Consider the following 56998-nt stretch of genomic DNA (forward strand, 5'->3'; position numbering starts at 1 on the left):
GCACCTCGACTCTTGGCACCCGTTTCGCAGCAGGCCCCAGAGCGACCAACCCGACCCGGCCCGCCCCCGCTGCCATGCACCCACCCGCGCCGCAGGCAAACCCCAGGCCCGCACCAAGCCAAGCCCGCAGGCCAACCCTCAGCCCCGCGCCCCCGCCCCGCCCCGCGCCACCGGCAACCCCACCGGCGCCGGCCTCCGCTGCCCCGGAAACGCCAGCCCGGAGGACGACGCCGCCGCCCCCCCACCCAACGGCGGAGCCGAACTCGCCAACGGAACCACCGGCGCCACACACACCTGCACCCCCCGATCCGCCAACGCGTCCAACTCCCGCGACGCCAGCTCGGAGACCCCCGTCGGCTCATCCGTCACGAGACAGGCAATCCCCTCCGCCGCGACGGTCTGGAACATGGTGTCCGACCCCAGCTTCCCGTGGTCGGCCAGCACCACCACCTCCGCCGCCGCCGCGACCAACGCCCGGTCGACGCTCGCCGACAGCATGTTGGTCGTCGACAGCCCCCGCTCCGCGGTAAGACCGCTCCCCGAGATAAAGGCCCGAGTCACCCGCAGCCCCTGCAAGGACTGCTCCGCGCCGCTCCCCACCAGCGCATAGTTGGAGCCCCGCAACGTCCCCCCGGTCATCACCACCTCCACCCGGTTGGCATGCGCCAGCGCCTGAGCGACCAGCAGCGAGTTGGTGACCACGGTCAGCCCGGGGATCCGCGCCAACCGCCGCGCCAGCTCCTGGGTCGTGGTGCCCGCGCCGACCACGATCGCGTCGCCCTCGGCGACCATCGTGGCGGCCAGGTCGGCGATCGCGCTCTTCTCCGCCGCGGCGAGATGTGTTTTCTGCGGATATCCCGGCTCTCTGGAGAGACCGCCGGGGAGCACCGCTCCACCGTGTCTGCGGTCAAGGAGGCCCTCGGCCTCCAAGGCACGCACATCACGGCGGACGGTCACTTCGGAGGTCTGGACGACTCGGGCGAGCTCCCGGAGCGAAACCGCTCCGTTGGCGCGCACCATTTCGAGGATCAACTGGCGACGTTCTGCTGCGAACACGAAACAGACGGTAACGTGCATGACCATCTGCTTTCAGGCGTTTGCCCTTAGTAGTCGAAGTTGTCCACCACAGAACGGCGCGCACCCCTACAATGCGCGCCACCAACCACTACGTCACGCCCCCGTCACGCCCCCGCGCCGCCCTCCGCCCGCTTACGGATGTGCAACTGCCGTGCCGCCTCCGCGATCGACCCGGAGACCGACGGATAAACGGTGAACGCGCTGGCCACCTGTTCGACCGTCAGATTGTTGTCCACCGCCAGCGAGATCGGGTGGATCAGCTCGCTCGCTCGCGGCGCGACCACCACTCCACCGACCACGATCCCGGTCCCCGGACGGCAGAACAGCTTCACGAAGCCGTCCCTGATGCCCTGCATCTTCGCCCTCGGGTTGCCCCGCAGCGGCAGCTTCACGCAGACCGCGTCCATTTTCCCGCACTCGACGTCGGCCGCGCTGTAACCCACGGTGGCGATCTCCGGGTCGGTGAAGACATTGGACGCCACCGTCTTCAGGTTCAGCGGCTGCACCGCGTCGCCCAGCGCGTGGTACATCGCGATCCGGCCCTGCATCGCCGCGACCGACGCCAGCATGAAGACGCCGGTGCAGTCGCCGGCCGCGTAGACGCCCGGCGCGCTGGTCCGGGAGACCCGGTCCACCTTCACCTGGCCGCCCTCGGTCAGCTTCACCCCGGCGCCCTCCAGGCCCATCCCCGCGGTATTGGGGATCGAGCCGACCGCCACCAAACAGTGCGAGCCGGTGATCACCCGCCCGTCCGCCAGCGCCACCTCGACCTTGTCGCCGACCCGGCGAACCGACGCCGCACGCGACTGCGACATCACGTTCATGCCGCGCCGGCGGAACACGTCCTCCAGCACCGTCGCGGCGTCCGGGTCCTCCCCGGGCAGCACCCGGTCGCGGCTGGAGACCAGGGTCACCCGCGACCCCAGCGCCTGGTACGCGCCGGCGAACTCCGCCCCGGTGACGCCGGAGCCGACCACGATCAGCTCGTCCGGCAGCTCGTCCAGGTCGTACACCTGGGTCCAGTTGAGGATCCGCTCGCCGTCCGGCACCGCGTCCGGCAGCTCCCGCGGATGCGTCCCGGTGGCGATCAGCACGGCGTCGGCGCGCAGTTCCCGGGTCCCGCCGCCGTCGGCCTCGGCGAGGTCGACGACCACGCCGCGCGAGCCGTCCACGCCCTGGCCGCCCTCGGCGAGCCGGCCGAAGCCGCGCAGCAGGGTGACCCCGGCGCGGGTGACCGACTGGGTGATGTCGTGCGACTGGGCGACGGCGAGCCGCTTCACCCGTCGGTTGACCTTGCCCAGGTCGACGCCCACCACCCGGGTCCGCGCCATGTCCGCGCCGTCCGCGACGGTGATGCCCAGTTCCTCGTAGGAGCTGTCGAAGCTCGTCATCACCTCTGCCGTGGCGATCAGGGTCTTCGACGGCACACAGTCCGTCAGTACCGCCGCGCCGCCGAGGCCGTCGCTGTCCACGACGGTCACCTCCGCGCCGAGGTCGGCGGCGACGAGCGCCGCCTCGTATCCGCCAGGTCCGCCGCCGATGATCACTATCCGAGTCACATACGCCATTGTCCCGCACCTTGCCCCATGTACGACACCGGGCTCGACCGCCCGAGGCCCCCCGCCTGCTGCCTCTCCCGTACGCTGTGACGCATGTCGCTCTACGCCGCCTACGCCAGCAACCTCGACGCACGGCAGATGAGCCGCCGGGCCCCGGCCTCGCCACTGCGCTGCACCGGCTGGCTGGACGGCTGGCGGCTGACCTTCGGCGGGGAGCAGTTCGGCTGGGAGGGCTCGATCGCCACGGTGGTCGAGGACGAGAAGGACCAGGTCTTCGTGGGCCTGTACGACATCGCCCCCGGGGACGAGGCCGGCCTGGACCGCTGGGAGGGCCTGCCGCTCGGCTTCTACCGCAAGATCAAGGTCAGGGTGCACACCCTTGAGGGCGACCTCACCGCCTGGACCTACGTCCTGAACGACTACGAGGGCGGCCTGCCCTCGGCCCGCTACCTCGGCATCATCGCCGACGCCGCCGAATCGGCCGGCGCCCCGCACGACTACGTGATGGAACTCCGCAAGCGCCCCTGCTGAGCGGCGCCGGGCCCGCCTCGGGGCCCGGCATTTGGCGGACCATACAGTCCGCACCCGACCTCATGCCGGAAATGTCATCCGTTCGTTCTTCTACGCGCGTAGGGGGAACAGATATCCTCAAGGTGTGAACGCATCCCCTCAGCCGGTCGCCGCCGCTGACACCAGCAGCAGGACCGCCGACGAAACGCCCGCCGACCCGTACTCGCCGTACGCCGCCGCCAAGGAGGCCGCCGCCGCACTGCGCGACCTGACGGGTGTGGAGAACCACGACGTCGCACTGGTCATGGGCTCCGGCTGGGTCCCCGCCGCCGACGAGCTCGGCACGCCCGAGCACGAGTTCCCGATCACCGCGCTCCCCGGCTTCCCGCCGCCCTCCGTGGCCGGCCACTCCGGCATGGTCCGCTCGATCACCATCGGCGGCACCCGCGCCCTGGTGTTCCTCGGCCGCACCCACTTCTACGAGGGCCACGGCGTCGCCGCCGTCGCCCACGGCGTCCGCACCGCCGTCGCCGCGGGCTGCCGCACGGTCGTACTGACCAACGGCTGCGGCGGGCTCCGCGAGGGGATGGCCCCGGGCCAGCCGGTGCTGATCAGTGATCACATCAACCTGACCGCGGCCTCGCCGATCGTCGGCGCGAACTTCGTGGACCTCACCGACCTCTACTCCTCCCGCCTGCGCACGCTCTGCCGGGAGATCGACCCGAGCCTGGAGGAGGGCGTCTACGTCCAGTTCCCCGGCCCGCACTACGAGACCCCGGCCGAGATCGCCATGGTCCGCGCCATCGGCGGCGACCTGGTCGGCATGTCCACCACGCTGGAGGCCATCGCCGCCCGCGAGGCCGGCGCCGAGGTGCTCGGCCTGTCCCTGGTCACCAACCTGGCCGCGGGCATCACCGGCGAGCCGCTGAACCACGCCGAGGTGCTGGAGGCCGGACGCACCTCCGCCGCCCGGATGGGCGCGCTGCTGGCCAAGGTCCTCGAACGGATCTGAGCGGCGCCGCCCGGCCCCGCCCCACCCATGGCATCCGCCGCTCCTCCGTGGCGGGTGCCATGCTCGTTGTACGGACCCGCACCAGAAAGAGAACGGACGACGCGATGAAGCCCACCGCCGCCACCGACCTGCTGACCCGGGCCCGTACCTGGCTCGCCGAGGACCCCGACCCGGACACCCGCGCCGAGCTGACCGGCCTGCTCGCCTCGGTCGAGGGCGACGCCTCCGAGGAGCACGCGCGGGCCTGGTCGGAGCTGTCCGCGCGGTTCTCCGGGACGCTGCAGTTCGGCACCGCCGGGCTCCGCGGCGAGATGGGCGCGGGCCCGATGCGGATGAACCGCGCCGTGGTCATCCGCGCCGCCGCCGGCCTCGCCGCGTACCTGAGGCGGGACGCCGAGCACGGCCTGGTGGTCATCGGCTACGACGCCCGGCACAAGTCCTACGACTTCGCCCGGGACACCGCCGCGGTGATGGTCGCCGCGGGCCTGAACGCCGCGCTGCTGCCGGGGCCGCTGCCCACCCCGGTGCTGGCCTTCGCGGTGCGGCACCTGGACGCGGCGGCCGGGGTGATGGTCACCGCCAGCCACAACCCGCCCCGCGACAACGGCTACAAGGTCTACCTCGGCGGCGAGTTGGAGGGTTCGCAGATCGTCCCGCCGCACGACGCGGGCATCGCCGACCGGATCGCCGCCATCGGCTCGTTGGACCAGGTCCCGCTGGCCGAGGGCGGCTGGGAGGTGCTGTCCGAGGCCGAGATCCTGGAGCCCTACCTGGCCCGCGCCGCCGCGGTGGTCGACCCGCACGCGCCGCGCGACCTGTCCGTGGTCTACACCCCGCTGCACGGCGTCGGCCGGGACACCCTGCTCGCCGCGTTCAAGCGCGCGGGCTTCCCCACCCCGAGCACCGTCGTCGAGCAGGGCGAACCCGACCCCGACTTCCCCACCGTCGGCTTCCCCAACCCGGAGGAGCCGGGGGCGATGGACCTGGCCTTCCGTACTGCGGCGGCCCTCGGCCCGGACCTGGTCATCGCCAACGACCCCGACGCCGACCGGCTCGCGGTCGCGGTCGCCGACCCCGGCGCGGCCAACGGCACCGGCTGGCGGATGCTGAGCGGGGACGAGGTCGGCGCGCTGCTCGCCGCCCACCTGGTGGCCAAGCGGGCCGCCGGGACCTTCGCCACCACCATCGTCTCCTCCTCACTGCTCTCCCGGATCGCCGAGACCGCCGGACTCCGCTACGCCGAGACGCTGACCGGCTTCAAGTGGATCTCCCGCGCCGAGGACCTGCGCTACGGCTACGAAGAGGCCCTCGGCTACTGCGTCGACCCGGACGCCGTCCGCGACAAGGACGGCATCAGCGCCGCGCTCACCGTCGCCGAGCTGGCAGCGGACCTCAAGCAGTCCGGGCGCACCCTCGGCGACCTGCTGGACGACCTGGCGCTGACCCACGGCCTGCACGCCACCGACCAGCTCTCGGTCCGGGTGGCCGACCTGCGGCTGATCGGCGAGGCCATGGCCCGGCTGCGCGAGCACCCGCCGACCGCCCTGGCCGGACTGCGGGTCGACTCGGCCGAGGACCTGGAGCAGGGCGGCGCCGGCCTGCCGCCCACGGACGGGCTGCGCTACCGGCTCAGCGGGCCCTCGGTCGGGTCGGCGCGGGTGGTGGTCCGCCCGTCCGGGACCGAGCCCAAGCTGAAGTGCTACCTGGAGGTCGTCGTCCCGGTGGCCTCCGGCGACGTGCTCGCGGACGCCCGCGCGACCGCCGCCGGGGTGCTGGCCGCGCTGAAGCGGGACCTCGCCGCGGCCGGCGGATTCTGACCCCGGCGGGCAACTGACGGACTGTCGGTGGCCGGACCTAGGCTGAGGCCATGGAGACGACGGAACCCCGCCCCGCCCCCGGTACCGACAGGCTGATCCACATCCCCGGCGTCCGCAACCTCCGCGACGCCGGGGGCTTCGCCACGGCCGACGGCGGGAGCATCGGCCTCGGCCTGCTCTACCGCTCGGCCTCGCTGCACGAACTCAGCCCGGACGGCGCGGCCCGGCTCGCCGCGCTCGGGCTGCGCACCGTCGTCGACCTGCGCAGCGCGGAGGAGGCGGTGTACTGGCCCAACCAGCGGCACGGGCTGGACTTCGAACTGGTCTCGCTGCCGACCCTGCCGCCGTTCGACCCCGCGGCGGCGGCGATGACGGAGGCTGCCGCGCCCACCGGCAACCCCGACACCGCCGCCGACACCCCCGCGGGCGAGGGCGACGGAATGGAGGACATGTACTCCTTCATGGCCGACACGGCTGGACCGCCGATCGTCGCCTGCATCCGTCGGCTGATCGCCCCCGGCGCGCTCCCGGCCCTGGTCCACTGCGCTGTCGGCAAGGACAGGACCGGCGTCACCATCGCCGTCATCCTGTCCGCCCTGGGCGTGGACACCGCCGACATCGCCGCCGACTACGCCCTGTCCAACACCGGGCTCGGGCTGCTCGACGGCCCCGTCTACTACCTCGACGAACACGGCACCGAACGCCGCTCCCGCCCGGTCCGCGGGGCGCTGCTCGCGCTGTTCCTGGACCGGGTCCTCGGCCGTCACCGCACCACGGCCGGGTTCCTGCAGCACCACGGCCTCAGCACCGCCGAACTCGACCGCCTGCGCGACCAACTGGTGCGGGCCAGACCCTGAGGGCCCAGACCCTGAGGACTCAGCCGAGGGCGGCCAGCAGGGCGATGGCCACCACGCCGGCGAGCACCGGGGCGATGACCCACCAGGTCCAGACGACCGTGACGGTTCCGACCGCGCTCGGGCGGCCCTCCGCCCGGGCTCCGAGCTCGCGCAGCTCCTCGACCGCGCGGTCGGCCCAGGCCAGCGGCACCTCCGTGCTCGCCGGGGCGCCGAAGCCGTCGCCGCTGCTCGCCGTGGCCCGTGCTCGGCCGCGCAGCACACCGGGGCCGCCGACCGGGAACCTGGAGGTCGGACCGGAGCCGCCGAGGCCGGTACGGCTGCGCCGGCCTTCCAGCACGGCCGCGTCGCCCCTGGCCATCATCGACCGCCGGCCGGCCCGCTTGCGCTGGCGCAGCGACACCGGGATCGCCCAGACCTGGTACTTCCGGCCGCCCGCGCGCAGTTCCACCGAGAGCGCCGCCTGGATGGACTCGACCTCGCTCCAGGGCGCGGTGATGGTCCGGAACGGGTTGCGCACAAAGAGCTGGTCCCGGTCGGCCCGTACCACGGGCCAGAGGGTGAAGGCGGCGAACAGCGGGAGCAGCAGCACCAGCGACGCCAGCCCGTACCAGGGGGTCTGTCCGTGCCCGCGGACGATCGCGTCGATGCAGAGCCACAGCGTCAGCGCGGTCAGCAGCCCTCCGGCGACCAGGCCGGGGACGGAGCGGTAGCTGCGGTCGGCGAAGTCGGAATCAGTCGGCTCCGCGGTGTCGCCCGGCTCCGCGGTGTCGCTCGGCTCAGCGGTTTCGTTCGGCTCTGCCGTCGCACCCGGCTCAGGGGTCTCCTGGCTCAAGGTGTCGGGGTCTGACGTGCTCTGGCCCTGGGGGTCGCTCATAATGACCGATTCTGCCTCAGCCGACCGCCCGGATCAGGAGCGGGCCTGGTTGCGGTATGGCATCAGCTGCGCATATCACTACAAAAGTGCCAACCAGTCACCCTCGACAAAAGTCACACCCCATCGGCGCTGACGAAACGCTACGCGTGTAGATATGCTCATCTGGTGAGCATGCCCACCACTTCCCCAGCCGCCACCGCCGCCGGACTGACCGAGGTCGCCTCGTCGGAGGCGACCCTGCGCCGCTTCCTGCACGGGCTGCCCGGCATCGACGCCGTCGGCCTGCAGTCGCGTGCCGCGTCCCTCGGCACCAGGTCCATCAAGACCACCGCCAAGGCCTACGCCATCGACCTGGCCATCTCCATGATCGACCTGACCACGCTGGAGGGGGCCGACACCCCCGGCAAGGTCCGCTCGCTCTGCGCCAAGGCGATGCGCCCCGATCCCAGCGACCCGACGGCGCCCCGCGTCGCCGCGGTCTGCGTCTACCCCGACATGGTCCGCACCGCCCGCGCCGCCGTCGGCGGCAGCGGGGTGCAGGTGGCGTCCGTCGCCACCGCGTTCCCGTCCGGGCGCGCCGGACTGCCGGTGAAGCTCGCCGACACCGCTGAGGCGGTCGCCGCCGGGGCCGACGAGATCGACATGGTGATCGACCGGGGCGCCTTCCTGTCCGGCCGCTACCTGGAGGTCTTCGAGACCATCAAGGCGGTGAAGGGCGCCTGCGTCCGCCCGGACGGCAGCGCGGCGCACCTCAAGGTGATCTTCGAGACCGGCGAGCTGCAGACCTACGACAACGTCCGCCGGGCGTCCTGGCTGGCGATGATCGCCGGGGCCGACTTCATCAAGACCTCCACCGGCAAGGTCGCCGTGAACGCGACCCCGCCGGTGACCATGGTGCTGCTGGAGGCGGTCCGCGACTACCGCGCCGCGACCGGGGTGCAGGTGGGAGTGAAGCCCGCCGGGGGTATCCGTACCACCAAGGACGCCATGAAGTACCTGGTGATGGTGAACGAGGTGCTCGGCGACGACTGGCTGTCCCCGGACTGGTTCCGCTTCGGCGCCTCCAGCCTGCTCAACGACCTGCTGATGCAGCGTCAGAAGCTGACCACCGGCCGGTACTCCGGTCCTGACTATGTGACGGTGGACTAGCCGTGGCGAAGAAGAAGCCCAACGAGACCGTGGCCGCGGCGGCGACCGCCACCCACGGCCGCAAGCTGTTCGAGTACGCCCCCGCACCCGAGTCCCGGGCCGCCGCGGGCGAGATCGCCAGCTCCTACGGCCACTACATCGGCGGCGAGTTCGTCGAGAGCACCGGCACCGAGGCGCTGAAGACGGTGGACCCGTCCACCGAGCAGGTCCTCGCCGAGGTCGCCCAGGGCACGCCGGAGGACGTCGACCGCGCGGTGAAGGCCGCCCGCGACGCCTTCCCGGCCTGGTCGGCGCTACCCGGCGTCGAGCGCGGCAAGTACCTGTTCCGGATCGCCCGGATCATCCAGGAGCGGTCGCGCGAGCTGGCCGTGCTGGAGTCGATCGACAACGGCAAGCCGATCCGGGAGACCCGCGACGTCGACCTGCCGCTGGTCGCCGCGCACTTCTTCTACTACGCGGGCTGGGCCGACAAACTGGAGTTCGCGGGCTACGGCCCGGATCCGCGCCCGGTCGGCGTGGCCGCTCAGGTCATCCCGTGGAACTTCCCGCTGCTGATGCTGGCCTGGAAGATCGCCCCGGCGCTGGCCACCGGCAACACCGTGGTGCTGAAGCCCGCCGAGACCACCCCGCTCACCGCCCTGCGCTTCGCGGAGATCTGCCGCCAGGCCGGGCTGCCCAAGGGCGTCGTCAACATCGTCACCGGCGACGGCCGCACCGGCGCCGCGCTGACGGGCCACCCGGGCATCGACAAGGTCGCCTTCACCGGCTCCACCGAGGTCGGCCGGGCCATCGCCCGCACCCTGGCCGGCAGCCGCACCCGGCTGTCGCTGGAACTCGGCGGCAAGGCCGCCAACATCGTCTTCGACGACGCCCCGGTCGACCAGGCCGTCGAGGGCATCGTGGACGGCATCTTCTTCAACCAGGGCCATGTCTGCTGCGCGGGCTCCCGGCTGCTGGTCCAGGAGTCGGTGCACGACGAGGTGATGGACGCGCTGAAGCGGCGGATGGAGACGCTGCGGCTCGGCGACCCGCTGGACAAGAACACCGACATCGGCGCGATCAACTCGGCCGAGCAGCTGGCCCGGATCCGGGAGCTGACCGAGGCCGGCGAGGCCGAGGGCGCCGAGCGCTGGGCCCCCGCCTGCGAGCTGCCGAGCTCCGGCTACTGGTTCCCGCCGACCGTCTTCACCGGCGTCAGCGCCACCCACCGGGTGGCCCGTGAGGAGATCTTCGGCCCGGTGCTCTCGGTGCTGACCTTCCGCACCCCGGAGGAGGCCGTCGCCAAGGCCAACAACACCCCGTACGGGCTCTCGGCCGGCATCTGGACCGAGAAGGGGTCCCGGATCCTCTGGATGGCCTCGCAGCTCAGGGCCGGTGTGGTGTGGTCCAACACCTTCAACAAGTTCGACCCGACCTCGCCCTTCGGCGGCTACAAGGAGTCGGGCTACGGCCGCGAGGGCGGTCGCCACGGCCTGGAGGCCTACCTCGATGTCTGACACTGAGACCCGTATCGACGTCTACAAGACCTACAAGCTTTTCGTGGGCGGGAAGTTCCCCCGTTCCGAGAGCGGACGGGTGTACGAGGTGACCGACCTCAAGACCGGCGACTGGCTCGCCAACGCCCCGCAGGGCACCCGCAAGGACACCCGCGACGCGGTCTCCGCCGCGCGCAAGGCGGTCGGCGGCTGGGCCGGCGCCACCGCGTACAACCGCGGCCAGATCCTCTACCGCGCGGCGGAGATGCTGCAGGGCCGCCGCGAGCAGTTCGCCGCCGAGGTCGCGGTGAGCGAGGGCGTCGGCGCGCGGAAGGCCGCGGCGCTGGTGGACGCGGCGATCGACCGCTGGGTCTGGTACGCGGGCTGGACCGACAAGGTGGCGCAGATCGCGGGCGCGGCCAACCCGGTCGCGGGCCCGTACTTCAACCTCTCCACACCCGAGCCCACCGGTGTGGTCGGCATCGTCGCGCCGCAGTCGGGGAACGGCTTCTCGCTGCTCGGACTGGTGTCGGTGATCGCCCCGGTGATCGCCACCGGCAACACCGCGGTGGTCGCCCTGGCGACCGCGGCGCCGCTCCCCGGCCTGTCCCTGGGCGAGGTGCTGGCCACCTCCGACCTCCCCGGAGGAGTGGTCAATCTGCTCTCCGGACGCACCGAGGACATCGCCCCAACCCTGGCCTCGCACCAGGACGTCAACGCCCTCGACCTCTCCGGGGTGAATTCTCCGGAAGGCCCCGGCTCGGCGCGAGCTCTGGAAGTGCTCGCAGCGGATACCCTTAAGCGTGTAAGGCGGCCCGACATCAGCAATGACTGGACGGCTGCTCCGGGTACCGACCGACTCCTGGCCTTCCTGGAGACCAAGACGGTGTGGCACCCGATGGGCATCTGACCCCCGGGTCGGATCCCTCCACAAGCCGGGCGGCCCGCCCCACCCCCCCTGGGCCCGGTCGCCCGTTGAGAACGGGCACGCGCTCCTCCCCCCCGAGTGCGTGCCCGTTCGCTTTGCCCGGCGCCGGTCGGCCAGGATGGACGCATGAGCGATCAGGGCTACTCGGGCACGCCACTCGCGAAGAAGCTGCGGATCAAGCCGGGCCACCGGGTGGCCCTGCTGCACCCGCCGCAGGACTGGACCGTCGCCGCGATCCCCGGCCTGCCGGACGGCGTCGAGCCGGGCACCGGGGTCGCCGACGCGGACGTCACCGTCGCCTTCTTCCGCACCGCCGCGGAACTCCGGGCCGAGGCCGCGGGGCTGGCGGCGGCGCTGCCGTCGGCCGGCTGCCTCTGGATCGCCTGGCCCCGCCGCGCCGCCGGACACCGCAGTGACCTCACCGACACCCTGCTGCGCGAACTGCTGCTGCCGACCGGCGTGGTGGACGTCAAAGTGGCCGCCCTCGGCGAGGACTGGTCCGGCCTGGCCTTCGTCCACCGGCTCGCCAACCGTTGAGACCTGACGGGGGCGGGGTACTCGGCAGCAGCCTGATGCGTCAGACTTGGGACCTGTGAGCAGCCAATCCGTGAACAGTCCCGGTCCGGTCCGCGTCGTCCTGCTGTGCGGGCCCTCGGGGTCGGGGAAGTCGACGTTGGCGGAGCGGACCGGGCTGCCGGTGCTGCAGCTCGACGACTTCTACAAGGACGGGGACGACCCGACCATCCCCCCGCTGCCCGACGGCGCCGGCCCCGACTGGGACCACCCCGGGTCGTGGCACCAGGAGGACGCGATGGCGGCGATCCGGGCGCTGTGCACGGAGGGCCGCGCCGAGATACCGGTGTACTCGATCCCCGACAACGGCCGGATCGGCTCGCACACCCTGCGGCTGGAAGGTGCCCGGGCGTTCGTCGCCGAGGGGATCTTCGCCGCCGAGATCGTCCGCCGCTGCGAGGCCGAAGGGCTGCTGGGCGAGGCGGTCTGCCTGCGCAACAGTCCGGTCACCACCGCCTGGCGCCGGTTCCGCCGGGATGTGCGGGAGCGCCGCAAGTCCGTCCCCTACCTGCTGCACCGGGGCTGGCGGCTGATGCGCGCCGAGCGCGGGATCGTCGCCCGGCAGGTCGCCCAGGGCGCGTTCGCCTGCGGCGGCAGCACGGCGCTGGTCCGGATCGCCGCGGTGACGGCGGCCCCGGCCCCGGCCTACGCGGGCTGAGCGCCGACCCCGACTCGAGCCGGAACGCACGGAACGGGCAGTGGCCTCCTCCCCCCGGAGGTGCCCTGCCCGTTCCGTTCCCCGCTGCCGCGGGCCTTCCCGGCTCCCCCGAGCCGGGCCCCCGCCCGCGACGCCCCCGTTCCCCCCGTTTCCCCCCTGTCCCCCGTTCCCCCTGGTGTGCTGCCGGGAGTGCGGGCCCCATGATCCCCCCGGACCACGCGGCTCCCCGGTCTTCCCTCGGCGAGAAGAGTCGTGCCTGGTCAGCTCATGCTCAAGCGACCAGCTCGCCGAAAGCCTCACTCGCGTCGCCGTCGCGCGACGCCAGGATCTCGTCGTCCCGCAGTCGGCGCAGTGCGCGCCAGATGCTGCTCTTCACGGTGCCGACGCTGATGTTGAGCACGTCGGCGATCTCCGGGTCGGTGCGGCCCTCGTAGTAGCGGAGCACCAGCATGGTGCGCTGGGTCTCCGGGAGCTTGGCCAGCGCCTGCCAGAGCACCGCGCGCAGCTCGGTGCCGCCCATGGCGTCGATGTCGCCGACGGTCTCCGGCATCTCCTCGGTCGGGTACTCGTTGACCTTGCGGCGACGCCAGGCGGAGATGTGCAGATTGGTCATGGTGCGGCGCATGTAACCGCCGACCGCGGCCTTGTCGGTGATCCGGTCCCAGGCCCGGTAGGTGCTGAAGAGCGCGCTCTGCAGCAGGTCCTCGGCGGCGAAGCGGTCACCGGTGAGGTGGTAGGCGGTGGCGTACAGGGAGGCGCGGCGCTCCCGGACGTAGGCCGAGAACTCCTCCTCACTGCTGAGCGAGGTCTCCCCCGCCGCGCTTTCCGGTACGCCGACCGCCGCCACCGCGGCCTGCTGGCCGCTCTCCCCCGTGCCCCCCGTGCCCGTCCCCCCGGGCAGCTCGCGGACGGTGGTGCCGCGCACCACGCCGCGAAGCGTGAGTGTGACGGTCGTGGAACCGTCGTGCGCCCCGCCGCGTCCGACACCGTGAAGCGTCTGGAGCGAAGTCGTCCGGTGCGGTGCGCTGTGTGTGGCGTTGCCGTGCACAGGGCGCGCAGCGCGAAGTGCCGCGGCGCTCCGGGCCTCGATGACTGCGTTCATGCTGCGCTCCCTGGTGGATGTTGGTTCTGTTGCGCCGGAGTCCCCCGACTTCGACAAGCAAAAGCTTCTCTCGCCGTCGTCATGGCCGTGTCCGCCGACTGTCACAGGCCTGTCACAGAGGCCGGGCGGGGGTAGGGCTCGATCAAATACGCCCGATGGGCAAGAATGGCTGCCGTGTCACATCTGCTGCTCATCGAGGACGACGACGCCATCCGCACGGGCCTTGAGCTCGCGCTGACCAGGCAGGGCCATCAGGTATCGGCCGCCGCCTCGGGCGAGGACGGCCTGAAGCTGTTCAAGGAGAAGCGTCCGGACCTGATCGTCCTGGACGTGATGCTTCCCGGCATCGACGGGTTCGAGGTCTGCCGCCGGATCCGCCGCACCGACCAGCTGCCGATCATCCTGCTGACCGCGCGCAGCGACGACATCGACGTGGTGGTCGGCCTGGAGTCGGGCGCGGACGACTACGTGGTGAAGCCGGTGCAGCCGCGGGTGCTGGACGCCCGGATCAGGGCGGTGCTGCGGCGCGGCGAGCGGGACAGCTCGGACTCCTCCGCGTACGGGGACGTGGTGATCGACCGCAGCGCGATGACGGTCACCAAGGCCGGCGTGGACCTGCAGCTGACGCCCACCGAGCTGCGGCTGCTGCTGGAGCTGAGCCAGCGCCCGGGCCAGGCGCTGTCCCGGCAGCAGTTGCTGCGGCTGGTCTGGGAGCACGACTACCTGGGCGACTCCCGGCTGGTGGACGCCTGTGTGCAGCGGCTGCGGGCGAAGGTCGAGGACGTACCGTCCGAGCCGACGCTGATCCGCACCGTGCGAGGCGTGGGCTACCGGTTGGACCCGCCGCAGTAGGCTGCCCCGCGACCATGAGGCTCGGCCCGCCGAGCCACCCCGGCCCCAGGCAGCGAAGGCACCGTGACCGAACAACCCGAGGCTCCGGCCTCCCTGCCCCCTACCCGCAGCGGGAGTTGGCTGGCGCGCTGCCTCCGGCTGACCTCGCTGCGGATACGGCTGATCGCCGTGTTCGCGCTGGTCGCGCTGGCCGCGGCGGTGTCCGCCTCCGGGATCGCGTACTGGCTGAACCGGGACGCGGTGCTGAAGCGCACCCAGGACAACGCGCTGTCGGACTTCCGCGGCCAGGTCAGCCGTGCCGTCACCGACCTGCCGCTGCAGCCGAACTGCGACCAACTGGGGCGGGCGGCCGAGATCGTGGCCCACTCGGGGCTGCAGTACAGCGTGGTGATGGTGGACGACGGCTGCTCGGTCTCCAGCGATCCGGGCCTCACCCAGGCGCTGATCCCGACCCGGCTGCAGACCTCGGTGACCACCCCCTGCGCGCTCTGCACCAGCCAGCCGAACCAATACCACCTGTTCTGGCAGCGGATCACCGTGGCCGGCACCCCGTACCTGGTCGGCGGCAGCGAGGTGGCCCCGGCCGGGCCCACCGCGTACATGTTCAAATCGCTGGACGGCGAACGCCGGGACATGGACTCGCTGGCCTGGTCGCTGGGCATCGCCACGCTGCTGGCGCTGGTGGGTTCGGCGCTGCTGGCCCAGGCCGCGGCCTCGACCGTGCTCCGTCCGGTGGCCCGACTGGGCGAGGCCGCACGGCAGTTGGGGGCCGGGCGGCTGGACACCAGGCTGGAGGTGAGCGGCGCGGCCGAGCTCGCCGAGCTGTCCGCGACCTTCAACCGGACCGCGGAGTCGCTGCAGGCGCAGGTCGAGGAGCTGAGCGCGCGCGAGCACGCCAGCCGCCGCTTCGTCGCCGACATGTCGCACGAGCTGCGCACCCCGCTGACCGCGATGACCGCGGTGACCGACATCCTGGAGGACGAGGCCGACACCCTCGACCCGATGATCGCCCCGGCGGTCCGACTGGTCGTCAGCGAGACCCGCCGGCTCACCGAGCTGGTGGAGAACCTGATGGAGGTCACCCGCTTCGACGCCGGCACGGCCAAGCTGGTGCTGGACGAGATCGACGTCTCCGACCTGCTGACCTCCTGCATCGACACCCGGGCCTGGCTGGACGCGGTGGAACTGGACGCGCCGCGCGGCATCGTCGCCAGGATCGACCCGCGCCGGGTGGACGTGATCCTGGCCAACCTGATCGGCAACGCGCTGAAGCACGGCGGCTCACCCGTCAAGGTCAGCGCCCGGGTGGAGCAGGACGAGCTGGTGGTCCGGGTCGCCGACGGCGGGCCCGGCATCCCGGAGGACGTGCTGCCGCATGTCTTCGACCGCTTCTTCAAGGCGGACGCCGCCCGGCGCCGGTCCGAGGGCAGCGGGCTCGGGCTCTCCATCGCCATGGAGAACGCCCGGATCCACGGTGGGACCATCAGTGCCGGGAACGGAGCGGGCGGAGGCGCCGTGTTCACCATGCGGCTGCCGATGACCCCCTCGGTCGCGGCGGGTCATCCGCTCGCGGCGGACGGCGGCCCCAGCGGCGGCGGCACCGGGAGCACCGGCCAGGGCGGGAACAGCACCGGAAACAGCGGGAACGGCACCGTGAAGGGCGACAGCGCGTGAAGCAGCACAGCAGCAGCACCAGCCCGCCCCCGCCCCGCAGCCGCGGCAGCGTCCGCCGTCCGGCGCCGGGCGCCCCGGTCCGCAGGATCGGCGTGCTGGCCGCCCTCGGCGCGGTCGCCGCGGTCCTCACCGTGCTGCTCAGCGGCTGCGGCATCCGGGACACCGCGCTGCCGGTCGACGCGGGTGTCGCGGCGTCACGCACCGCCTGCCCGCCCGCGCCCGACGCGACCCTGAGCAAGCTGGAGAGCGACGCCAGCATCCTGCCGACCCGTCCGGTCCTGGCGGAGCCGGTGCCCTCGGTCCTCAGCAAGCGCTCGGCCGAGGCGCTGGCCTCGGCCCTGCGGGCCAAGGAGGCCGCGGGACAGGCGCCCGGCGCCGCGGCGGCAGCGCCGTCCGCGCCGGCCGCCCCGGCCACTCCGACCGCGACCGCGACGGCGACCACCGCCGACGGCACACTGAGCTGTCTGCACACCACGAACCCCTCGGCCACCGGTTCACCCTGACGGAGCGGAACCGAGACCCCCACCACGCGCGTCCTCCCCGGCGTGCAGCGAGGAGACACCGGCGTGCGAACCGGTATCGACCAGCGATCCCCCGAGGGCGACCGTGCCGTCTCCGACGACCGGTCGACGGTGCACCGGGGCGCGCGGCGGCTCGGCCTGCTGCTGCTCGCGGTCCACCTGGGGCTGGTGCTCTGGACCGCCTTCCAGCCGGTGTCCGCGGCCTGGATGGCGGACACCAACCTGACCCCGTTCGCGACGGTCCGCACCGAACTGATGGCCGGGACCCAGCACGCCTATCTGGAACTGCTCCGCGGCCTGCTGCTGCTGGCCCCGCTGGGGCTGCTGCTGCCGCTCGCGGGCGGCCGGGCCGGCTCGCCCACCCTGCCGTCCTTCCTGCGCACGGTCTTCGCCGGGATGCTGCTGGCGACCGGGCTCGAAGTGCTGCAGTCCTCGCTGACCAGCCATCTGCTCAATGTGGACGATGTGCTGCTGGCGGCCGTCGGGATCGCGGCGGCCCACCTCGCCGTCGTCCCGGCCTTCCGCGCGGCGCTGCGCCGCCGGGACCGCGGCGGCGGCTCAGGGACGACCCTGAGAGCAGCCCTGACAGCCCGTCCTTCCTGAGCGGGGGTCCGGCCGGGGCCGGGATCGTCGAGCGGGAGGACGTTTCCGGGCCGTCGTCGCGGGAGGCTTGAAGCATCCCGACGGAGCACCGCCGCAGACGACGCAGACACCCAGGAGTCAGAGATGAACGCCACCGCCACCACCCTCGCCCGTCCCCGCAGCAACCGCATGATCGGCGGGGTCTGCGCCGGAATCGCCAAGCGCTTCGGGCTGGCGCCCAGCACGGTACGGGTGCTGGCCGTCGTGTCCTGTCTGCTCCCCGGCCCGCAGTTCCTGATCTACCTGGCGCTCTGGCTGGTGCTCCCGCAGGAGCCCTGAACCACAGGAGCCCTGAACCGAGAAGACCGGGCCCCGCCACCGCTGACGATGCGGTGGCGGGGCCCGGTCGTTGGTTCAGCGGACTAGCCGAGCGGCGCGGCGTGCACCGGCAGGCCGGAGGTGACCTGGCTCAGGCCGTCCGCCTGGCCCAGCACCGGGAGGCTGTTGCCCTGGCCCAGCTGGCCGACCACCGGCAGCCCGCCGCTCAGCCCGCCCGGCAGGGCCCGGGTGCTGCCCGCCGGGACGCTGCGCACCTTCGGGGTGGCCGAGTCGACCAGGCCCTGGGCGGTGCCGGTCACCGCGTGCACGCTGCCGGTCTGCGAGCCCAGCACCTGCTGGGTGTCCGCCACCGGGCCGGCCGCCAGCCCGGCCAGGTCACCGGTCGGCAGACCGCTGCTGGGCGCCGCGCTGATCGGCGTCGCCCCGGCGGGAAGCCCGTTGGCCAGCGCACCGCCGAGCCCGTCCGCCGCCGCCGGGGTGACGGCCGCCGCAGCGAGCGCGACACCGAGCACAGCGGTTCCGGCGGCCTGACGCATTGCCTTCTTCATGAGCTGCTTCCTCGTGTCCTCGGGGGGTGGAACGGGGCGTAGTGACTACGCCGCGTGTCCGACTGGCGGCCCAACGTATCCACGAGGTGCGACCGCGCCCAAATCTCCGTCCCCCGGTCGGGCTAACCGGCCGCCAGCTCGGCGTAGCCGGGCTTGATCACCTCGTTGATCAGCGCCAGCCGCTGGTCGAACGGGATGAAGGCCGACTTCATCGCGTTGATGGTGAACCAGCGGAGGTCGTCCAGGGTGTAGCCGAAGGCGTCGGCCAGATGGCCGAACTCGCGGCTCAGGCTGGTGCCGGACATCAGCCGGTTGTCGGTGTTGACGGTCACCCGGAACTGGAGCCGGCGCAGCAGCCCGATCGGGTGCTCGGCGTAGGAGACGGCGGCGCCGGTCTGCAGGTTGGAGGTCGGGCACAGCTCCAGCGGGATCCGCTTGTCGCGCACGTACTCCGCCAGCCGGCCGAGCTTGACGCCGCCGTCCGCGGCGACTGAGATGTCGTCGATGATGCGCACGCCGTGGCCGAGCCGGTCCGCGCCGCAGCACTGCAGCGCCTCCCAGATGGACGGCAGGCCGAAGGCCTCGCCCGCGTGGATGGTGAAGTGGTTGTTCTCCCGCTTGAGGTAGTCGAAGGCGTCCAGGTGCCGGGTCGGCGGGTGGCCGGCCTCGGCGCCGGCGATGTCGAAGCCGACCACGCCCAGGTCGCGGTAGCGGTTGGCCAGTTCGGCGATCTCCCGGGAGCGGGCGGCGTGCCGCATCGCGGTGAGCAGCGTCCCGATCCTGATCGACTGCCCCTTGGCGGCGGCGCGGGCCTCGCCGAGCCGGAAGCCCTCGTTGACCGCCTGCACCACCTGGTCCAGGGTCAGCTCGCGTTCGAGGTGCTGCTCGGGCGCGTAGCGGACCTCGGCGTAGACGATGCCGTCGGCGGCGAGGTCCTCGGCGCAGTCGGCGGCGACCCGGACCAGGCCCTCCCTGGTCTGCATCACGGCGCAGGTGTGCGCGAAGGTCTCCAGGTAGCGGACCAGCGAACCGGAGTCGGCGGCCTCGCGGAACCACTCCCCGAGGGCGGCCGGGTCCGTGGTCGGCAGGCCGTCGTAGCCGACCTGGGCGGCGAGGTCGACGATCGTCTCGGGGCGGAGGCCGCCGTCGAGGTGGTCGTGCAGCAGCACCTTGGGTGCGCGGCGGATGACCTCGGCGGTCAGCGGTACGGATGTGAGGGGGGTGAGGGTGCTCTCCATTGGCCAACAATAGCGCCTACGCGCGTAGATCGCAGCGTTCTTTCGCCCGCACCGGGTCAGCTGTGCAGCGGGAGCTGCCCCCGCACCGAGAGGACGTAGGCCCGGAACGCCTCCGCCGGAGGCGTCAGCGGACGGCCGGTCACCCAGGTCAGCGCGATCTCCCGGCGGGCGCCTGGCGAGGACAGCTGCAGCTCGGCCACATCCGGGCGGGCCACCGTGGCCGGGGGCAGCACCGCCACCCCGAGCCCGGCCGCGACCAGGCCGCGCAGGGTCTCCGACTCCTCCCCCTCGAAGGAGATCCGGGGTGTGAAACCGGCCTCCGCGCACAGCGCGTCGGTGATCCGACGCAGCCCGTACCCGGGTTCCAGGGTGACGAAGGCGTCCTCGGCCACTTCGCGCAGCCGGACCCGCTGGCGTCCGGCCAGACGGTGGTCGACCGGGACCACCAGCCGCAGCCGCTGCTCGCCGAGCCGACGCGCCGTCAGCTCCGGCCCGTCCGGGCGCGGCGACACCAGGCAGAGGTCCAACTCACCCTCGCGCAGCCGCTGCAGCATCGAATCGGTGTAGTCCTGCACCAGCTGGAAGCGCACCCCGGGATGGTCCGCGCGGAAGCCGCGCAGCAGCATCGGCACCGCCTCCGAGCCCATGGTGTGCAGAAAGCCGAAGGCCACCCGCCCGCCGGTCGGATCGGCCTCGGCCCTGGCCGCCTCGGCCCCGCGCTCCAGCTCGGACAGCCCCCGCTCCACCGCCGCCAGGAAGATCCGCCCGGCCCGGGTCAGCCGCACGGTACGGCCCTCGCGGGCGAGCAGCGCCACCCCCAGCTCCTGTTCCAGCCGGGCCACCGCGCGGCTCAGCGTCGGCTGCGGCATCCCCAGCTCCACCGCCGCCCGGGTCACATGCTCCAGCCGGGCCACCGCGGCGAACTGCGCCAGCAGCGGCGCCAGCAGCACGGCCGGAGCGTCGGGAGACAGCTCGGCGACGGCCGCCGGCATGTCTTCTGCGTCACGCGGCTGTTTCGCGCCGTCGGCTGACCTCTGTTCATACGCCACAGCATCAATCATCCCTGTTCCATGCATTGGACGCATCAGAACCGCCATCCTAGTTTTGCGGTATGCCGCCTGCTACTAGCGGGGCATTCGACGACCAGCCGTCGAGTGCCCTCACCTCGCCGATCCGTTCCTCCGCCGCCGCCGGCTCCGCTGCTGAAGACCTGCGGCACCTGCCCGGCAGCCGGGGCCTGCGCCGCACCCAGCTCGCACTGTTCGGCGCCGGTCTCGCGACCTTCCTGCTGCTCTACTCCACCCAGGCGCTGCTGCCCGCGCTCTCCGCGAGCCTGCGGCTGACACCGGCTCAGGCCAGCCTCACCGTCTCGGCCGCGGCCATCGGCCTGGCCCTCGCGGTGATCCCGGTCAGCGCCCTCTCCGAGCGCTACGGGCGCACCGCGGTGATGACCGCCTCGGTCTTCACCGCCGCCGCGATCGGGCTGGTCCTGCCGTTCGCGCCCGACCTCACCACGCTGACCGTGCTGCGGGCGCTGCAGGGGGTCGCTCTGGCCGGGCTCCCGGCCACGGCCATGGCCTACCTGGCCGAGGAGGTCCACCCGACGGCGCTGGCCTCGGCCATGGGCCTCTACGTCGCGGGCAACAGCATCGGCGGCATGAGCGGGCGGCTGGTGTCCGGCGTGGTGGCCGGCTCGTACGGCTGGCGCTGGGGCCTGGCGTCGGTCGCCGTGCTGTCGCTGCTCTGCGCGATCGGCTTCCGGCTGCTGATCCCCCGCGCCCGGCACTTCCGTCCCGGGCCGATCAACCCGGCGGCGCTGCTGCGCACCGTCACCTCGCACCTGCGCAACCCGCTGCTGGGACGGCTGTTCGCGCTCGGGCTGCTGTTCATGACGGTCTTCGGCGCGGTCTACACGGTGATGGGCTACCGGCTGGTGGCACTGCCGTTCGGGCTCTCCCAGGGGCTGGCCAGCTCGATCTTCGCGGTCTACCTGGTCGGCACCTTCGCCTCCGCCGCGTCGGCCCGGGTGACCGGACGGTTCGGCCGCCGCGGCACCCTCTACCTGGCGGTCGGCACCACCTCGACGGGCCTGCTGCTCACCCTGCCCGACTCACTGCCGCTGGCGCTGCTCGGGCTGGTGCTGATCACGGCCGGCTTCTTCACCGGCCACTGCGTGGCCTCCGCGTCGGTCGGCCGCACCGCCACCCACGGCCGCGCCCAGGCGTCCGCGCTGTACCTGGCCGCCTACTACCTCGGCAACAGCCTGGGCGGCACCCTCGGCGCCGACGCCTACCACAGCGACGGCTGGACCGGCACCGTCCTGGTCGCCCTCGCCGCCATGGCCCTCGCCTGCGCCGTCACCCTCTACGGCACCGTCCACGCCCGCCTCACCACCCCACACGCGGTCGCCGCGGCCCGTTAGCCCCCGTCCGGGGTCAGCTGATGCGGTCGAGGATGATCGGGGCCGGCTGGTGGGCGGTGCCGGGCGGGGCGATGGTGATGCCGGTGGCGAGGGCTTCGAGGGCGTAGTCGAAGCGCTCGGGGGTGTCGGTGTGCAGGGTCAGCAGCGGCTGGCCCGCGGTGACCGCGGCGCCGGGCTTGGCGTGGAGTTCGACGCCCGCGCCGGCCTGGACCGGGTCCTCCTTGCGGGCGCGGCCGGCGCCCAGCCGCCAGGCGGCCACGCCGACGGCGTAGGCGTCCAGCTCGGTGAGGACGCCGGAGGCGGTGGCGGTGAGGACGTGCTGCTCGCGGGCGACCGGGAGTGGGGCGTCCACGTCGCCGCCCTGGGCGGAGATCATGCGGCGCCAGTGGTCCATCGCGGAGCCGTCCTTGAGGGCGGTCTCGGGGTCTTTGCCGCCGACCACGCCGGCCGCGGCGAGCATCTCCCGGGCCAGCGCGAGGGTCAGCTCGACCACGTCGGCCGGGCCGCCGCCGGCCAGCACCTCGACCGACTCGCGGACCTCCAGTGCGTTGCCGGCGGTGAGGCCCAGCGGGGTGGACATCCCGGTGAGCAGCGCGACCGTGTTGACCCCTGCCGCCTTGCCCAGGCCGACCATGGTGCGGGCCAACTCCCGGGCGTCGTCCAGGTTCTTCATGAAGGCGCCGGTGCCGACCTTGACGTCGAGCACCAGCGCGCCGGTGCCCTCGGCGATCTTCTTGGACATGATCGAGGAGGCGATCAGCGGGATCGCCTCCACCGTGCCGGTGACGTCGCGCAGCGCGTAGAGCTTCTTGTCGGCGGGGGCCAGGCCGTCGCCCGCCGCGCAGATCACCGCTCCGGCGTCGCGCAGCACCTGCATCATCTCGTCGTTGGAGAGCGAGGCGCGCCAGCCGGGGATGGACTCCAGCTTGTCCAGGGTGCCGCCGGTGTGGCCGAGGCCGCGGCCGGAGAGCTGGGGCACGGCGGCGCCGCAGGCGGCGACCAGCGGGGCCAGCGGCAGGGTGATCTTGTCGCCGACGCCGCCGGTGGAGTGCTTGTCGGAGGTCGGCAGCGGCAGCGAGGAGAAGTCCATCCGGATCCCGGAGCGGATCATCGCGTCGGTCCAGCGGCTGATCTCGCGCAGGTTCATCCCGTTCAGCAGGATCGCCATGGCGAGCGCGGACATCTGCTCGTCGGCGACCTCGCCCCTGGTGTAGGCGTCGATCACCCAGTCGATCTGAGTGTCGGTCAGCTCGGCGCGGTCGCGCTTGGCGCGGATGACGGAGATGGCGTCCATCGGAAGTCCTCTTCAGAGCGAGTGCAGAAGAAAAAGCGGTCAGAGCTGGTCGGGGCCGAAGGCGTCGGGCAGCAGCTCGGCCAGCGGGCGGATCCCGGAGACCGACTCCACCAGCAGTTCCGCGCCGCCGTGCTCCCAGAGCAGCTGACGGCAGCGCCCGCAGGGCATCAGCACCGCGCCGGAGCCGTCGCAGCAGGTGAACGCGACCAGCCGGCCGCCGCCGGAGGCATGCAGCGCCGAGACCAGCCCGCACTCGGCGCACAGGCCGAGCCCGTACGAGGCGTTCTCGACGTTGCAGCCGCTGACGATCCGTCCGTCCTCGACCAGGGCCGCCGCGCCGACAGGGAAGCCCGAGTACGGCGCGTAGGCGCGGGACATCGCCTCCTGCGCGGCCAGCCGCAGCTTGTCCCAGTCGACGGCGGTGGGGTCACTAGCGGTCATCAGCAGCGCTCCTAGCGAGTGCGGAGTTCGGTTCAGCCCTTGACGTACGGCTTGCCCGACGCCGCCGGCGGCCTGGCCAGGCCGCCGAGCGCGGCGACCACGAAGATGGTCACCAGGTACGGGGCCATCGACAGGAACGCGCCGGGGATCGGGGTGCCCAGCGAGGACAGCGCCAGGTTCAGCTCGGTGGCGAAGCCGAACAGCACCGCCGCGCCGAGGGCGCCGAGCGGCGACCAGCGGCCGACGATCAGGGCCGCGATGGCGATGTAGCCCTTGCCGTCGCTCATGTCCTTGCCGAACTGGCTGTCCAGACCGAGGGTCAGCCAGACGCCGCCGAGGCCGGAGAGCAGGCCCGCGGTGATCACATTGCGGTAGCGCAGCCCGATCACCTTGATGCCCACCGTGTCGGCCGCGGTCGGGTGCTCGCCGACCGCCCGGGTGCGCAGGCCCCAGCGGGTGCGGAAGAGCAGGAACCAGACGATCGGCACCAGCAGGTACGTGGCGTAGAACAGGATGTTCTGGTTGAACAGCGCCTCGCCGACGATCGGGATCGAGGACAGCCCGGGAATGGAGATCGCGGAGAAGCCGGGCGGGGTGTTGTAGGTGGCGCCGTCGGTGGACATCAGCCGGTCGTAGAGGAAGCCGGTGATGCCGGAGGCGAGCAGGTTGAGCACCACGCCGAGGACGACCTGCTCGATCAGGTAGCGGTTGGCGAACACCGCGAGCAGCGAGCACATCAGCGCGCCGCCCAGGCAGCCGGCGATCAGCCCGGCCCAGACCGAATGGGTCATCGACGCGGTCAGCGCGGCGGAGAAGGCGCCGAAGAGGAACTGGCCCTCCACCGCGATGTTGACCACGCCGGAGCGCTCGCAGAGCAGCGCGCTGAGCGAGCCGAGCACCAGCGGCACCGCGGCGATCGCGGTCTGCTCGATGATCGAGGGAACGTTCATCCCGATGCCGGAGCCGGCCGCGGCCCAGATCAGGAAGGCCAGCACGATCGAGCCGAAGTAGCCCGCCGCCAGCCAGCGCTGGGTCTTCGCGGAGATCGGGGCGAACGCCCGGACCAGGCCGCAGATGATGGCGACGGCGGTCAGCGCGATGGCCACCGGCTGGGCCGGGGCCGAGATCGAGCCGGGGCCGCTGCCGGCCGGGTCGAGCTTGAGCACGAACAGGGTGTGCGCGTCGTGCGCGGTGCGTGAGCCGAGGCCGAAGGCCCACAGTCCGTAGAGGCCGACGACGGCCTGGGCGATCCCGCCGATCAGCTTGGACCGGTCGGTCTTGACCACGAGGGGGCCCGTCGTGCGGGGCTCGGTGGTAGCGGTGGTCATGCCTGGCCTCCAGCAGAGGTCGCGTGGAAGGGGTCGGGGCTCACCGGGGGCGGCGGCGCCGGGCTCTTGTCGACGTCCACCCTGGTCTCCCGGAGCCGGAAGATCTCCTTCACCAGCCGGGGGGCCGCGACAAAGATGACGATCATGGCCTGGACCACGGTGATGATCTCGATCGAGACCTGGGCCTGGGTCTGCATCAGCGCGCCGCCGGCCTGGAGGGCGCCGAACAGCAGGGCCGCCCAGACCACGCCCCAGGGCTTGGTGCGTCCGAGCAGGGCCACGGTGATCGCGGTGAAGCCGAGGCCGGCGTCGATGTTGGGGGCGATCGCGTTGTTGTTGGGGTTCGCCAGGCCGATGGTCTGGGTCACACCGATCATGCCCATCAGCGCACCGGAGATCAGCATCGAGGCGATCTGCACCCGGGCGACGTTGATGCCGGCGGTCCGGGCGGCGCTCGGGGTCAGCCCGACCGCCCGCACCTCGAAGCCGAGCTTGGAGCGGTTGAAGAACCAGGCCGTCAGGAAGGTCGCGGCCAGCGCCAGCAGCAGCCCGAAGTCGGTGTTGAGGCCGGAGCCGAACAGGTGCGGCAGCACCGCGTCCGGGTCGGCCTCCTTGGAGATCGCCTGTCCCGCGTTCTTGGTGCTGTGGAACACCGAGGTGTTCAGCAGCCAGCCGCCGAGCAGCAGGTAGGCGACGTAGTTGAGCATGATGGTGACGATGACCTCGTGCGCCCCGCGCTTGGCCTTGAGCCAGCCGACCACACCGCCGTAGAGCAGCCCGCCGACCAGTCCGGCCACGACCGTGACGACCAGGTGCAGCACACCGGGCAGCGAGGTCCAGGAGAAGGCCACGTACGAGGTGAAGATCGCCCCGATGATGGTCTGGCCCTGGCCGCCGATGTTGAACATCCCGGCCCGGAAGGCGACCGAGATGCCGAGGCCGCCGAAGATCAGCGGGGTGGCGTACTCCAGGGTGTTGGTGATCGGCCCGAAGAACTGGGACGGGGTCCCGGCCAGCGTCCCGGGGTCGAAGATCGCACCCTTGAACAGCGAGGAGTAGGCGCTGGAGATGTTGTCCCAGGCCGAGGAGAGGAAGTCGCCGGGGTCGGCGAAGAAGTACGCGGCCTTGTCCATGGTCGCGGTGTTCGACAGCACGATCAGCACCGCGCCGACGACCAGCGAGAGCACGATCGCCAGGGTGGTGACCAGGGCGCTGTTCTCGGCGGTGAAGACATTGCGCAGCACGGTGCCGAGGCTGCGGTCCTGGCCGGGGTCGGCAGGCTTCGCGGGGCCGGGTTCGGCGGCGGCGGGCTGTTCCGGCGCTGGGGGCTTCTCGGTCTGGTCCGGGTCCGGCGTGGTCATGAGGTCGCCTCCTCCGTCCTGGTCGTGGCGGTGTCGTTGGAGGTGATGCCAGCCATGAGCAGGCCGATCTCTTCCCGTGAGGTGCTCGGCGGCACGGTGGCGACGATCTTTCCGCGGTACATCACGGCGACCTTGTCGGCGAGCGCGAGGACCTCGTCCAGCTCGGTGGAGACGACCACGACCGGTCGGCCCTGGTCCCGTTCGGCGACGATCCGCTTGTGGATGAACTCCATCGCGCCGACGTCCACACCGCGGGTGGGCTGCGAGGCGACCAGCAGCCGCAGCGGCCGGGAGAGCTCGCGGGCCACCACCACCTTCTGCTGGTTGCCGCCGGACAGCTTCCCGGCCGGGTGGGTCGGCTCGGTGGGCCGGATGTCGAACTCCTGGATCCGGTGCCGGGCGTTCTTCTCGATCTCGCCGAGGTTCAGCGAGAGCCCCTTGCCGAACGGCGCCGAGGTGTAGAGGTCCAGCACCAGGTTCTCGGCGACGGTGAACTCGCCGACCACGCCGTCGTGGCCGCGGTCCTCGGGGATGAAGCCGACCCCGGCGTTCAGGGTCTGCCGCGGCGTCAGGCCGACCAGGCCCGTGCCGTCCAGGGTGATCGTCCCGGACTCGACCGGGGCCAGGCCGATGATCGCCTCGGCCAGCTCGGACTGCCCGTTGCCCTGCACCCCGGCGATGCCGAGGATCTCGCCGTCGCGGACGGTGAAGGAGACGTCGTCCACGGCGGCGTTCCCGTGCTGGTCCCTGACCGTGAGGTGCTCGACCTGGAACGAGGCGGCGCCGGGGGTGTTCGGCTGCTTGTCGACCACGAGCTGCACCGAGCGGCCGACCATCAGCGAGGCCAGCTCCTGCTCGCTGGAGGAGGGGGACGCCTCGCCGACGACCGCGCCGCGCCGGATCACGGTGATCCGGTCGGCGATCGCCTTGACCTCTTTGAGCTTGTGGGTGATGAAGACGATCGACTTCCCGGCCTCGCGGAGCGAGTTCATGACCGTGAAGAGGTCCTCGATCTCCTGCGGGGTGAGCACCGCGGTGGGCTCGTCCAGGATCAGCGTCTGGGCGTCGCGGACCAGGGCCTTGACGATCTCCACCCGCTGCTGCACGCCGACCGGGAGGTCCTCGACCAGCGCGTCCGGGTTGACCGGCAGCCCGTAGCGCTCGGAGACCTCGCGCACGTGGTTCCTGGCCCGGCGGCGGTCGAGCAGCCCGAGCGGGCCGCGCTTGGCGCCGAACTCGGACTCGTCGCCCAGGATCACGTTCTCGGCCACGGTGAACACCGGGACCAGCATGAAGTGCTGGTGCACCATGCCGATGCCGTTGGCGATCGCGTCGCGCGGGCTGCCGATGGTCTTGGCGACGCCGTCGACCAGGACCGCGCCCTCGTCCGGCTGGTGCAGCCCGTAGAGGACGTTCATCAGCGTGGACTTGCCGGCGCCGTTCTCACCCAGCAGGCAGTGGATCTCGCCGGGTTCGACGGTCAGGTCGATGTGGTCGTTGGCGACCAGCGAACCGAATCGCTTGGTGATACCGCGCAATTCCAGACGCACTAGTGAACACACCCCTCACGCCGCGCAGCAGTGTCGGTCGGCGAAAGCTATCGAGGTCTTGTCTGACAGGGAACAAGGCGGGCGCACCGGAACGTGCGCCCGCCTCGGTGGACTCCGGGGTCAGCCCGCGGCGGGCTGGCTCTTCGAGGTGATCTTGATGGCGCCGCTGATGATGTCGGCCTTGACCGTGCCCAGCTCGGTGGTCAGCGCGGCCGGGACCTTGGACTCGAAGTCGTGGTACGGGGCCAGACCGGTGCCGTTGTTGGCCAGGGTGCCGATGTACGGGGCCGAGGAGAAGGTGCCCTTGGCGGCGTTGGTGACGGACGTGGTGACCGCGCTGGCGATGCCCTTGGTCACCGAGGTCATGATGACCGGGCCGTAGGCGGCGTTGGACAGGAAGCCGTCGTCGTCGACCCAGATCGCGTTGAGCTTGCCGCCGCTGGCCTTGGCCTGGGCGAGCGCGCCGATGCCGGTGCCGCCGGCCACCGGGAAGACGATGTCCGCGCCCTGCGACTGGAAGGTCGCGGCGATCTGCTTGCCGCCGGCCTGGTCGGTGAAGCTCTGGGTCGGGTCGAAGGTGCCGGCCTGCTTGGTCTCGTCCCAGCCGAGCACCTGGACCTTGGTGTTGTGCTTCTGGTTGTAGTACTGCACGCCCTCCCAGAAGCCGTCCATGTAGACGGTGACGGTCGGGTACTTGGCGCCGCCGAAGGTGGCGACCTTGCCGGTCTTGGTCATCCCCGCGGCGAAGTAGCCGCCGAGGAAGGCGCCCTGCGCGGTGTTGAACTCAAGGCCCTGGACCTGGGACGGCGAGGAGGCGTTGTCCACGATCGCGTACTGCTGGTTCGGGTTCTTCTTCGCCGAGGCGACGGTCGCGTCGTCCATGGCGAAGCCGACGGTGACGATCAGCTTGCAGCCGGCCGAGACGAAGCCGGCGATGTTGCTGGCGTAGTCGTTCTCGGTGGCCGAGGTGGCGTTCTGCACCGCGATGCCCGGGTCGGCCTTGGCCGCGTCCTGCATGCCGGCCCAGGACTCGGCGTTGAACGAGTGGTCGTCAAGACCGCCGGTGTCGGTGACCATACAGGCCTTGAACGCGGCGGCCTGACTGGCGCTCGCGCTGCTGCTCGAGGTCGCTCCAGTGGTCGACACCGGCTTCGACCCGCAGGCCGAAGCGGTCAGGGCGACCACTGCCGAGATCGCTACGAGCGCGAGGGGCTTCTTCATCGATTCCTCCTGATTAAGAGCCGACGTCCCAGAGCTCGGTTGCGGCGAGCCACGGCCGGATTGAAGGCGACGTTAACGCGCGTAGAACACGATTGTGTTACGTACACGCTGGCGTTATCAGATCGTCGCAAACAGTCCTTGCGGACCCGGCGGAACCGGGCCGACGTCCGCCCTTGGAATCAGTCCAGGGCGAGCGCGGCGAACAGCTCCACCCCCACCGCGATCGCGTCCTCGTCCGCGTCGAAGGTGCCCTGGTGCAGGTCGCGGGAGCCGGTCTCGTCCGGGGCCCGGACGCCGAGCCGGGCCAGAGCGCCGGGGGCGAGTTCCAGGTACCAGGAGAAGTCCTCGCCGCCGAGGCTCTGCTCGGTGCCCTCGACCCGGCCGGGGCCGAAGCACTGCTCCATCGCGCCGGCGATCAGCCCCACCGAGACCGCCTCGTTGACCACCGGCGGCACCCCGCGGTGGTAGTCCAGCACCCACTTGGCCCGGTAGGTCTCGGCGATCTGGCCGACCAGCTCCTCGACCGCGCCGGGCGCCTCGCGCCAGCCGTCCAGCTCCAGGCAGCGGACCGTCCCCTCCAGCTCCGCGCGCTGCGGGATGACATTGGCGGCCGAGCCGCCGGCGATCCGGCCCCAGACCAGGCTGACGCCCCAGCGCGGGTCCATCCGCCGGCCGAGCGCGCCGGGCAGCTCGGCGGCGAGCTTGGCCACCGCCATCACCAGGTCGGTGGTCAGGTGCGGCCGGGCGGTGTGGCCGCCGGGGCCGTCCAGGGAGATCGCCAGCTTGTCGCAGGCGGAGGTGATCGCACCGGTCTTGAGCCCGATCCGGCCGGTCTCGACCTTGGGGTCGCAGTGCACCGCGAAGATCCGCTCGACCCGCTCCATCCCGCCCGCCTTGATCACGTCGAGCGCGCCGCCGGGCATGATCTCCTCGGCCGGCTGGAAGATCAGCCGCACCGCCCGGGTCAGCCGTCCGGCCGCCCTCGCCTCGGCGAGCAGCAGGGCCAGGCCCAGCACCACGGTGGTGTGCACATCGTGTCCGCAGGCATGCGCCCGGCCCGGGACGGTCGAGCGGTAGGGGACGCTGTCGGGCTTGGCGTCCTCGATCGGCAGCGCGTCGATGTCCGCCCGAAAGGCCAGCAGCGGAGTGTCGGCGGGAGCGCCCTCGGGCAGGATGTCGCAGATCAGCCCGGTACCGCCGGGCAGCACCCGGCCCTGCAGCCCGGCCTGTTCCAACCGCGCCAGCAGCAGCGCGGTGGTCCGCAGCTCCTGCCGGCCGAGCTCGGGGTGCATGTGCAGATCGCGGCGGATCCCGATCAGCTCGGGCAGCAGCGCCTGCACCCGGCCACGCCTGGACGTATCAACAGACTGGTTCACCCCCACAAGCCTACGGCCCTGGGGCGGTTGGGGCAGGGGATTCTCGGAACCGGTACCGCTGGAAGGGGAGAAAATCCCCCGCTCGGCGCATGGGCTCGGCGCGGACGGGTATGACACTGAGTTATCTCCCTCCCGGCAGGGTCCGGACAACCCCTCAACGAGCGCCTGCCCGCGGGGTCACGGCACACGCCTACGATGATCCCGGCAGGGAGCCGAGAGCGGACGGAGCGCGGGTCATGACAGGTCAGTCCAGCAACAGGGTCGCCGTGGTCACCGGGGCGAGCAGCGGCATCGGGGCGGCGACCGCGCGGCGGCTCGCCGCCGAGGGGTACCGGGTGGTGCTGGCCGCCCGCCGGGCCGACCGGATCGAGGCGCTGGCCAAGGAGATCGGCCCGGCCGCGACCGCCCACCCGCTGGACGTCACCGACCGGGCCGCGGTGGACGCCTTCGCGGCCTCGCTGGACCGGGTGGACGTGCTGGTCAACAACGCCGGCGGGGCCTTCGGCGCGGACAGCGTGGAGGCCGGCGACCCGGCCGACTGGCTCGACATGTACCAGGTCAATGTGATGGGCGTGCTGCACGTCACCCAGGCGCTGCTGCCCGCGCTGCGGGCGAGCGGGGAGGGCACCGTGCTGGTGCTCTCCTCCACCGCGGCCTTCGTCCCCTACGAGGGCGGCGGCGGTTATGTCGCGGCCAAGGCCGGGGCGCACGCCATCGCCGGGACGCTCCGGCTGGAGCTGGTCGCCGAGCCGATCCGGGTGATCGAGATCGCCCCCGGCATGGTCAGGACCGACGAGTTCGCGCTCACCCGCTTCGACGGCGACGCCGAGAAGGCCGCCAAGGTCTACGCCGGGGTGGCCGAACCGCTGACGGCGGAGGACGTGGCCGACAGCATCGCCTGGGCGGTCACCCGTCCGGCCCATGTGAACGTCGACCTGCTGGTGCTGCGCCCGCGGGCCCAGGCCGCCGCGCACAAGGTGCACCGGGAGCACTGAACCAACGCCTTGTCGAAACCGTCACGTCATTCGGCGGTAAGGGTCTCGACTTGATAGCCAATTCGAGTGAATGCTTATCCCGGGGGGGGACGGACCCCGAGACTGGCACGTGCCTTGTGCCGCAAGGTCTCTGAGCCCGTGTTCACTCCTGCGGGACCTGCCTGCCCTTGGAAACCCGTGGAACCGGAACTGTCACCACGCCGTCGCAGCCTCCACACAACCCCCGGAGCGCCTCGGTGAACTCCCGATAGCCTCACAACCGCGCGAGCCTGCCCTTACATGCTCGACCGAGGAGGACCCGCTGACCAGTGACATTCCGGCGCAGGTGCGTACAACCGGCGCATCGGGCCTGCGACGCTTCAACGACGCCTCCCTCGGTGCCGCCGAGGAGGCCCTGCTGGCCTGCTGCGGCAGCCGCCGCTGGGCCCTGCGGCTGGCGCTGCACCGCCCCTACCCCACCGTCCCCTCGCTGCTGGCCGCGGCCAGTGAGGCCTCCTACGACCTGTCCTTCGCCGATCTGACGGAGGCTCTGGCGGACGAGAGCTGCATGCCGCAGCCGCTGCTGGGGATGCGGGCGCCCGGCAGCAACGCCGCGCACACCGCGCTGCGGGCGGCGCACGCCGCCTACGAGGCGCGTTTCGGCCATGTGTTCGTGGTCTTCCTGGACGACTGCCCGCCGGAGGAGATGCTGGACCGGGTGCTGGCGAGCCTGCGGGCCCGGCTCGGCAACGACCCGGACGAGGAGCGCAGCACCGCGGCCGAGGAACTGCGCCGGATCGCCCTCAGCCGGCTGGAGCACCTGGTCGCGTCTCACGCCTCGGCGGCGACGTGAGACGGCCGGGGTGATCTCCCCCACATCCGCTGACCTGGTCCTGGACAGGAGGGCTGTACAGGAGCTCCGGTGATTACGCCGGGCAGGGCTGTTTGATCATCCGGTGGACCCCCGGCGGGCTGAGTGCCCTCCGGCGTGGCTACGATGGCCGGGGCCGGTGGACCATAACCCGGCCGGGCCGACCGACGCTGACGCCGGACGAGCCCCCGCCCCGCTTCCGGAGGGTTGTTCCGTGCCGGCTGGAACGCTGTACCGCGGCCGGGAAGGCATGTGGTCGTGGGTGGCTCATCGAGTCACCGGCGTCCTCATCTTCTTCTTCCTGTTCGCCCACGTCCTCGACACCGCTCTTGTCCGGGTCTCCCCACAGGCCTACAACAGCACCATCGCGACGTACAAGACCTGGCCCGTCAACCTGATGGAGTACGGCCTCACCGCCGCCATCCTGTTCCACGCGCTGAACGGCCTCCGGGTCATCGCGGTGGACTTCTGGGCGAGGGGTCCGAAGTACCAGCGGCAGATGCTGTGGACCGTGGTGACGGTGTGGGTGCTCTGCATGGCGGGTGCCTTCTACCCGATCCTGCAGGCGACCCTTCGCGACTGGTTCGGGTGAGGCGAGAGATGGCAATCGAGACCGACAGCATCGAGCTCGTGGACGGCGGTCCGGTCGCGGACCCCTCGGCCTTCCTGATCGAGCCGCCGCGGACCCGTACCAAGCGCAACAACGGACGCAAGTCCCGGACCAACTTCGAGATGCTGGCCTGGCTGTTCATGCGCCTGTCCGGCATCGTCCTGGTGTTCCTGGTGCTGGGTCACCTGATCATCCAACTGGTGCTGGACGGCGGTGTCAGCAAGATCAGCTTCGCCTTCGTGGCGGGCCGCTGGGCCTCCCCGTTCTGGCAGGGCTGGGACCTGCTGATGCTGTGGCTGGCCATGCTCCACGGCGCCAACGGCATGCGCACGGTCATCAACGACTACGCCGAGCGCGACACCACCCGGCTCTGGTTGAAGGTCCTGCTGGTGACCGCCACGGTGTTCACCGTGCTGCTGGGCACCCTGGTGATCTTCACCTTCGACCCGAACATCAGCTGACGCGGACGGACGAGGCAGCACTGACATGCAGGTACACAAGTACGACACCGTCATCGTCGGCGCCGGCGGCGCCGGAATGCGCGCGGCCATCGAGTCGACCAAGCGCAGCCGCACCGCCGTGCTGACCAAGCTCTACCCCACCCGGTCCCACACCGGCGCGGCCCAGGGCGGCATGGCCGCCGCCCTCGCCAACGTCGAGGAGGACAACTGGGAGTGGCACACCTTCGACACCGTCAAGGGCGGTGACTACCTGGTCGACCAGGACGCCGCCGAGATCCTGGCGAAGGAGGCCATCGACGCGGTCCTCGACCTGGAGAAGATGGGCCTCCCGTTCAACCGCACCCCCGAGGGCAGGATCGACCAGCGCCGCTTCGGCGGCCACACCCGCGACCACGGCAAGGCGGCCGTCCGCCGCTCCTGCTACGCCGCGGACCGCACCGGCCACATGATCCTGCAGACGCTCTATCAGAACTGCGTCAAGGAGGGTGTGGAGTTCTTCAACGAGTTCTACGTCCTGGACCTGCTGCTGGCCGAGGTCGACGGGGTCAAGCGGACCGCCGGCGTGGTCGCCTACGAGCTGGCCACCGGTGAGATCCACGTCTTCCAGGCGAAGGCCGTGATCTTCGCCTCGGGCGGCAACGGCAAGTTCTTCAAGGTGACCTCCAACGCGCACACGCTGACCGGTGACGGCCAGGCCGCCGCCTTCCGGCGCGGGCTGCCGCTTGAGGACATGGAGTTCTTCCAGTTCCACCCGACGGGCATCTGGCGGATGGGCATCCTGCTGACGGAGGGCGCCCGCGGTGAGGGCGGCATCCTCCGCAACAAGGACGGCGAGCGCTTCATGGAGAAGTACGCGCCGGTGATGAAGGACCTCGCCTCCCGCGACGTGGTCTCCCGGGCCATCTACACCGAGATCCGCGAGGGCCGCGGCTGCGGCCTGGACGGCGACCACGTGTACCTGGACCTGACCCACCTGCCGCCGGAGCAGCTGGACGCCAAGCTCCCGGACATCACCGAGTTCGCCCGGACCTACCTCGGCATCGAGCCCTACACCGACCCGATCCCGATCCAGCCCACCGCGCACTACGCCATGGGCGGCATCCCCACCAACGTCCAGGGCGAGGTGCTGCTCGACAACACCACCGTGGTGCCGGGCCTGTACGCGGCCGGCGAGGTGGCCTGCGTGTCGGTGCACGGCGCCAACCGCCTCGGCACCAACTCGCTGCTGGACATCAACGTCTTCGGCCGCCGGGCCGGCATCGCCGCCGCGGACTACTCGCAGACCGCCGAGTACGTCGAGCTGCCCGAGGACCCGGCCGCCCAGGTGGTGGCCCAGCTGGAGCGGATCCGCAGCGGCAACGGCACCGAGCGGGTCTCGGACATCCGCAGCGAGCTGCAGCAGACCATGGACACCAACTCGATGGTCTACCGCACCGAGTCGACCCTGAAGCAGGCGGTGGCGGACATCGCCGCGCTGAAGGAGCGCTACAAGCACATCTCGGTGATGGACAAGGGCAAGCGCTACAACACCGACCTGCTCGAGGCCGTGGAGCTGGGCAACCTGCTCGACCTGGCCGAGGTCACCGCGGTGTCCGGGCTCGCCCGGAAGGAGTCGCGCGGCGGCCACTTCCGCGAGGACTACCCGACCCGCGACGACGTCAACTTCATGCAGCACACCATGGCGTACCGCGAGGTGGACGCCGACGGCAAGGACAGCATCCGCCTGGACTACAAGCCGGTCGTGGTGACCCGCTACCAGCCGATGGAGCGTAAGTACTGATGAGCACCCCCACGATCGAGAGCACCTCCGCGCACCACTCCGCCGGTCTGGACGCGGCCGAGTCCGGCAAGGTCGAGCTGATCACCATCACCCTGCGGATCCGCCGGTTCAACCCGGAGGAGCACCCCGACGCGGTGTGGGTGGACTACCAGCTCACCGTGGACCCGAAGATCCGCGTCCTGGACGCGATCAACACGGTCAAGTGGGAGCAGGACGGCACCCTGACGTACCGTCGCTCCTGCGCCCACGGGGTCTGCGGCTCGGACGCCATGCGGATCAACGGCAAGAACCGGCTGGCCTGCAAGACCCTGATCAAGGACGTCAACCCGGCCAAGCCGATCACGATCGAGCCCATCAAGGGCCTCACGGTCCTGAAGGACCTGGTCGTGGACATGGACCCGTTCTTCCAGGCCTACCGCGACGTGATGCCGTTCCTGATCACCAAGGGGAACGAGCCCACCCGCGAGCGGATCCAGTCCGAGGAGGACGTGCAGCGCTTCGAGGACACCACCAAGTGCATCCTCTGCGCCGCCTGCACCACGTCCTGCCCGGTGTTCTGGAACGACGGCCAGTACTTCGGCCCGGCCGCCATCGTCAACGCGCACCGGTTCATCTTCGACTCGCGTGACGAGGGCGCCGAGCAGCGGCTCGAGATCCTCAACGACCGGGACGGGGTGTGGCGCTGCCGCACCACGTTCAACTGCACCGACGCCTGCCCGCGCGGCATCGAGGTCACCAAGGCGATCCAGGAAGTGAAGCGGGCGCTGGTCACCCGCCGCTTCTAGAACCCGGCACAGCGAAAGGCCGGCCGCTCCTCCGAGCGGCCGGCCTTCTGCGTTGCGTGCGGACTACTTCAGGCCGACCCAGGTCTGGGCCGAGGAGGCGGCACCGCTGGTGCTGTTGCCGCCGTAGACGTAGCGCCAGCTGCCGCTGGTGCTGTCCTTGACGGTGGCGCTCAGCGCGCCGGTCCTGCTGGACTTGACCAGCTTGACCGTGGTCCAGGTCTTGGCGCCGGTCTTCCGGAACTCCAGCCGCGCGGTCTGCGCGCCGTAGCCCTGGTAGACGCGCTTGTCCCAGTTGACCCGGTTGAGCCGGCCGGTGACCGTCAGCTTGCCGCCCTTGTGCACCCGGGTCGCGGAGACCTTGGAGCTCAGGGTGTCGGCACGCTTCCAGTTGAAGGTGGTCGCCTGCGCGTTGAAGGTGCTGCTGCCGTCGTTGGCCACGACCAGGACCGCGACGCCCCAGGTGCCCGCCAGCAGGTTCGGCGGCAGCTGGGACGGCTTGGTGATGTTCTCGGTCTCGCTGATCCCCGCCGTCTGCGTGGTGGCGGTGTGGGACTTCACCTTCAGCAGGTCGTCGGAGGCGTCCGCCCTGAGGTCCGCGAGGGTGGGGACCGCGTGCTCCTGCTTGGAGAGGGCGAGCGGGTAGGGCTCGGCGTAGATGGCCTTGATGCCCTTGGCGTCCTTGGCCGTGACGGTCACCCCGAGGGTGATCCTCCCGTGCAGGCCGAGGGTGAACGAGGGTGAGGCGATCTTGGTGATGACCGGCTTGGCCGTCGCCGCGAAGGCGGCGGTCGGCACGGCGACGGCACCGAGCACCAGGGCGCCGGCGAGGGCCGGGGCCGCTATGGAGATGCGCATGTTGCTCCCGTTGTGAAGATCCTGCACTACCTGTCAGGATCTTGTGTGCCAGTTATAGAACACCTGCATGCGGCACCCGCGCACCGGGGCGGCATCCGGGCGTTCTTACCCGGGAGTGGTTCGTACGGCTGTTTCGATTGGGTACGGTCTACCGGTGCACTTCGAACCCCGCCGCCCTCTCCGGACCGCCACCGCCGCCGCCCTCGCGCTGACCGCGGGGCTGGCCCTGGCGGGCCCCGCCGCCGCTGCCGCACCCGCCGCCCACAAGGGCGACAAGGTCCCGCAGCCGCCCGCGCGGATGTCGGAGGCGGGCGGCGCCCGGCTGGGCCTGCCGGGGCTGCAGGTGGAACCGCAGGCCGGTGCGCCCGCGGTGCCGCCCAAGCTGTCCGCGCTGTCCTGGATCGTCTCGGACCTGGACAGCGGCGAGGTGCTCGCGGCCAAGAACCCGCACTGGCAACTGCCCCCGGCGAGCACCCTGAAGACCCTGTTCGCGGACACCGTGCTGCCGAAGATCCCCACCGCGGGCACCCACAAGGTGGCGGCCTCGGACCTGGCCGGGATGGGCGCGGGCAGCAGCCTGGTCGGGGTGCTGCCCGGCAAGACCTACAAGGTCACCGACCTGTGGCTGGGAGTGTTCCTGCGCTCCGGCAACGACGCCGTGCATGTGCTCGCCTCGATGAACGGCGGCGTCGCCGCCACGGTCACCGAGATGCAGGCCGAGGCGGTGAAGCTGGGCGCCGGCGACACCCATGTGGTGTCCCCGGACGGCTACGACATGCCGGGGCAGCTCTCCTCGGCGTACGACCTGAGCCTGTTCGCCAGGGAGGGCCTCAAGAACCCCGACTTCGCCCGCTACTGCTCCACCGTCAAGTCGGAGTTCCCCGGCGGCCCGAACACCAAGGGCAAGCCCTTCGAGATCGACAACACCGACCGGATGCTCGGCGGGTTCAACGGGGTGCCGCGCTACGCCGGGCTGATCGGCGTCAAGAACGGCTACACCACCAACGCCGGGAACACCCTGGTGGTGGCTGCGAAGCGGAACGGCCACACCGTCCTGGTCACCGTCATGAACCCGCAGAGCAAGGAGCTGAACTCGGTCTACACCGAGGCCGGCGAGCTGCTGGACTGGGGCTTCGCGGCCGAGGGCCGGGTCACCCCGGTGGGCAGCCTGGACCCGGTCGCCGCCACCCCGGCCCCGACCTCGGCGGCCCCGGCGCCGACCGGCGCGGCCCCCGGCGGCCCGCTGAACGCCGCCAGCACCTCCGGCGTGGCCGGCCTCAGCTGGACCGAGGCCGGCGCGGGCGGCCTGGTGGTGCTGGCCGCGGCGGCCGGGGCGGTCGCGGTCACCCGCCGCCGTCGCCGCCGGGTGCTGCGCTAGGGGGTTCCTATTGGCTCGGGTCGGTGGCGGCGTCCGAGTCGGCGGCGTCCGCGGCGCTCTGGGCGGCGTCGACCTGTTGCTGCATCTGCTGCACCGTGCCGGCGGACACCCCGTTCGGGGCGGCGGCCCTGGGGTGACCGGAGCAGCCGGTCAGGGCAAGGGCCGCCAGCGCGCAGGCGGCGAGCAGGGGCGCGAGCTTGCGACGGGTCATCAGGACGCTCCGAGGTGGTTGGCGGCGCACCAGCTCTCGACGCCCTTGAGGTCGCTCTGCCGGGTGGTCAGCGTGCCGACCATGGCCTGACGGGTGGTCAGCCGGTCGTTGAGGTAGGTCCCGATCGCGGTCTGGCCCGCCCCCTTCGCCAGGTCCACCCGCTTCTGCAGCCGGGCGATGGAGCCGCGTTCGGTGGCGGGCCCGTGCAGCCGGGCCAGTGCCCTGGTGATCCGGGCGTCGACCTTGGGGGCGCGGGTGCAGACCGCCTCGGCCTGGCGCTGGGCCGGGGCGGTGCTCGGCGCCGCGCTCGCGGCCGAGGCGGGGGTCCCGGCCCCGAGCAGCAGGCCCGCGGCGGCGAGCCCGGCACAGGCCGAGGCGAGGGCGGTACGGCGAACAGGCATGGGCTGGTCTCCTCACACAGCGTCGGAGCGTCCGGCTGACGCCCCGTCCGCGGTGAGCGTAGGAAGCTTCCTTGTGGAAACTATGTGGCGGCGGTGAGCCAGCCCCGGCGCGGTCGCAGCGTCGCCGGGGAGACGGACGGGAGCCGGACCTCCGCCCTGGTCCCCCGTCCTGACGGAGTGTCGGTGAGCCGCACGGTGCCGCCGTGCAGGGCGATCTGCTGGGCCACCAGGGTCAGCCCCAGCCCGGACCCCGGGCTGTCCCGGCCGCGCCGAAAGCGTTCGAACACGGTCTCGCGCAGCTCCGGCGGGACGCCAGGCCCGGCGTCGTCCACGGTCAGCACCACCTGGTCCCGCTCGGTCCGCAGCTCCACCGCGACCTGAGGCGGCCGGTCGCCGCCGCCTCCGTGCACCAGGGCGTTGACCAGCAGATTGTCCACCGCCAGCCGCAGCCCGGGCTCCCAGCCGCGGAGCCGGAGCGAAGGCGCCGACCGTACCGTCAGCACGGCCTGCGGAGCCCGGCGCCGGGCGTCGGCGACCGCCGCCTCGACCAGTTCGGCGAGGTCCACAGCGCCGAAGGCGTCCGCCTCCACCAGATCGCCCTGGGCCAGCGAGCGCAGCGCGGTGAGCAGCCCGAGCATCCTGGCGTGCCCGGTGTGCAGATCCGCCAGCACCTCGGCGCGCTCGGCCGGGCCGAGGTCCGGATGGTCGGCCAGCACGTCCAGATTGGTGCGCATGCTCATCAGCGGGGTCCGCAGCTCGTGCGAGGCGGAGGCGGCGAAGGCCCGCGCGGTCTCCAGCGCCTCCGCGGTACGGGCCGCCTGGGCGTCGTAGCGCTGCAGCACCGACTGCAGTGTCCGGGCCAGCTGGTCCACCTCGGCGACCCCGGTCGGCCGGCCGCCCAGGCTGACCCTGCTGGCCGGGTCGTCCGGGTCCAGCCCGCCGGTACGGCGCTGCAGGGTGCGCAGCGGCCGGGCGGCGCGCTCGGCGACGCCGAAGGCCAGCAGCCCGCCGAGCGGCGCGGCCAGCAGCGCGACCAGGACGATACGGCGGCGTACCGATGCCACCTCGGCGCCGACCTCGGCCGTCGGCGCGAACAGCCACAGGGTGCCGGGCGGCTGCCCGGCCGCGCGGGTGACCGGCAGCGCCAGCACCCGCCAGCCGACTCCCCCGGCCCGGAAGGTCACCGGACCGCCCGAGGCGGCGGCCCCGGCCGGCAGCGGCACGCCGTCGGCGGGCTGCGCGCCCTCGGCGACCAGGACGGTGCCGTCGTCGGCGGTGAGCCGCACCCCCGCGTCCAGGGCGGCGGCGGACAGCCGGAGCTGCTGGTTGGCCTCCTGCCGGGTCCGCCCGGCCGCAGCGGCCCGCAGCGCGGTCCTGGCGAAGGGCAGCGCGGAGGCCGCGCGGTCGCGCAGCCGTCCGTCCTGGCCCGCGTGCAGGTCCCGGTTCACCAGGCCGAGCAGCAGCAGCCCGGCGAGCAGCACCATCACCGGCACGATCGCGGCGGTGACCAGGGCGATCCTGGTGGACAGCCTCATTTGGGCTCCTCCCCGCGCAGCACGAAGCCGACGCCCCGGACGGTGTGCAGCAGGCGGGGCCGGCCGCCTGCCTCCAGCTTGCGCCGGAGGTAGCTGACGAAGGTGTCCACCACATCGGTGCGGACCTCGAAGTCGTACCCCCAGACCCGGTCCAGCAGCTGGTCCCGGGTGAGCACCAGGCCGGCGTTGCGGGTCAGCGCCTCCAGCAGCTCGAACTCACGGCGGGTCAGTTCCACCGACTGCCCGCCGTAGACGACCTCCCTGGTCGCCGGATCCACCGTCAGCGTGCCGACGGTGAGCAGTTCCGTCGCCCGGGGCGGCCTGCGGCGGAGCAGGGCGTGCAGCCGCAGCACCAGCTCCTGCAGGGCGAAGGGTTTCACCAGGTAGTCGTCGGCGCCGGCCTGCAGGCCGGCTATCCGGTCGTCCAGCTGGTCCAGGGCGGACAGCATCAGCACCGGCGTGCCGTCCCCCGCCGCGCGGAGCCTGCGGCAGACCTCGGTGCCGGACAGGTCGGGCATCGACACGTCCAGCACCAGGACGTCGGGCGGCGCCTGCTCCAGTGCGGTGAGGGCGGCGAGGCCGCCCTCGGCGAGGGTCACCGCGAACCCGCTGAGGCGCAGGCCGCGCTCCAGCGAACGCCTGATCGCCGCGTCGTCGTCCACGACCAGCACGTGCCCCTGCTCCGCCATCCACCCGCCCCTGTCACTCCGCCCCACCGTGGCAGGCCACCCTAGCCGCACCTAACGGCGGAGCCGCTTGCGCAGGCGGCGGAGAGCCGCCAGGGCGGCTGCGCCGGAGAGGAAGGCTGCTGCGAGTTGGGCCTGGCGGCCCCGACCGGCCGCCGCGGGCGGGGGCGCGGCTACCGCCGAGGGCCCCGCCGCAGGCGGGGGCTTGGACAGGGAGATGGACGCCGGTGCTGCCGCAGGCGTGCCGCGGAGGGTGGCGGCCAGGGCCGCTGCGGCGGTGAGGGCTTCTTCCGCGCGTTGGCGGGCGCGCTCGGCCGCCGCGTCAGGGTCGGCGCAGGCGGTCCAGGCGACGCAGAAGAACAGCAGCCGGAAGATGAAGTCGATCCACAGCAGCAGCGCCACCGGCGTACCGAACGCGCCGTACATGCTCTTGCCTGCGACGTTGCCGAGGTACGCGGACAGGGCCAGCTTCAGTACCTCGAAGCCGACCGCCCCCAGCAGCGCGCCCTGCAGCACCACCCGTTTGCTCTGGTCGGCGATCCGCGGCAGGCCGACCAGCAGGTAGGCGAATATCAGGGTGTCCGCGGCCACCGCGATCACATAGCCGGCCGCGCTGAGCAGCACAGAGCCCCAGCCGGAGTGCTCCACCCCGGCCCAGCGGGCGGCCTGTCCGGCCAGCGCGGTGGTGACCGAGGAGGCGCCGATCGAGACCGCCCCGACCAGACCCAGGCCGATCAGCACACCCACGTCCAGCACCTTGCGGATCACCGCGTTGCCGGGCTCGATCGGCAGCCGCCACACCGTGCGGATGGAGACCCGGGTGGTGTCCACCCAGCCGAGCCCGGAGACCAGCAGCAGCACCCCGCTGACCAGTCCGACCGTCCCGGCGTTGCGCACCAGGGAGTCGAGGTCGAGCGACTGCGCCAGCGCGGGGACCTGCTTCTCGATGCCGGACTGCAACTGCCGCACCTGCTCGGCGCTGAGGCTGGCCGCCGCGGCTGCCATCGCCACGGTGAGCAGCGGGAACAGGGCCAGGAAGCCGAAGAAGGTGACCGCTCCGGCGAGCCGGTTGCCGCCCACCTCGTTGACGTACTGGTAGACCCGGTAGGGCCGGGTCCGCAGCACCCAGGAGACCACCGGACCGATCACCGGCAGTCGTGTCAGCCAGTCCACTGGTGCCTCCCCCTCTGTCAGCCGCCCGCCTGCCCTGCGGCGATAATCTCGTGTTCCGGCGGCGCGTGGTGTTCGACACCCGGGGCGGGCGGCAGACGTTCGGCGAATGCCCGGTCCCGGGAGCGGGTGAGCGTGGCGAGCGGGAGCGCGAGCACGCCGATCACCAGCGGTCCGGTCATGTACCGCCAGATCTGCGCCGGGTTCGCCGCGATCACGGTGAGCTGCAGCGACAGCGTCGGCAGCAGCAGTACCAGCCAGACCTTGCCGCGGCGGACCCGGGCCAGCCGCAGCACCAGGGCGTAGCAGAGGTAGCACCAGATCGCCCCGCGCCAGACGATCCACTGCGTCGACACCGCGGTGCTGCGGGTGGAGTACGTGCGTTCGAGGCGGTTCAGCCGGTCCGAGAGCGGGTGCTGCTTCTGCAGCACCCGCCAGTACGGGCTCTGGGTGATGCGGGTGCCGTGGTACGACCAGTTCGCGTGGTCGTAGGTCCAGCGCATCATGCTCGGGGTGACCCAGGGCACCTTGACGTTGGTGCTGCCCGCCAGGGCGGCCGGCCCCTGGGTCACACCCCAGGCGATCTGCGCCCGGCACAGCCTGGCCCCGACGATGTCCTGCGGGGTGCGCAGCAGCACCCGGGTCCACAGCGAGAGCAGTGCCGAGCTGTTCGCGGTCACGGCCGGGCGGTTCATCGGCTTCGCCATGGCCCAGTCGGCGTCCCAGCAGTTCGCGGCCCGTCCGCGCCAGTGCGACAGCGGGGCCACCGCCTCCATCACCGCGAGGTCGGCCGAGCTGAAGCTGCTGGGCGACTCCTTGTAGGAGACCGCGATGTCGGCGACGTTGAGCCCGATCACGGCGTCCTTGTGCGGCAGCCTCACGCCGACCGAAGGGTAGACGACCAGCGTCAGCAGCAGCGCGATCAGCGTGGTGGACACCCCCGCGACCAGGATCCTCAGCCGGACGCCGGGCACCAGCAGCAGGATCCCGGCCACCACCACCACGATCGCCGGGTAGCCGTTGTTGCGGAACACCAGGACGGCGGCGAAGCCGACCGTGATCCGCCACAGCGCGGGCCTGGCAACGGTCCGGTCGGCGCCCAGGCCGGCCAGCCGGACGCAGCCGGAGAACACCAGCACCGCGCCGAGGACGTAGGGCACGTCCTTCCAGACGAAGACGAAGAAGGTGCCGGTCGAGGGCAGCAGCACCACGATCGCCGAGGCGGCCACGGTCCAGCGCGCCCGTACCCCGATCCGGTGCAGCGAGACGGCGGTGTCCGCCATCAGCACCGAGGCGAAGACCGTCTGCAGCAGGGTGAGCAGCCAGAGGTTGCCGGTGACCCGCAGCGACAGCCAGACCAGGGAGTCGTAGGCGATGGAGTGGTCCGACACCCAGTTCCCGGTGCTGACCTGCCAGACGTAGGTGAACGAGTCCGGGCTGTAGAGCGCGGGCCAGAACGCGGCCCAGTGGACCAGGAACAGCGCCTGGCAGAGGACGAGCACCGTGAGGGCCAGCCGCCGCGGTGGGGACAGCCGGTCCCGTCCGCGTACGACGGTTCGGACTGCGAGCGGCATGGCGGGCATTCTCGGTACTGCTCCCTCGTCATCAGGGGTCCTGCTGAGGCGTCCTTCACCTCAGGGCGGAGGCCTCGACCGGCTCCCGGAGCCGGGGCACCCGGCCCCGCGCCCTGCGGGCCACCAGGTCGTCCAGCGCCATCTGAAAGCGCGTCATCGAACTGGGTTCCTCGGGGCCCAGCAGGTACGACTTCAGCTCCTCGCGCTGCTCGGCCAGTTCGTCGGCCGCCGGGTCGCGCAGCGCGGCCAGCAGCGCATCGAGCCCGCCCGCGTCCGGAGTGAGGATGACGGCCGCACGCGCGGCCGTGTTGCGGAGCCGGAACTCCTCCGCGCCGAGTCCGGCCGCGTCGGTGATGGCGTAGGGCCTGCCGCTGGCCATGAAGTCGGACACCACGCTGGAGATGTCGGAGACCAGCGCGTCGCTCTCGTTGAAGCAGTCGTACAGCGCGTAGTCCTCGCCGATCACCAGGCGGTGCTCGTCGGGCCGGCCGACGGACCAGACCAGTTCACCCCGCCGGTTGTGCAGCCAGTTGACCCGCTCCTCCTGCGCCCGGGTGAGCCTGCAGTCCCGGGTGCGGTCGGCGCTGTCGCCCTTGGCCCCGCGCCAGCCGCCGAGGATCGAGGCAAGCTCGGCCCGCACCTCGGCCAGTTCGGCCAGGGCCGCCTTCTGCCCGGCGGTCGGCGCCGCCGAGGTCCCTGCGGCGGCCTTGGCGTTCGCCTGCGCGATCAGCCCGCGGATCCGGGTGTCGACGGCGGCCATCCTGCGGTCCCGCAGCCCGGTGAACGGGTGCGGCCGGTAGAGCACCCGGAGCGGCTCGGGCGAGGCGAGCAGCTTGGCCACGATCTTCTCACCCGCCACCCCGAGCGAGGTGTTGCCCGGGTCCTCGGTCCAGCTCTCCCAGGTGGGCGCGTAGAGGACGGTACGGACGCCGCCGCCGCGGGGGCCGTGCTGGATCCGGCCGAGCTGCGGACGGCCGACCTCGACCAGGGCCTCCTCCCGCACGCCGACCTGGGCCTGGGCGTAGCGGTCCACCCCGGCCCGGCCCGCGGTCCAGATCTCGTCGTAGACCCGGCTGAAGGGGTTCACCGAGGCGAGCTTGTCGCTGTCGCCGTGGCCGATGAAGACGTGCCTGGCCGTGGGCAGCCGCATGGTCTGGATGCTGGCGCCCACGTTGGCGGCATAGAAGACGACCTTGACGCTGGACCAGTCCAGGTTCATCAGCTCGGCGCCGACCGGGATGCAGACCACCGGCAGGCTGGTGGGCGCGAGTTCCTCCATGGTGTGACGGTTGCTCAGCAGGATCATGGTCCGACCGTCCAGCCGGGCCAGCGTCTCCAGCCACATGTTCAACTGGTAGCCGGAGGTGCGGGTGCCGGCGAAGTGCAGCATGGTCTCCGGCCGGTAGGCGTCGATCCACTTCTGCACATGCCGCAGGGCCTCCTCGCGGCCGGCGATCCGCCGGTTGCGCAGCAGGACCGGCGCCAGGTAGCAGCACCAGCCGACCGCCAGCAGCAGCATCAGGCCGCTGCCCGCGGGGGCGAGCACGTGCTCCCCGGTGGCCGCGGCAAGCAGTGGCCCGGTGATCCCGAGGAAGCCGGAGACCTGGTTGACCTGCACCGCCAGCGGGCCGAGCTCCCTGGCCGGGCCCCTGCCGATGCGCAGGCCGGCCGCGTCGATGTTGCGGGTCTCCACCGCGAGCTTCCTGGTCCGCCAGAGCCGTCCCATCACCGCGGTGCTGGGCATCCGCAGCAGTCGGCGCAGGACGAACGCGGACACGCAGAGGACCACCGCCGGCGGCAGCTGCCGCTCGGGCCAGGCCCGGACCAGGAGCAGGAGCAGCAGTATCTCCCTGAAGGTGGTTCTGACCTCCATGCCGAGGAAGTTGTCGCGGAGCATTCGCCTGAGCCAGCTGGGCTGCCGCTCACCCCGCAGCTCCGATCCGACGGCCAGCACGGTGCCGCCCAGGAACAGCCAGGGCCGGTCGAGCAGGACCGCCACCGGCAGCAGCAGATGGCCCAGGACCAGGCTGTGGTCCCGCCGCCCGTGGATTCCGCGCTTCATGCCATGACCGCCTGCGCGGCGTCGGCGGCGGCGCCGGTGAGGCCCCGAGGCACACCGGCGGGGTGCAGCCGGATGTCCACGACCTGGCCGGTGAGCGGGGCGAGCAGCATGTCCAGCGAGGTACGGGCCACCGCGGCGGCGCTGAGCAGCGTCCCGGGGTGTTCGTCGCCGAAGGCGCGCTGCCGCATCGGCGTCCTGGTGCGTTCGGGGTTGATGCAGTTGACCCGGATTCCGTCCTCGGCCCACTCGTCGGCCAGGGCCTGGGCCAGGTTCACCACCGCGGCCTTGGCCGAGGAGTAGAGGCTGTAGCCGGCGCGGCCCCTGGTGTAGCTGCTGGAGGTGTAGAAGAGCAGGTGGCCGCAGGTCTCGGCGAGGTACGGGCGGGCGGCCCTGGCGATCCGGATCGGCGCCAGGTAGTTGACCGCCAGCGCCTCGTCGATCTGCTCGTCGTCCTGGTCCGCGAGCTGCCCGATCTGCAGCGAACCGGCGGAGTTGACCACGAAGTCGATCCCGCCGAAGCGCTTCTTGGCCTCGGCCAGGGCGTCCTCGATGTCCTGCGGGCTCCGCACGTCGGTGCCGGTGGTGGAGCGGCCCAGCGCCAGGACGTTGGCGCCGTAGCCCCCGGCCAGCTCGGCGACCCCGGCGCCGATCCCGTAGGAGCCGCCGAACACCACGACCGTGCGGCCTTCGAGGGCCGCACGGTAGTAGCCGTCGTCGTGCGAGGGCGGCGGCTCCTGGGAGGCCAGTTGGAACAGTTTGTCGATCAGGTAGACGTCGAGCGGGTGGGTGACCTTCATATTGTGGTCGTCGCCCCGGACCACCAGGATCGGCACGTCCGGCAGGTACTTGAGCACCACCGAGCAGTCGTCGGTGGCCTGGAAGTTCGGGTCGAGCGAGGCGATCTCGTAGGCCCTGCGGATGGTCGACAGCCAGAAGCCCTGCGGGGTCTGGCCGCGGCGCAGCCGCGAGCGGTCCGGGATCTCGGTGATGAACTCGCCCTCGTCGCCGTGGGTACGGGTGACCACCACGGTGTCCGCCGAGGGGATCGCCACGTCCACGGCCTGGTGGCGCTGCAGCGCGGCCACGCAGTCGGTGACCACCCGGGGCGACAGCAGCGGCCGGACCGCGTCGTGGAACAGCAGGATCCGGTCGTCCTCGTCCGCCGCCAGCCGTCGGCCGACCTCCGCGATCGCGCGCTCGGTGGTCTCGTTCCTGGTCGTCCCGCCGGCCACCACGGCGACGACCTTGCCCTGGCCGACCGGCACCGCGAGCTCCTCGGCCACGGCGAGGTGCGAGGCGGTCATCATCACGATGATCTCGTCCACCTGGGGCGAGGAGGCCAGCGCGGCGACCGTGTGCTCCAGGATCGTCCGCCCGGCGACCTTGAGGAGCTGCTTGGGGACGCTGAGTCCCATCCGCTCGCCGATCCCGCCGCCGAGTACGACCGCCGTGACACCCCGGACAGCGGTTGAGGTATTCGCCACTGTGATCGACCGCCGTTCTGCCATTCACCGGAATCAATTCTACGGACGGGCCAAAGGTACACGTCAGATCCGGTCGCACCGGCCCCCGGCAACCCGCATGCAGTAAAGCAGGAATGCGGTGCCGGGAAGGCCGGCGGCGTATCCTGCGGGCATCGGGTTCGTTAGGCATGAGGAGTTCCCTTCCCAGGAGTGCGAATGCCCACGCCCGATGTCACGGTCATCACTCCGGTGCACGACACCCGCGACTACCTGGGGCCGTGGTTCTCCTCGCTGCTGGGCCAGACCATGCCGCGGGACCGGTTCGAGGTGATCGCCCTGAACGACGGTTCCACCGACGGCAGCGCCCGGGTTCTCGACGAACTTGCCTGCACGCACCCGGAGTTGCTCAAGGTGGTGCACCTGCCGCCGACCGGGGGCCCGGCCCGGCCGCGCAACGTCGGGCTGCGGCTGGCGAACGGCAGGTACGTCTTCTTCCTGGACTCGGACGACCGGCTCGGCCCGGAGGCGCTGGAGCGGCTGACCGCGTACGCGGACCGGCTCGGCTCGGACGTGGTATTGGGGAAAATGGCCGGAATCAACGGGCGCAGGGTCCCCCGCGACGTATTCAGGCACAATCAGAAGCAGGCCGACGTCATATCGTCGGGCATCCTCTACGCGCTCACCCCGGCGAAGCTCTTCCGCCGCGAATTCATCGAACGGAATCGGATCCGCTTCCGCAGCGATCTGCTGATCGGAAGCGACCATCCGTTCGTCATGGAGTCCTATCTGCGGGCCCGGCGAATCTCGGTGCTCGCCGACTGCACCTGCTACTACCTGGTGGCCAGGGACGGCGGCGGGAACATCTCGCTCGGCCCCGCGGTGACCGCCTCGCTCCGGCTCCCCTACATGCGCGCCTCGGCGGAGACCGCGCTGCGGATCGCCGGTCCGGGGAAGATCCTGGACGCACTGCTCCGGCGGGTGCTGCGGATCGAGTTCACCGACCTGCTGGGGCCCGGGTTCACCGCGCTACCGCCGCCGGAGCAGTGCGCGGCGCTGGCCGCGCTGCGGGCCTACCTGGACGACTGGTACCGGGCGGAACTCTCCCCTTCGCTGCCCTCCTGGGTCCGCTGGCGGATCCACTGCGTCCAGCAGGGGAAGCGGGCGGAGTTGTGCGCGCTGATCGGCACCGAGCAGGCCGACGGGCTGGGCTTCCGGGCCGACGGCAGCGGCGGCGGCGCACCCGTGCTGGTGTCCGAGGGGCACGCCTACGCACGGCTCCCCGGGTTCCGTGATCCGGCGTTCGGGATTCCCGATTCCTGTTACGACATCACCGCCGAGCTGGCGGTGGAGCACCGGCTCAGCGGGGTCGCCCTGGACCGGGACGGACTGACCGTCGCCGGAACCACCGCCCTCCCCCGGCTGGCCGAGGCGCCGTCGGCGGTCGAGGTCCTCGCCAGGGAGCGCGGCAGCGGGGCGGTGCTGCGGCTGCCCACGGTGCACCACGACGGCGCCTTCCGGGCCCGTTGGGCGGCTTCCGAGTTGTCCCGGGCCGGCACCTGGGACCTGTTCGCCGAGGTGTGCTGCGCGGGAGTGCGCCGGGAGGTCCGGATCGGCAGCAGCCGCGACCCCGGGCTGACCCTGCCGTCCCCGTGCTACTGGACCACGCCCTACGGCAACCTCAGCCTGCTGGTCCCGGAGCCGAGGGAGCGTCAGACCCCGGCTGCGGAGCAGGACCTAGCGCCGGAGCCGGGCCTGGGCCGGGGTGGGGGCCGGGGTGCGCTGGTCCAGCGGGACGACCGGTAGCGGTTCGGTCTCGCCGAGGAACACCCGGCGGACCACCCGCTCGGCCGCGTTGCCGTCGTCGAACCGGCAGAACCGCTCCCGGAACGCCGCCCGCAGCGCCGCCGCCTCGGACGAGCGCCAGGAGCCGTCCTGGAGCAGTGCCGTCAGCTCCTCCTCGCTGCGGGCCACCGCGCCCGGGGTCTCCCCCGGCCGTCCGGAGAGCAGGTCCAGGTAGACGCCGCGGGACTGCCGGTAGACCTCCCAGTCGTCCGCCAGGACGATGATCGGCCGGTCCAGGTTGGCGTAGTCGAACATCAGCGAGGAGTAGTCGGTGACCAGCGCGTCGGAGGCCAGCGCCAGCCGCTCCACCGAGGGGTGCCGGGACACGTCGACGACCTGCGCCCCGGCGCCCGGCGCCGGCGGCGCCGACTTGTCGTAGTAGTAGTGCGCCCGGTTCAGCAGGACGTGGCCGGGGCCGAGGGCGCGGGCCAGCCGCTCCAGGTCCAGGTGCGGCTGGTAGGAGGTCCGGTAGTCGCGCATGGTCGGCGCGTAGAGCACGGCGACCGCGTCCTCGGCGATGCCCAGCTCGGCCCGCGCCTTGAGCACGTCCTCGGCGGTGGCCCGGTAGTAGATGTCGTTGCGCGGGTAGCCGTACTCCAGCGCCTCGTACCCGCCGGGATAGGCCTGCTCCCAGATCTCGGTGGAGTAGTGGTTGGACGTCAGGCTGTAGTCCCAGCGCTGCACCCGGCGCAGCAGCAGGTCGAAGTCCATCTCCCCGGCCGCGACCGGGTAGTCGCGCAGGTCCAGGCCCATCTTCTTGACCGGTGTGCCGTGGTGGGTCTGCAGGTGCACCGTTCCGGGGCGTTTGACCACACCGTCCGCGAAATTGACGTTGTTGACGAAGTACTTGGCCCGGCCGACGGCCTCGTAGTAGGCGCGGGAGCCGGGTCCGACCAGGGTCATGCCCTCGGGGACCTCGGTCCTGGCGTCCTGCCGCACCATCCACACCGTCTTCATACCCGGAGCCAGCTCACGCAGTTTCGCGTGGATCGCGGCCGGGTTGCAGGACGGGTTCCGGCCCCAGTAGCTGGCGAAGACCGCCAGGTTCTGGTCCACCGGCAGGGTGCGCTGGACCCGCTGGTACCCGTCGAGCACGGGTCGGGCCACCGCCCCGCGCAGCCCGGGCCGGGCCCGCCCGGCGATCCGCTTCACCCGGCGGACGGTCTGCCCGAGCCGCCCCACCCGCCAGCCGCCGCGGTCCCGCACCTCGAGCCGGGCGGCACCGGCCGGGCGGTGCTTCTCCTCGGCCTGGGCCGCACGGGTGAAGAATTCGGCGTGGTCGGAGGCCGGCACCCGGCCCGGGTGGTTGCCGATGGTCTGCAGGTGGTCGACCATCCGACGGTGCATCAGCGCGCGCCAGTGGTCGGGCCCCGGGCGCCCGGCCCGGGCGCCGTCGGCCGGCGCTTCCAGCCGGTCCAGGAAGGCGAAGACCAGGTCGTACTGCGCGAAGATGTCGAAGTGCTTGCGGCTGACCGTCGCCAGGATGTTCCCGCCCTCGCGGCGCTGGCGGTAGTGCACCACCACCCGGTCGAGCATGGTGATGGTCTCGGCCGCGAGCATCGTGGGGTAGGTCCAGGGCGTGTCCTCGTAGTAGCCCGCCGGGAAGCGGAACCCGTACGCCTCCAGGAAGGTCCGCTTGTAGGCCTTGTTCCAGACCACCATCAGCAACGCCAGCAGTTCCTCGCGCTGCGACACCTCGAACACCTCGGGGCGGTCCGGGGCGGGGGCGAACAGCCCGGCGTCCCTGCTGCGGACCACCCGCCCGTCCCAGTAGGTCCGCGCGTAGTCGTAGACCACGATGTCCGGATCGCCGACGGCGTCCAGCCGGTCGGCGACCGCCTGCAGCGAGCCGGGGGTGAGGGTGTCGTCGCTGTCGAGGAAGAGGACGTACTCGCCGGTCGCCAGCTCCAGGCCGACGTTGCGGGCGCGTCCCAGGCCGACGTTCTCAGGCAGGTGCACTACGGTGACACGCGGGTCGCCCGCGGCGAACGAGTCGAAGATCTCACCGCACGCGTCCGGGGAGCGGTCGTCCACACCGATCAGCTCGAAATCCTGGAAGGACTGGCTCAGGACCGAGGAGAGGCACTCACCCAGGTAGGCCTGCACACCGTAGGCGGGGACGATCACGCTGAACCGGGGCATCGATCTTTCCACAGGGTTGAACAACTCTTAACCGTCACACTACCGCGAGGACTCCCGGAGGCCCGGTATCGGGCAGGGATGCGATAGTTTGCATCATCCGACCTGTGTGGGCAAGCGGGTCCGCCGGAGCGGCGCGCCCTTTCCTTCGGCGGCGGTTGTGAGCTTCCCCACCAGGTCAGGTCCGTTCGAGAAAGGTTCGCCCGCGCTCATGGCCCCCAGGCTCTCTGTGATCGTTCCGGTCCACAATGTGGACGTCTACCTAGAGGAGTGCCTGGAGTCGCTCGCCGCCCAGACCTTCACCGATCTCGAAGTGGTGATGGTCGACGACGGTTCCACCGACAACAGCGCGGTGATCGCGGAGAAGTTCGCCCAGGGCGACCCGCGGTTCCGGCTGGTCAAGCAGGAGAACCAGGGCCTCGGGGCGGCCCGCAACGCCGGGGTCCGGGAGATCAGCGCCGAGAGCCAGTACCTCACCTTCGTGGACAGCGACGACACTCTTCCGGTGGACGCCTACCGACTGCTGATCGAGTCCCTCGACGCCTCGGGATCGGACTTCGCCTCCGGCAACGTGCTGATGCTGCGCTCCGCCGGGCTCAGCCAGTCGGCCATGCACAAGAAGGCCTTCGCCGAGGACCTGCAGCGCACGCACATCAGCCGACACCACGAACTGATCGCCGACCGGACCGCCTGGAACAAGGTCTTCCGCCGCTCGTTCTGGGACAAGCACGGGTTCGCCTTCCCCGAGGGCGTGCTCTACGAGGACGCCCCGCTCACCATCCCGGCGCACTTCGAGGCCGATGCCGTCGACATCCTCGCCGCCCCGGTCTACCACTGGCGCCAGCGCGAGGCCGGAGCCCCCTCGATCACCCAGCGGCGCACCGATCCGGCCGGGGTGCGGGACCGGATGAAGGCCATCGACGGCGTGAGCCGCTTCCTCGCGGACCACCCCCAGTACCGGTCGCACAAGGACTGGTACGACGAGACCGCCATGGCCACCGAGATCCCGCTCTACCTGAACGTCCTGGCCGAGGCGGACGACGAGTTCCGGTCGATCTTCTTCACGGCGGTGAACGACTTCATGACCCGGGTCTCCCCGACGGCCCTGGCGGCCGTCCCGGCCAGGGTCAGGCTGAAGCTGCACCTGATCGGGGAGCAGCGGCTGGAGGAACTGCTCGCACTGCACGCCTTCGAGCAGGAGAACGCCGACGCGATCCCGGTCCGCGGCGGCCTGCGCCACTACGCCGCCTACCCGTTCCTCAAGCAGGCCTCGCTGGACGTCCCCAAGGACGTCCTGCGGCTGCAGCAGGAACTCGCGGTGCGGGCGCGGATGTACGAGGCGAAGTGGACCGACAAGGGCCTCCGGATCTCCGGCCACGCCTACGTCCGCAACCTGGACGCGTCGAAGCGCCACCACACCTTCAAGACCGTCGTCCTGCAGGGACCCGGCCGGCAGCCGCTGCTCTTCCCGGCGAAGAACACCTACTGCCCCGCGGCCACCGCCACCTCCGGCCAGACGCTGCACAACTACGACTGGGCCGGCTTCGAGGTCACCCTCAACCCGGAGCGGCTCAAGCGGCGCGGCGAGTGGCAGCTCGGCGACTGGAAGGTCACCGTCGGCGTCTTCTCCCGGGGCAAGGTCGGCCGCAGCCGGATCAAGGCAGGACCGGCCGGCAGCAGCCCGTGGCTTCCGCCGCTCCAGGTGGAGGAGGACATCAGGGTCGTCTTCCGCATCGAGGACGAGCACCTCTACCTGCGGGTCGAGAAGGTCCAGGCCAAGGTGACCGGGCACCGCCTGGTCGGCGACGACCTGCTGCTGACCGGTACCTTCGTCGGCGGCGCCCCGCACGACACGGACAAGGCCGTACTCCGGCTGCGCCACCGCGACGCCAGGAGCACCGCCGAGTTCCCGCTCACCACCGCCGGCGACGGCTTCGAGGCGCTGGTGCGCACGGCCGTGCTGGACGAGGTACGGGTGGAGGGCGAGGGGGCCCTCAACGCGGCGGCCAGCTACTCCGACCCCTGGCTGGCCGAGCTGGTGCTGCCCGGGGGCGCGGTAATGCCGATCCTGACGGACCCGTCCTTCCCCGCGGCCCAGCACCCCCGGCCCGGCGTCACCGACAGCGCCGGTCGTCCCCGCGCCCTGTACGTGGCGCCCAGCGCGACCGAGCAACTGACCGTCTGCGACCAGGTGATAGCTCCTATCGTGGACCGGGCCGAGTGGACCCCGGCGGGCCTGGTGCTGCTGGAGGGCGTCTACCTGGCGCCGCACGACGAAGCGACCGAACTCGTGCTGAGGCACAGCGGCCACGTCGAGGAGCACGCGTTCCCGGTCACCTTCGAGGCCGACCGGTTCCGCACCGAGTTCCTGCCCGCGCCCACGTCGCTGGCGGGGGCCATCCCGCTCCGGGAGGGCCGCTGGTACGCCTTCTTCCGCCCGGTCGGCTCCCAGAACGAGAACGACTACGCCCCGCTCAGGGTCGCCGCCGGGTGCCACCAGGGGCTGCCCGCCGAGGCCACGGTGAACGGCAAGGCGTACCAGCTGGACCGCAGGTTCTTCGACCGCTTCCTGATCGAGACCATGGGCGCGCTCAGGCCGAGCGACCTGGGCGCCTTCCACCAGCGGCGGCTGCGCACCGAGAGCTACCCGGCCGCCCGGGAGAAGCCGCTGCGCGACACCGTCCTCTACGACACCTTCTCCGGACGCCAGTTCTCCGACTCCCCGCGGGCCGTGTTCGAGGAACTGCTCCGCCGCGACGCGCCGGTCGAGCACATCTGGGTGGTCCGCGACCAGCAGATCGAACTGCCCCCGGGCACCCGTTCCGTCGCCGTCAACAGCGAGGAGTGGTACGAGGCGCTGGCGACCAGCCGCTACATCGTCGCCAACAGCCACCAGATGCACTGGTTCCGGCGGCGGGAGGGCCAGGTGCTGGTGCAGACCTGGCACGGGACACCGCTGAAGAAGATCGCCCACGACATCGGCGCGGTGCAGTTCGCCGACCCCAAGTACCTGGACAAGGTCGCCGAGGAGACTCCCAACTGGAGCTTCCTGGTGTCCCCGAACCGGTTCTCCACCCCGATCTTCCGGCGCGCCTTCCAGTTCGAGGGCGAGATCCTGGAGTCGGGCTACCCCCGGAACGACCTGCTCTACGCGGTGGACCCGGCGGAGCGGATCAAGAAGATCCGCGAGCGGATCGGGCTGCCCGAGGGCAAGAAGGTCGTGCTGTACGCACCGACCTGGCGCGACGACCAGTTCTACGGCCAGGGCCGCTACAAGTTCGACTTCCGGATCGAGCTGAAGGAAGCCGCGGAAGCCCTGGCCGAGGACCACGTCCTGCTGGTGCGCAAGCACTCCAACATCGTGGACAGCGTGCCGGGCGCGGGCGACGGCTTCGTGTTCGACGTCTCCAGCTACCCGGAGATCGCGGAGCTCTTCCTGATCTCCGACGTGCTGGTCACCGACTACTCCTCACTGATGTTCGACTTCGCCCACACCGGGCGTCCGATGCTCTTCTTCACCTACGACCTCGACCACTACCGGGACAACCTCCGCGGTTTCTACTTCGACTTCGAGGAGCAGGCCCCGGGCCCGCTCATCGACAACTCCTCCGACCTGGTCGAGGCCGTCCTCGACGTCGACCGCGTGGCCGAGGAGTACCGCGAACCGTACGCGGCCTTCCGCCAGGAGTTCTGCGACCTGAACGACGGGGACGCAGCCAGCCGCGTCATCGAGCGAATGTTTGACATGGCCGGGCGACCCCGCCCATGAACCGCGATCCCCTATCGCGTCGCATACCTGAGAGGACCGCTGTGCCGACCCGTATCCCTGTTCCGGCAGCCGCGACACGGCTCTGGAACCGCATCCCGCCCGCTCTTCGACTCCCGCTGACGGTCTTCACGTCCTGCTGGATCGTCCTGCTGATCTGGTGGGCCGCGTTCTTCCCGGGGCTGATGAGCTACGACAGCGTCGCCTACGTCTGGCAGGTCTCCACCGGCAACTGGATGGGCAACCACTCCATCCTCTACGACTCGTTCGTGTGGCTGTCGCTGCAGATCACCGGCGACCTGTGGCTGCTCACCCTGGGTCAGACGATCGTCATGGCGGCCACTCTCGCCTACACCAGCGTGGCCCTGCGGGATCTCGGCGCGCGCGGCAGGTGGTGCGCGCTCGCGGCCCTGGCCGTGGTCTCGCTGCCGTCCAGCGGCACCCTCTCGATCTTCATCTGGAAGGACGCGGCCTTCGGCATCGCCGCGCTGCTGGCGTTCGCCGCGTCCGCCCGGCTGCTCGCGCGCCGGATCAAGGGCCGGGGCCAGGTCAGGGACCGCGCCTTCTACTGGGACATGGCCGTGCTCGGGGTCGGGTTCCTCGGCATCTCGCTGTTCCGCAACAACAGCGTGCTGGTCATCCTCTTCGCCTTCCCGTTCTTCGTGATCGCGCTGACCGGGATGCGGCGCTGGATCACCGCGCTGACCGCGGGGGCGACCGCCGTCTTCCTGCTGCTGCAGTTCGTCGTCTATCCCGCCGTGGGCATCGTGATGCCGACCACGGACCAGGTCTACGCCTTCAACTACGCCGACATCGCCGACGCCTACGGCCGGCACCCGGGGACCTTCACCGCGAGCGACCTGGCGACCATGGAGAAGGTCGCGCCGCTGTCGTTCTGGCGCGGTCCCGCCTCCAACTGCTACAGCGTCGACGCCACCCTGGCCAAGCCGTTCGACCACAAGGCCGCCGCCGCGAACAACGACGCGCTGATGACGGTCTGGTACAACGTCCTCAAGCGCACCCCGCAGGACATCACCTACGCGCACATCTGCCGCGCGGACATCGCCTGGTCCATCTGGCCGGGACCGACCTCGCTGAAGGCCGGGACCCTGATCACCACCACGCCGATCCCGAAGAACCTGTACGGCTGGGCCAACTGGAACCAGCAGGTCAAGCACAGCCCGTACCGGCCCATCATGAAGAGCCGCCCGCTCTCCACGACCCTGCACAAGGCCGGGACCTTCGTCTACAACATCAGCATGACCCCGCAGCTGCAGTGGCTGCTCTGGCGCGGCGCGCTGTGGTGCTACCTGCTGTACGGAATCGCCATCGCCTACGCGGTCCGGCTGCGCCGCCGCCCCGCGTACGCGCTGGTCGGCATCACCGTGGGGCTCCAGTTGACGGTGCTGGCCGCCAACCCGGCCCAGCTGGCCAGGTACATGCTGCCGCCGTTCTACATCGGCATCATGTCGCTGGCCCTGCTCCCCACCCTGAGGGCCGCCAAGTCCCAGCCGGCCGCCGTCCCGGCGGCCCCGCCGCTGGCGGCGGACCCGGAGGTGGCCGAAGCCGGCGAACCAGGCGGGGCGACGGCCGCACCCGTCGAGACCGCGGGTTCAGCCCGGCACTGACCGGACACTGCGGTACGGGGACGGCTGTGGGGCGCCAGGTGGCGCCCCACAGCCGTCAGCGGGTGTCGCGAGCCCTTTCCGCCCGGCCGAACGGGAAGGCCCGAAGCGGGCGCCAGACCTCGTCCGCGCCGAACCGGTACAGGCTGAAGCCGGACACGCCGAAGTCCGCGTGGTAACCCTTGAGCTCGGCGTACGCGCGGTCCAGCGCCTCCTCCCCGACCGCGTGGGCCACGGTCACATGGGGGTGGTAGGGAAAGCTCAGCTCCCGGGCCAGCAGCCCGGACCGGACCGCGGCCTCGGCCAGCCGGCACTCCCGCGCCCCGGCCTCCACCCGCAGGAAGACCACCGGCGACACCGGCCGGAAGGTCCCGCTGCCGTGCAGCAGCAGCCGGAACGGGCGCTGCCCGGCGGCCGCGGCGGCCAGGTGCCGCTCGACCTCGGGCAGCGAGCCGGCCGGCACCTCGGTCGG

At 71.7% G+C, this 56998-nt stretch carries 50 protein-coding genes (1 of these 50 cut by a window edge); 25 read left to right on the forward strand and 25 right to left on the reverse strand.

Annotation, left to right across the window (positions count from 1 at the left end; translation table 11 throughout):
- Nucleotides 1-138 precede the first annotated feature (138 nt).
- Both ACEZDG_RS06750 and ACEZDG_RS06755 read right to left on the reverse strand, forming a co-directional pair.
- Nucleotides 139-1020, reverse strand: coding sequence for a DeoR/GlpR family DNA-binding transcription regulator (locus ACEZDG_RS06750; protein ID WP_380505414.1), 882 nt, complete (start codon nt 1018-1020; stop codon nt 139-141).
- A gap of 161 nt (nt 1021-1181) precedes the next feature.
- Nucleotides 1182-2645, reverse strand: a complete 1464-nt coding sequence (locus tag ACEZDG_RS06755; RefSeq protein ID WP_380503891.1) for an NAD(P)H-quinone dehydrogenase — start codon at nt 2643-2645, stop codon at nt 1182-1184.
- 84 nt (nt 2646-2729) lie between these two features.
- On the opposite strand from ACEZDG_RS06755, the gene ACEZDG_RS06760 reads away from it, so the two are divergent.
- From ACEZDG_RS06760 to ACEZDG_RS06775, 4 genes are all read left to right on the forward strand, one after another.
- Entirely contained in the window at nt 2730-3167 is a 438-nt protein-coding gene (locus ACEZDG_RS06760) for a gamma-glutamylcyclotransferase (RefSeq protein ID WP_380503893.1), read from the forward strand.
- A 124-nt stretch (nt 3168-3291) separates the two neighbouring features.
- Nucleotides 3292-4158 (forward strand): purine-nucleoside phosphorylase, encoded by an 867-nt coding sequence (locus ACEZDG_RS06765; RefSeq protein WP_380503896.1) that lies wholly within the window; start codon nt 3292-3294, stop codon nt 4156-4158.
- Nucleotides 4159-4262: 104 nt separating this feature from the next.
- On the forward strand, nt 4263-5975 hold the full coding sequence (locus ACEZDG_RS06770; protein WP_380503899.1) for a phospho-sugar mutase: 1713 nt from the start codon (nt 4263-4265) through the stop codon (nt 5973-5975).
- A gap of 50 nt (nt 5976-6025) precedes the next feature.
- Nucleotides 6026-6832: a tyrosine-protein phosphatase gene (locus ACEZDG_RS06775; protein ID WP_380503901.1), complete on the forward strand. Its 807-nt coding sequence runs from the start codon at nt 6026-6028 to the stop codon at nt 6830-6832.
- Nucleotides 6833-6851: 19 nt separating this feature from the next.
- Here the strand turns inward: ACEZDG_RS06775 and ACEZDG_RS06780 are convergent, their stop codons facing one another.
- Nucleotides 6852-7706: a PH domain-containing protein gene (locus ACEZDG_RS06780; protein ID WP_380503904.1), complete on the reverse strand. Its 855-nt coding sequence runs from the start codon at nt 7704-7706 to the stop codon at nt 6852-6854.
- A gap of 171 nt (nt 7707-7877) precedes the next feature.
- Between ACEZDG_RS06780 and deoC the strand changes: the two genes are divergently transcribed.
- From deoC to ACEZDG_RS06805, 5 genes are all read left to right on the forward strand, one after another.
- The gene (deoC, locus tag ACEZDG_RS06785; protein WP_380505417.1) at nt 7878-8855 is read left to right on the forward strand and encodes a deoxyribose-phosphate aldolase; all 978 of its coding nucleotides are present in this window, start codon (nt 7878-7880) and stop codon (nt 8853-8855) included.
- Between the two features lie 29 nt (nt 8856-8884).
- Entirely contained in the window at nt 8885-10351 is a 1467-nt protein-coding gene (locus ACEZDG_RS06790; RefSeq protein WP_380505420.1) for an aldehyde dehydrogenase family protein, read from the forward strand.
- Nucleotides 10344-11240, forward strand: a complete 897-nt coding sequence (locus ACEZDG_RS06795) for an aldehyde dehydrogenase family protein (protein ID WP_380503907.1) — start codon at nt 10344-10346, stop codon at nt 11238-11240. Before ACEZDG_RS06790 ends, ACEZDG_RS06795 begins: the two co-directional genes overlap by 8 nt.
- 144 nt (nt 11241-11384) lie before the next feature.
- Nucleotides 11385-11795 (forward strand): DUF3052 domain-containing protein, encoded by a 411-nt coding sequence (locus tag ACEZDG_RS06800; protein ID WP_380503910.1) that lies wholly within the window; start codon nt 11385-11387, stop codon nt 11793-11795.
- Between the two features lie 70 nt (nt 11796-11865).
- Nucleotides 11866-12489 (forward strand): uridine kinase family protein, encoded by a 624-nt coding sequence (locus ACEZDG_RS06805; protein WP_380503913.1) that lies wholly within the window; start codon nt 11866-11868, stop codon nt 12487-12489.
- Between the two features lie 271 nt (nt 12490-12760).
- On the opposite strand, the gene ACEZDG_RS06810 is transcribed toward ACEZDG_RS06805, so the two are convergent.
- Nucleotides 12761-13591, reverse strand: a complete 831-nt coding sequence (locus tag ACEZDG_RS06810) for a SigE family RNA polymerase sigma factor (RefSeq protein WP_380503916.1) — start codon at nt 13589-13591, stop codon at nt 12761-12763.
- Between the two features lie 174 nt (nt 13592-13765).
- Here ACEZDG_RS06810 and ACEZDG_RS06815 point away from each other — a divergent pair, with 174 nt between their 5' ends.
- From ACEZDG_RS06815 to ACEZDG_RS06835, 5 genes are all read left to right on the forward strand, one after another.
- On the forward strand, nt 13766-14443 hold the full coding sequence (locus tag ACEZDG_RS06815) for a response regulator (protein WP_380503919.1): 678 nt from the start codon (nt 13766-13768) through the stop codon (nt 14441-14443).
- Between the two features lie 93 nt (nt 14444-14536).
- Nucleotides 14537-16117 carry an ATP-binding protein gene (locus tag ACEZDG_RS06820; protein WP_380505423.1) on the forward strand — a complete coding sequence of 527 codons (1581 nt, stop codon included), beginning with the start codon at nt 14537-14539 and terminating at the stop codon, nt 16115-16117.
- Nucleotides 16114-16620, forward strand: coding sequence for a hypothetical protein (locus ACEZDG_RS06825; protein WP_380503922.1), 507 nt, complete (start codon nt 16114-16116; stop codon nt 16618-16620). Before ACEZDG_RS06820 ends, ACEZDG_RS06825 begins: the two co-directional genes overlap by 4 nt.
- Before the next feature lie 63 nt (nt 16621-16683).
- Nucleotides 16684-17241: a VanZ family protein gene (locus tag ACEZDG_RS06830; RefSeq protein WP_380503925.1), complete on the forward strand. Its 558-nt coding sequence runs from the start codon at nt 16684-16686 to the stop codon at nt 17239-17241.
- Between the two features lie 123 nt (nt 17242-17364).
- On the forward strand, nt 17365-17559 hold the full coding sequence (locus ACEZDG_RS06835; RefSeq protein WP_380503928.1) for a PspC domain-containing protein: 195 nt from the start codon (nt 17365-17367) through the stop codon (nt 17557-17559).
- A gap of 83 nt (nt 17560-17642) precedes the next feature.
- Here the strand turns inward: ACEZDG_RS06835 and ACEZDG_RS06840 are convergent, their stop codons facing one another.
- From ACEZDG_RS06840 to ACEZDG_RS06850, 3 genes are all read right to left on the reverse strand, one after another.
- The gene (locus tag ACEZDG_RS06840; RefSeq protein ID WP_380503931.1) at nt 17643-18107 is read right to left on the reverse strand and encodes a hypothetical protein; all 465 of its coding nucleotides are present in this window, start codon (nt 18105-18107) and stop codon (nt 17643-17645) included.
- Between the two features lie 122 nt (nt 18108-18229).
- Nucleotides 18230-19345: an adenosine deaminase gene (locus ACEZDG_RS06845; RefSeq protein ID WP_380503934.1), complete on the reverse strand. Its 1116-nt coding sequence runs from the start codon at nt 19343-19345 to the stop codon at nt 18230-18232.
- 56 nt (nt 19346-19401) lie between these two features.
- A complete protein-coding gene (locus ACEZDG_RS06850) occupies nt 19402-20337 on the reverse strand; it encodes a LysR family transcriptional regulator (RefSeq protein WP_380503937.1) in 936 nt (311 codons plus the stop codon).
- Nucleotides 20338-20456: 119 nt separating this feature from the next.
- Here ACEZDG_RS06850 and ACEZDG_RS06855 point away from each other — a divergent pair, with 119 nt between their 5' ends.
- Nucleotides 20457-21767: an MFS transporter gene (locus tag ACEZDG_RS06855; RefSeq protein WP_380503940.1), complete on the forward strand. Its 1311-nt coding sequence runs from the start codon at nt 20457-20459 to the stop codon at nt 21765-21767.
- Nucleotides 21768-21780: 13 nt separating this feature from the next.
- On the opposite strand, the gene ACEZDG_RS06860 is transcribed toward ACEZDG_RS06855, so the two are convergent.
- The 7 genes from ACEZDG_RS06860 to ACEZDG_RS06890 form a co-directional block, all read right to left on the reverse strand.
- A complete protein-coding gene (locus tag ACEZDG_RS06860) occupies nt 21781-23061 on the reverse strand; it encodes a thymidine phosphorylase (protein WP_380503943.1) in 1281 nt (426 codons plus the stop codon).
- Nucleotides 23062-23100: 39 nt separating this feature from the next.
- A complete protein-coding gene (locus ACEZDG_RS06865) occupies nt 23101-23502 on the reverse strand; it encodes a cytidine deaminase (protein ID WP_380503946.1) in 402 nt (133 codons plus the stop codon).
- 32 nt (nt 23503-23534) lie between these two features.
- Nucleotides 23535-24830: an ABC transporter permease gene (locus ACEZDG_RS06870; protein ID WP_380503949.1), complete on the reverse strand. Its 1296-nt coding sequence runs from the start codon at nt 24828-24830 to the stop codon at nt 23535-23537.
- Nucleotides 24827-26191, reverse strand: coding sequence for an ABC transporter permease (locus tag ACEZDG_RS06875; RefSeq protein ID WP_380503952.1), 1365 nt, complete (start codon nt 26189-26191; stop codon nt 24827-24829). Before ACEZDG_RS06875 ends, ACEZDG_RS06870 begins: the two co-directional genes overlap by 4 nt.
- Nucleotides 26188-27741, reverse strand: a complete 1554-nt coding sequence (locus ACEZDG_RS06880; RefSeq protein WP_380503955.1) for an ABC transporter ATP-binding protein — start codon at nt 27739-27741, stop codon at nt 26188-26190. The genes ACEZDG_RS06875 and ACEZDG_RS06880 overlap by 4 nt, the downstream gene beginning before the upstream one ends.
- A gap of 120 nt (nt 27742-27861) precedes the next feature.
- Nucleotides 27862-28962: a BMP family lipoprotein gene (locus tag ACEZDG_RS06885; protein WP_380503958.1), complete on the reverse strand. Its 1101-nt coding sequence runs from the start codon at nt 28960-28962 to the stop codon at nt 27862-27864.
- 179 nt (nt 28963-29141) lie between these two features.
- Nucleotides 29142-30338, reverse strand: coding sequence for an amidohydrolase (locus tag ACEZDG_RS06890; protein ID WP_380503961.1), 1197 nt, complete (start codon nt 30336-30338; stop codon nt 29142-29144).
- A gap of 236 nt (nt 30339-30574) precedes the next feature.
- On the opposite strand from ACEZDG_RS06890, the gene ACEZDG_RS06895 reads away from it, so the two are divergent.
- From ACEZDG_RS06895 to ACEZDG_RS06920, 6 genes are all read left to right on the forward strand, one after another.
- The gene (locus ACEZDG_RS06895) at nt 30575-31333 is read left to right on the forward strand and encodes an SDR family NAD(P)-dependent oxidoreductase (RefSeq protein ID WP_380503964.1); all 759 of its coding nucleotides are present in this window, start codon (nt 30575-30577) and stop codon (nt 31331-31333) included.
- A gap of 325 nt (nt 31334-31658) precedes the next feature.
- A complete protein-coding gene (locus ACEZDG_RS06900; RefSeq protein WP_380503967.1) occupies nt 31659-32165 on the forward strand; it encodes a 2-oxo-4-hydroxy-4-carboxy-5-ureidoimidazoline decarboxylase in 507 nt (168 codons plus the stop codon).
- Nucleotides 32166-32397: 232 nt separating this feature from the next.
- Nucleotides 32398-32775 (forward strand): succinate dehydrogenase, cytochrome b556 subunit, encoded by a 378-nt coding sequence (gene sdhC / locus ACEZDG_RS06905; RefSeq protein ID WP_380503970.1) that lies wholly within the window; start codon nt 32398-32400, stop codon nt 32773-32775.
- Between the two features lie 8 nt (nt 32776-32783).
- Nucleotides 32784-33254: a succinate dehydrogenase hydrophobic membrane anchor subunit gene (locus ACEZDG_RS06910; RefSeq protein ID WP_380503973.1), complete on the forward strand. Its 471-nt coding sequence runs from the start codon at nt 32784-32786 to the stop codon at nt 33252-33254.
- Nucleotides 33255-33279: 25 nt separating this feature from the next.
- Nucleotides 33280-35034 (forward strand): succinate dehydrogenase flavoprotein subunit, encoded by a 1755-nt coding sequence (gene sdhA, locus ACEZDG_RS06915; protein ID WP_380503976.1) that lies wholly within the window; start codon nt 33280-33282, stop codon nt 35032-35034.
- Nucleotides 35034-35819, forward strand: a complete 786-nt coding sequence (locus tag ACEZDG_RS06920) for a succinate dehydrogenase iron-sulfur subunit (protein ID WP_380503979.1) — start codon at nt 35034-35036, stop codon at nt 35817-35819. Before sdhA ends, ACEZDG_RS06920 begins: the two co-directional genes overlap by 1 nt.
- Nucleotides 35820-35882: 63 nt before the next feature.
- Here the strand turns inward: ACEZDG_RS06920 and ACEZDG_RS06925 are convergent, their stop codons facing one another.
- Nucleotides 35883-36674 carry a hypothetical protein gene (locus ACEZDG_RS06925; protein WP_380503981.1) on the reverse strand — a complete coding sequence of 264 codons (792 nt, stop codon included), beginning with the start codon at nt 36672-36674 and terminating at the stop codon, nt 35883-35885.
- 154 nt (nt 36675-36828) lie between these two features.
- Here ACEZDG_RS06925 and ACEZDG_RS06930 point away from each other — a divergent pair, with 154 nt between their 5' ends.
- The gene (locus ACEZDG_RS06930) at nt 36829-38052 is read left to right on the forward strand and encodes a D-alanyl-D-alanine carboxypeptidase family protein (protein WP_380503984.1); all 1224 of its coding nucleotides are present in this window, start codon (nt 36829-36831) and stop codon (nt 38050-38052) included.
- Nucleotides 38053-38059: 7 nt separating this feature from the next.
- On the opposite strand, the gene ACEZDG_RS06935 is transcribed toward ACEZDG_RS06930, so the two are convergent.
- The 8 genes from ACEZDG_RS06935 to ACEZDG_RS06970 form a co-directional block, all read right to left on the reverse strand.
- On the reverse strand, nt 38060-38263 hold the full coding sequence (locus ACEZDG_RS06935) for a hypothetical protein (protein WP_380503987.1): 204 nt from the start codon (nt 38261-38263) through the stop codon (nt 38060-38062).
- A complete protein-coding gene (locus ACEZDG_RS06940; RefSeq protein ID WP_380503990.1) occupies nt 38263-38664 on the reverse strand; it encodes a hypothetical protein in 402 nt (133 codons plus the stop codon). Before ACEZDG_RS06940 ends, ACEZDG_RS06935 begins: the two co-directional genes overlap by 1 nt.
- An 80-nt stretch (nt 38665-38744) precedes the next feature.
- Entirely contained in the window at nt 38745-40199 is a 1455-nt protein-coding gene (locus tag ACEZDG_RS06945; RefSeq protein ID WP_380503992.1) for a sensor histidine kinase, read from the reverse strand.
- Nucleotides 40196-40888 carry a response regulator transcription factor gene (locus ACEZDG_RS06950; protein WP_380503994.1) on the reverse strand — a complete coding sequence of 231 codons (693 nt, stop codon included), beginning with the start codon at nt 40886-40888 and terminating at the stop codon, nt 40196-40198. Before ACEZDG_RS06950 ends, ACEZDG_RS06945 begins: the two co-directional genes overlap by 4 nt.
- 51 nt (nt 40889-40939) lie before the next feature.
- Nucleotides 40940-42058: a YihY/virulence factor BrkB family protein gene (locus ACEZDG_RS06955; RefSeq protein ID WP_380503997.1), complete on the reverse strand. Its 1119-nt coding sequence runs from the start codon at nt 42056-42058 to the stop codon at nt 40940-40942.
- 17 nt (nt 42059-42075) lie between these two features.
- Entirely contained in the window at nt 42076-43629 is a 1554-nt protein-coding gene (locus ACEZDG_RS06960) for a hypothetical protein (RefSeq protein WP_380503999.1), read from the reverse strand.
- A 55-nt stretch (nt 43630-43684) separates the two neighbouring features.
- Nucleotides 43685-45691, reverse strand: coding sequence for a hypothetical protein (locus tag ACEZDG_RS06965; protein ID WP_380504001.1), 2007 nt, complete (start codon nt 45689-45691; stop codon nt 43685-43687).
- Entirely contained in the window at nt 45688-47199 is a 1512-nt protein-coding gene (locus tag ACEZDG_RS06970; RefSeq protein ID WP_380504004.1) for an SDR family NAD(P)-dependent oxidoreductase, read from the reverse strand. The genes ACEZDG_RS06965 and ACEZDG_RS06970 overlap by 4 nt, the downstream gene beginning before the upstream one ends.
- Nucleotides 47200-47370: 171 nt before the next feature.
- Here ACEZDG_RS06970 and ACEZDG_RS06975 point away from each other — a divergent pair, with 171 nt between their 5' ends.
- Nucleotides 47371-48957 carry a glycosyltransferase family 2 protein gene (locus ACEZDG_RS06975; protein ID WP_380504007.1) on the forward strand — a complete coding sequence of 529 codons (1587 nt, stop codon included), beginning with the start codon at nt 47371-47373 and terminating at the stop codon, nt 48955-48957.
- On the opposite strand, the gene ACEZDG_RS06980 is transcribed toward ACEZDG_RS06975, so the two are convergent.
- Entirely contained in the window at nt 48889-51138 is a 2250-nt protein-coding gene (locus tag ACEZDG_RS06980; RefSeq protein WP_380504010.1) for a bifunctional glycosyltransferase/CDP-glycerol:glycerophosphate glycerophosphotransferase, read from the reverse strand. The two genes, ACEZDG_RS06975 and ACEZDG_RS06980, sit on opposite strands and share 69 nt — an antisense overlap.
- Nucleotides 51139-51346: 208 nt before the next feature.
- On the opposite strand from ACEZDG_RS06980, the gene ACEZDG_RS06985 reads away from it, so the two are divergent.
- Together ACEZDG_RS06985 and ACEZDG_RS06990 are read left to right on the forward strand one after the other, a co-directional pair.
- Entirely contained in the window at nt 51347-54904 is a 3558-nt protein-coding gene (locus tag ACEZDG_RS06985; protein ID WP_380504013.1) for a bifunctional glycosyltransferase/CDP-glycerol:glycerophosphate glycerophosphotransferase, read from the forward strand.
- Between the two features lie 41 nt (nt 54905-54945).
- A complete protein-coding gene (locus ACEZDG_RS06990; RefSeq protein WP_380504016.1) occupies nt 54946-56529 on the forward strand; it encodes a hypothetical protein in 1584 nt (527 codons plus the stop codon).
- A 55-nt stretch (nt 56530-56584) separates the two neighbouring features.
- Here the strand turns inward: ACEZDG_RS06990 and ACEZDG_RS06995 are convergent, their stop codons facing one another.
- A protein-coding gene (locus tag ACEZDG_RS06995; RefSeq protein WP_380504019.1) for a 2'-5' RNA ligase family protein crosses the window boundary here: on the reverse strand, nt 56585-56998 show its 3' portion. Its footprint extends 132 nt past the window's final position; 414 of the gene's 546 nt are visible here — the last part of the coding sequence; its start codon lies beyond the right edge, outside the window; its stop codon occupies nt 56585-56587.

Source organism: Streptacidiphilus alkalitolerans (genome assembly GCF_042511045.1).
Lineage (GTDB): Bacteria > Actinomycetota > Actinomycetes > Streptomycetales > Streptomycetaceae > Streptacidiphilus > Streptacidiphilus alkalitolerans.

Coding starts and splice junctions, on each gene's coding strand:
- ACEZDG_RS06920 (WP_380503979.1), top strand. CDS start 35,034: ATGAGCACCCCCACGATCGAGAGCACCTCCGCGCACCACTCCGCCGGT.
- ACEZDG_RS06875 (WP_380503952.1), bottom strand. CDS start 26,191: ATGACCACGCCGGACCCGGACCAGACCGAGAAGCCCCCAGCGCCGGAA.
- ACEZDG_RS06970 (WP_380504004.1), bottom strand. CDS start 47,199: ATGGCAGAACGGCGGTCGATCACAGTGGCGAATACCTCAACCGCTGTC.
- ACEZDG_RS06780 (WP_380503904.1), bottom strand. CDS start 7,706: ATGAGCGACCCCCAGGGCCAGAGCACGTCAGACCCCGACACCTTGAGC.
- ACEZDG_RS06910 (WP_380503973.1), top strand. CDS start 32,784: ATGGCAATCGAGACCGACAGCATCGAGCTCGTGGACGGCGGTCCGGTC.
- deoC (WP_380505417.1), top strand. CDS start 7,878: ATGCCCACCACTTCCCCAGCCGCCACCGCCGCCGGACTGACCGAGGTC.
- ACEZDG_RS06895 (WP_380503964.1), top strand. CDS start 30,575: ATGACAGGTCAGTCCAGCAACAGGGTCGCCGTGGTCACCGGGGCGAGC.
- ACEZDG_RS06965 (WP_380504001.1), bottom strand. CDS start 45,691: ATGAAGCGCGGAATCCACGGGCGGCGGGACCACAGCCTGGTCCTGGGC.
- ACEZDG_RS06795 (WP_380503907.1), top strand. CDS start 10,344: ATGTCTGACACTGAGACCCGTATCGACGTCTACAAGACCTACAAGCTT.
- ACEZDG_RS06870 (WP_380503949.1), bottom strand. CDS start 24,830: ATGACCACCGCTACCACCGAGCCCCGCACGACGGGCCCCCTCGTGGTC.
- ACEZDG_RS06925 (WP_380503981.1), bottom strand. CDS start 36,674: ATGCGCATCTCCATAGCGGCCCCGGCCCTCGCCGGCGCCCTGGTGCTC.
- ACEZDG_RS06835 (WP_380503928.1), top strand. CDS start 17,365: ATGAACGCCACCGCCACCACCCTCGCCCGTCCCCGCAGCAACCGCATG.
- ACEZDG_RS06800 (WP_380503910.1), top strand. CDS start 11,385: ATGAGCGATCAGGGCTACTCGGGCACGCCACTCGCGAAGAAGCTGCGG.
- ACEZDG_RS06850 (WP_380503937.1), bottom strand. CDS start 20,337: ATGCCGGCGGCCGTCGCCGAGCTGTCTCCCGACGCTCCGGCCGTGCTG.
- ACEZDG_RS06750 (WP_380505414.1), bottom strand. CDS start 1,020: ATGGTGCGCGCCAACGGAGCGGTTTCGCTCCGGGAGCTCGCCCGAGTC.
- ACEZDG_RS06940 (WP_380503990.1), bottom strand. CDS start 38,664: ATGCCTGTTCGCCGTACCGCCCTCGCCTCGGCCTGTGCCGGGCTCGCC.
- ACEZDG_RS06960 (WP_380503999.1), bottom strand. CDS start 43,629: ATGCCGCTCGCAGTCCGAACCGTCGTACGCGGACGGGACCGGCTGTCC.
- ACEZDG_RS06950 (WP_380503994.1), bottom strand. CDS start 40,888: ATGGCGGAGCAGGGGCACGTGCTGGTCGTGGACGACGACGCGGCGATC.
- ACEZDG_RS06975 (WP_380504007.1), top strand. CDS start 47,371: ATGCCCACGCCCGATGTCACGGTCATCACTCCGGTGCACGACACCCGC.
- ACEZDG_RS06845 (WP_380503934.1), bottom strand. CDS start 19,345: ATGGAGAGCACCCTCACCCCCCTCACATCCGTACCGCTGACCGCCGAG.
- ACEZDG_RS06860 (WP_380503943.1), bottom strand. CDS start 23,061: ATGGACGCCATCTCCGTCATCCGCGCCAAGCGCGACCGCGCCGAGCTG.
- ACEZDG_RS06885 (WP_380503958.1), bottom strand. CDS start 28,962: ATGAAGAAGCCCCTCGCGCTCGTAGCGATCTCGGCAGTGGTCGCCCTG.
- ACEZDG_RS06775 (WP_380503901.1), top strand. CDS start 6,026: ATGGAGACGACGGAACCCCGCCCCGCCCCCGGTACCGACAGGCTGATC.
- ACEZDG_RS06865 (WP_380503946.1), bottom strand. CDS start 23,502: ATGACCGCTAGTGACCCCACCGCCGTCGACTGGGACAAGCTGCGGCTG.
- ACEZDG_RS06945 (WP_380503992.1), bottom strand. CDS start 40,199: ATGAGGCTGTCCACCAGGATCGCCCTGGTCACCGCCGCGATCGTGCCG.
- ACEZDG_RS06980 (WP_380504010.1), bottom strand. CDS start 51,138: ATGCCCCGGTTCAGCGTGATCGTCCCCGCCTACGGTGTGCAGGCCTAC.
- sdhA (WP_380503976.1), top strand. CDS start 33,280: ATGCAGGTACACAAGTACGACACCGTCATCGTCGGCGCCGGCGGCGCC.
- ACEZDG_RS06840 (WP_380503931.1), bottom strand. CDS start 18,107: ATGAAGAAGGCAATGCGTCAGGCCGCCGGAACCGCTGTGCTCGGTGTC.
- ACEZDG_RS06770 (WP_380503899.1), top strand. CDS start 4,263: ATGAAGCCCACCGCCGCCACCGACCTGCTGACCCGGGCCCGTACCTGG.
- ACEZDG_RS06755 (WP_380503891.1), bottom strand. CDS start 2,645: ATGGCGTATGTGACTCGGATAGTGATCATCGGCGGCGGACCTGGCGGA.
- ACEZDG_RS06855 (WP_380503940.1), top strand. CDS start 20,457: ATGCCGCCTGCTACTAGCGGGGCATTCGACGACCAGCCGTCGAGTGCC.
- ACEZDG_RS06935 (WP_380503987.1), bottom strand. CDS start 38,263: ATGACCCGTCGCAAGCTCGCGCCCCTGCTCGCCGCCTGCGCGCTGGCG.
- ACEZDG_RS06985 (WP_380504013.1), top strand. CDS start 51,347: ATGGCCCCCAGGCTCTCTGTGATCGTTCCGGTCCACAATGTGGACGTC.
- ACEZDG_RS06760 (WP_380503893.1), top strand. CDS start 2,730: ATGTCGCTCTACGCCGCCTACGCCAGCAACCTCGACGCACGGCAGATG.
- ACEZDG_RS06810 (WP_380503916.1), bottom strand. CDS start 13,591: ATGAACGCAGTCATCGAGGCCCGGAGCGCCGCGGCACTTCGCGCTGCG.